The organism is Gordonia sp. NPDC003376, from assembly GCF_053589235.1.
Genome location: NZ_JBSFRM010000008.1, coordinates 1 through 57494, shown reverse-complemented (window position 1 = coordinate 57494; position 57494 = coordinate 1). Strand labels below are relative to the sequence as shown.

The 57494-nt window shown below is 68.4% G+C and carries 56 protein-coding genes (1 of these 56 running past the window's edge); 49 read left to right on the top strand and 7 right to left on the bottom strand.

The annotated features are described in order from the left end of the window. From ACWDUA_RS10600 to proB, 5 genes are all read left to right on the top strand, one after another. Positions 1-948, top strand: partial view of a translation initiation factor IF-2 N-terminal domain-containing protein gene (locus ACWDUA_RS10600; RefSeq protein ID WP_449750980.1) — the final stretch only. The gene continues 2628 nt to the left of window position 1, outside the view; 948 of the gene's 3576 nt are visible here — the last part of the coding sequence; the start codon falls outside the window, past its left edge; it ends in the stop codon at positions 946-948. 292 nt (positions 949-1240) lie between these two features. After that, positions 1241-1552, top strand: a complete 312-nt coding sequence (rplU, locus tag ACWDUA_RS10595; RefSeq protein ID WP_020791077.1) for a 50S ribosomal protein L21 — start codon at positions 1241-1243, stop codon at positions 1550-1552. A 33-nt stretch (positions 1553-1585) separates the two neighbouring features. Beyond that, positions 1586-1849 (top strand): 50S ribosomal protein L27, encoded by a 264-nt coding sequence (rpmA, locus tag ACWDUA_RS10590; protein WP_020791075.1) that lies wholly within the window; start codon positions 1586-1588, stop codon positions 1847-1849. 169 nt (positions 1850-2018) lie between these two features. After that, on the top strand, positions 2019-3476 hold the full coding sequence (obgE, locus tag ACWDUA_RS10585; protein WP_449750979.1) for a GTPase ObgE: 1458 nt from the start codon (positions 2019-2021) through the stop codon (positions 3474-3476). Further along, positions 3473-4588: a glutamate 5-kinase gene (gene proB / locus ACWDUA_RS10580; RefSeq protein WP_449750978.1), complete on the top strand. Its 1116-nt coding sequence runs from the start codon at positions 3473-3475 to the stop codon at positions 4586-4588. Before obgE ends, proB begins: the two co-directional genes overlap by 4 nt. Before the next feature lie 1175 nt (positions 4589-5763). Here the strand turns inward: proB and ACWDUA_RS10575 are convergent. The 4 genes from ACWDUA_RS10575 to ectA form a co-directional block, all read right to left on the bottom strand. Continuing rightward, positions 5764-6639, bottom strand: coding sequence for a Sir2 family NAD-dependent protein deacetylase (locus tag ACWDUA_RS10575; protein WP_449750977.1), 876 nt, complete (start codon positions 6637-6639; stop codon positions 5764-5766). 38 nt (positions 6640-6677) lie between these two features. Further along, positions 6678-7103 carry an ectoine synthase gene (locus ACWDUA_RS10570; RefSeq protein ID WP_449750976.1) on the bottom strand — a complete coding sequence of 142 codons (426 nt, stop codon included), beginning with the start codon at positions 7101-7103 and terminating at the stop codon, positions 6678-6680. Beyond that, positions 7100-8395, bottom strand: coding sequence for a diaminobutyrate--2-oxoglutarate transaminase (ectB, locus tag ACWDUA_RS10565; protein WP_449750975.1), 1296 nt, complete (start codon positions 8393-8395; stop codon positions 7100-7102). The genes ACWDUA_RS10570 and ectB overlap by 4 nt, the downstream gene beginning before the upstream one ends. 102 nt (positions 8396-8497) lie before the next feature. Then, entirely contained in the window at positions 8498-9052 is a 555-nt protein-coding gene (gene ectA, locus ACWDUA_RS10560; RefSeq protein ID WP_449750974.1) for a diaminobutyrate acetyltransferase, read from the bottom strand. 187 nt (positions 9053-9239) lie between these two features. Between ectA and rsmD the strand changes: the two genes are divergently transcribed. The 26 genes from rsmD to ACWDUA_RS10430 all read left to right on the top strand — a co-directional run bounded on the left by rsmD (position 9240) and on the right by ACWDUA_RS10430 (position 34428). Further along, entirely contained in the window at positions 9240-9791 is a 552-nt protein-coding gene (gene rsmD, locus ACWDUA_RS10555; protein ID WP_449750973.1) for a 16S rRNA (guanine(966)-N(2))-methyltransferase RsmD, read from the top strand. A gap of 114 nt (positions 9792-9905) precedes the next feature. Beyond that, positions 9906-10394, top strand: coding sequence for a pantetheine-phosphate adenylyltransferase (coaD, locus tag ACWDUA_RS10550; RefSeq protein WP_053778759.1), 489 nt, complete (start codon positions 9906-9908; stop codon positions 10392-10394). 162 nt (positions 10395-10556) lie between these two features. Next, on the top strand, positions 10557-11375 hold the full coding sequence (locus ACWDUA_RS10545) for a DivIVA domain-containing protein (RefSeq protein ID WP_449750972.1): 819 nt from the start codon (positions 10557-10559) through the stop codon (positions 11373-11375). 67 nt (positions 11376-11442) lie between these two features. Further along, entirely contained in the window at positions 11443-12081 is a 639-nt protein-coding gene (locus ACWDUA_RS10540; RefSeq protein WP_449750971.1) for a YceD family protein, read from the top strand. Beyond that, the gene (gene rnc, locus ACWDUA_RS10535) at positions 12078-12821 is read left to right on the top strand and encodes a ribonuclease III (RefSeq protein ID WP_449750970.1); all 744 of its coding nucleotides are present in this window, start codon (positions 12078-12080) and stop codon (positions 12819-12821) included. Before ACWDUA_RS10540 ends, rnc begins: the two co-directional genes overlap by 4 nt. A gap of 20 nt (positions 12822-12841) precedes the next feature. After that, positions 12842-13747 (top strand): bifunctional DNA-formamidopyrimidine glycosylase/DNA-(apurinic or apyrimidinic site) lyase, encoded by a 906-nt coding sequence (gene mutM / locus ACWDUA_RS10530; protein WP_449750969.1) that lies wholly within the window; start codon positions 12842-12844, stop codon positions 13745-13747. Positions 13748-13847: 100 nt separating this feature from the next. Next, the gene (locus ACWDUA_RS10525; protein WP_449750968.1) at positions 13848-14309 is read left to right on the top strand and encodes an OsmC family protein; all 462 of its coding nucleotides are present in this window, start codon (positions 13848-13850) and stop codon (positions 14307-14309) included. Positions 14310-14313: 4 nt separating this feature from the next. Next, positions 14314-14592, top strand: a complete 279-nt coding sequence (locus tag ACWDUA_RS10520; protein ID WP_449750967.1) for an acylphosphatase — start codon at positions 14314-14316, stop codon at positions 14590-14592. Positions 14593-14731: 139 nt separating this feature from the next. Then, positions 14732-18394, top strand: coding sequence for a chromosome segregation protein SMC (gene smc / locus ACWDUA_RS10515; RefSeq protein WP_449750966.1), 3663 nt, complete (start codon positions 14732-14734; stop codon positions 18392-18394). 173 nt (positions 18395-18567) lie between these two features. Then, entirely contained in the window at positions 18568-20163 is a 1596-nt protein-coding gene (ftsY, locus tag ACWDUA_RS10510; RefSeq protein WP_449750965.1) for a signal recognition particle-docking protein FtsY, read from the top strand. A gap of 172 nt (positions 20164-20335) precedes the next feature. Next, complete coding sequence (locus ACWDUA_RS10505) at positions 20336-21682, top strand: ammonium transporter (RefSeq protein ID WP_449750964.1); 1347 nt, start codon at positions 20336-20338, stop codon at positions 21680-21682. Between the two features lie 50 nt (positions 21683-21732). After that, positions 21733-22071, top strand: coding sequence for a P-II family nitrogen regulator (locus tag ACWDUA_RS10500; RefSeq protein ID WP_005176661.1), 339 nt, complete (start codon positions 21733-21735; stop codon positions 22069-22071). 9 nt (positions 22072-22080) lie between these two features. Further along, the gene (locus tag ACWDUA_RS10495; RefSeq protein WP_449750963.1) at positions 22081-24681 is read left to right on the top strand and encodes a [protein-PII] uridylyltransferase; all 2601 of its coding nucleotides are present in this window, start codon (positions 22081-22083) and stop codon (positions 24679-24681) included. 103 nt (positions 24682-24784) lie between these two features. Then, on the top strand, positions 24785-26368 hold the full coding sequence (gene ffh, locus ACWDUA_RS10490; RefSeq protein WP_449750962.1) for a signal recognition particle protein: 1584 nt from the start codon (positions 24785-24787) through the stop codon (positions 26366-26368). Positions 26369-26370: 2 nt separating this feature from the next. Continuing rightward, positions 26371-27462, top strand: a complete 1092-nt coding sequence (locus ACWDUA_RS10485; RefSeq protein WP_449750961.1) for an amidohydrolase family protein — start codon at positions 26371-26373, stop codon at positions 27460-27462. 604 nt (positions 27463-28066) lie between these two features. Continuing rightward, positions 28067-28522: a 30S ribosomal protein S16 gene (rpsP, locus tag ACWDUA_RS10480; RefSeq protein ID WP_449750960.1), complete on the top strand. Its 456-nt coding sequence runs from the start codon at positions 28067-28069 to the stop codon at positions 28520-28522. Then, entirely contained in the window at positions 28519-28761 is a 243-nt protein-coding gene (locus ACWDUA_RS10475) for an RNA-binding protein (protein WP_020793386.1), read from the top strand. Before rpsP ends, ACWDUA_RS10475 begins: the two co-directional genes overlap by 4 nt. Positions 28762-28770: 9 nt before the next feature. Next, positions 28771-29310, top strand: a complete 540-nt coding sequence (gene rimM, locus ACWDUA_RS10470; RefSeq protein WP_449750959.1) for a ribosome maturation factor RimM — start codon at positions 28771-28773, stop codon at positions 29308-29310. A gap of 3 nt (positions 29311-29313) precedes the next feature. Beyond that, positions 29314-30015, top strand: coding sequence for a tRNA (guanosine(37)-N1)-methyltransferase TrmD (gene trmD / locus ACWDUA_RS10465; protein ID WP_449750958.1), 702 nt, complete (start codon positions 29314-29316; stop codon positions 30013-30015). A gap of 83 nt (positions 30016-30098) precedes the next feature. After that, the gene (locus tag ACWDUA_RS10460; RefSeq protein WP_449750957.1) at positions 30099-30437 is read left to right on the top strand and encodes a YbaB/EbfC family nucleoid-associated protein; all 339 of its coding nucleotides are present in this window, start codon (positions 30099-30101) and stop codon (positions 30435-30437) included. Then, positions 30437-30784: a hypothetical protein gene (locus tag ACWDUA_RS10455; RefSeq protein ID WP_449750956.1), complete on the top strand. Its 348-nt coding sequence runs from the start codon at positions 30437-30439 to the stop codon at positions 30782-30784. Before ACWDUA_RS10460 ends, ACWDUA_RS10455 begins: the two co-directional genes overlap by 1 nt. Continuing rightward, a complete protein-coding gene (locus ACWDUA_RS10450; protein WP_449750955.1) occupies positions 30781-31902 on the top strand; it encodes a hypothetical protein in 1122 nt (373 codons plus the stop codon). The genes ACWDUA_RS10455 and ACWDUA_RS10450 overlap by 4 nt, the downstream gene beginning before the upstream one ends. Positions 31903-32073: 171 nt before the next feature. After that, positions 32074-32415 carry a 50S ribosomal protein L19 gene (gene rplS / locus ACWDUA_RS10445; RefSeq protein ID WP_449750954.1) on the top strand — a complete coding sequence of 114 codons (342 nt, stop codon included), beginning with the start codon at positions 32074-32076 and terminating at the stop codon, positions 32413-32415. Between the two features lie 18 nt (positions 32416-32433). Then, entirely contained in the window at positions 32434-33312 is an 879-nt protein-coding gene (lepB, locus tag ACWDUA_RS10440) for a signal peptidase I (protein ID WP_449750953.1), read from the top strand. Positions 33313-33400: 88 nt separating this feature from the next. Further along, a complete protein-coding gene (locus ACWDUA_RS10435; protein WP_449750952.1) occupies positions 33401-34120 on the top strand; it encodes a ribonuclease HII in 720 nt (239 codons plus the stop codon). Further along, positions 34117-34428, top strand: a complete 312-nt coding sequence (locus ACWDUA_RS10430; RefSeq protein ID WP_059035094.1) for a DUF2469 domain-containing protein — start codon at positions 34117-34119, stop codon at positions 34426-34428. The genes ACWDUA_RS10435 and ACWDUA_RS10430 overlap by 4 nt, the downstream gene beginning before the upstream one ends. Positions 34429-34814: 386 nt before the next feature. Here the strand turns inward: ACWDUA_RS10430 and ACWDUA_RS10425 are convergent, their stop codons facing one another. Further along, on the bottom strand, positions 34815-36053 hold the full coding sequence (locus tag ACWDUA_RS10425; protein ID WP_449750951.1) for an amidohydrolase family protein: 1239 nt from the start codon (positions 36051-36053) through the stop codon (positions 34815-34817). A 461-nt stretch (positions 36054-36514) separates the two neighbouring features. On the opposite strand from ACWDUA_RS10425, the gene ACWDUA_RS10420 reads away from it, so the two are divergent. The 6 genes from ACWDUA_RS10420 (at position 36515) to ACWDUA_RS10395 (ending at position 42158) form a co-directional block, all read left to right on the top strand. Further along, a complete protein-coding gene (locus ACWDUA_RS10420) occupies positions 36515-36916 on the top strand; it encodes a YraN family protein (RefSeq protein WP_449750950.1) in 402 nt (133 codons plus the stop codon). After that, complete coding sequence (locus ACWDUA_RS10415; RefSeq protein WP_449750949.1) at positions 36897-38453, top strand: YifB family Mg chelatase-like AAA ATPase; 1557 nt, start codon at positions 36897-36899, stop codon at positions 38451-38453. The genes ACWDUA_RS10420 and ACWDUA_RS10415 overlap by 20 nt, the downstream gene beginning before the upstream one ends. Next, positions 38450-39598 carry a DNA-processing protein DprA gene (gene dprA, locus ACWDUA_RS10410; protein ID WP_449750948.1) on the top strand — a complete coding sequence of 383 codons (1149 nt, stop codon included), beginning with the start codon at positions 38450-38452 and terminating at the stop codon, positions 39596-39598. Before ACWDUA_RS10415 ends, dprA begins: the two co-directional genes overlap by 4 nt. A 116-nt stretch (positions 39599-39714) precedes the next feature. After that, positions 39715-39939 (top strand): DUF2510 domain-containing protein, encoded by a 225-nt coding sequence (locus tag ACWDUA_RS10405; protein WP_449750947.1) that lies wholly within the window; start codon positions 39715-39717, stop codon positions 39937-39939. A gap of 150 nt (positions 39940-40089) precedes the next feature. Then, positions 40090-40953, top strand: a complete 864-nt coding sequence (locus ACWDUA_RS10400) for a siderophore-interacting protein (protein WP_449750946.1) — start codon at positions 40090-40092, stop codon at positions 40951-40953. 251 nt (positions 40954-41204) lie between these two features. Next, positions 41205-42158 (top strand): tyrosine recombinase XerC, encoded by a 954-nt coding sequence (locus ACWDUA_RS10395; RefSeq protein WP_449750945.1) that lies wholly within the window; start codon positions 41205-41207, stop codon positions 42156-42158. Positions 42159-42179: 21 nt separating this feature from the next. On the opposite strand, the gene ACWDUA_RS10390 is transcribed toward ACWDUA_RS10395, so the two are convergent. Further along, the gene (locus ACWDUA_RS10390; protein ID WP_449750944.1) at positions 42180-42779 is read right to left on the bottom strand and encodes a M23 family metallopeptidase; all 600 of its coding nucleotides are present in this window, start codon (positions 42777-42779) and stop codon (positions 42180-42182) included. A 425-nt stretch (positions 42780-43204) separates the two neighbouring features. Here ACWDUA_RS10390 and rpsB point away from each other — a divergent pair, with 425 nt between their 5' ends. The 6 genes from rpsB to rlmN all read left to right on the top strand — a co-directional run bounded on the left by rpsB (position 43205) and on the right by rlmN (position 48609). After that, positions 43205-44011, top strand: coding sequence for a 30S ribosomal protein S2 (rpsB, locus tag ACWDUA_RS10385; RefSeq protein WP_449750943.1), 807 nt, complete (start codon positions 43205-43207; stop codon positions 44009-44011). A gap of 90 nt (positions 44012-44101) precedes the next feature. Further along, positions 44102-44926 (top strand): translation elongation factor Ts, encoded by an 825-nt coding sequence (gene tsf / locus ACWDUA_RS10380; RefSeq protein ID WP_449750942.1) that lies wholly within the window; start codon positions 44102-44104, stop codon positions 44924-44926. 177 nt (positions 44927-45103) lie between these two features. Then, entirely contained in the window at positions 45104-45856 is a 753-nt protein-coding gene (pyrH, locus tag ACWDUA_RS10375; RefSeq protein ID WP_449750941.1) for a UMP kinase, read from the top strand. A gap of 103 nt (positions 45857-45959) precedes the next feature. Further along, positions 45960-46517 carry a ribosome recycling factor gene (gene frr, locus ACWDUA_RS10370; RefSeq protein WP_449750940.1) on the top strand — a complete coding sequence of 186 codons (558 nt, stop codon included), beginning with the start codon at positions 45960-45962 and terminating at the stop codon, positions 46515-46517. A gap of 47 nt (positions 46518-46564) precedes the next feature. Further along, a complete protein-coding gene (locus tag ACWDUA_RS10365) occupies positions 46565-47422 on the top strand; it encodes a phosphatidate cytidylyltransferase (protein ID WP_449750939.1) in 858 nt (285 codons plus the stop codon). A gap of 74 nt (positions 47423-47496) precedes the next feature. Continuing rightward, positions 47497-48609: a 23S rRNA (adenine(2503)-C(2))-methyltransferase RlmN gene (gene rlmN / locus ACWDUA_RS10360; RefSeq protein ID WP_449750938.1), complete on the top strand. Its 1113-nt coding sequence runs from the start codon at positions 47497-47499 to the stop codon at positions 48607-48609. A gap of 581 nt (positions 48610-49190) precedes the next feature. Here the strand turns inward: rlmN and ACWDUA_RS10355 are convergent. Beyond that, positions 49191-49457 (bottom strand): DUF2631 domain-containing protein, encoded by a 267-nt coding sequence (locus ACWDUA_RS10355; protein ID WP_449750937.1) that lies wholly within the window; start codon positions 49455-49457, stop codon positions 49191-49193. A gap of 186 nt (positions 49458-49643) precedes the next feature. Here ACWDUA_RS10355 and puuE point away from each other — a divergent pair, with 186 nt between their 5' ends. The 6 genes from puuE to ACWDUA_RS10325 all read left to right on the top strand — a co-directional run bounded on the left by puuE (position 49644) and on the right by ACWDUA_RS10325 (position 57283). Continuing rightward, positions 49644-50624 carry an allantoinase PuuE gene (puuE, locus tag ACWDUA_RS10350; RefSeq protein WP_449750936.1) on the top strand — a complete coding sequence of 327 codons (981 nt, stop codon included), beginning with the start codon at positions 49644-49646 and terminating at the stop codon, positions 50622-50624. A gap of 62 nt (positions 50625-50686) precedes the next feature. Further along, complete coding sequence (dxr, locus tag ACWDUA_RS10345; RefSeq protein WP_449750935.1) at positions 50687-51862, top strand: 1-deoxy-D-xylulose-5-phosphate reductoisomerase; 1176 nt, start codon at positions 50687-50689, stop codon at positions 51860-51862. Between the two features lie 85 nt (positions 51863-51947). Continuing rightward, on the top strand, positions 51948-53180 hold the full coding sequence (locus ACWDUA_RS10340) for a M50 family metallopeptidase (protein ID WP_449750934.1): 1233 nt from the start codon (positions 51948-51950) through the stop codon (positions 53178-53180). 80 nt (positions 53181-53260) lie between these two features. Further along, positions 53261-54448, top strand: a complete 1188-nt coding sequence (ispG, locus tag ACWDUA_RS10335) for a flavodoxin-dependent (E)-4-hydroxy-3-methylbut-2-enyl-diphosphate synthase (RefSeq protein WP_449750933.1) — start codon at positions 53261-53263, stop codon at positions 54446-54448. Between the two features lie 60 nt (positions 54449-54508). Then, on the top strand, positions 54509-55345 hold the full coding sequence (locus ACWDUA_RS10330; RefSeq protein WP_449750932.1) for a GNAT family N-acetyltransferase: 837 nt from the start codon (positions 54509-54511) through the stop codon (positions 55343-55345). A gap of 114 nt (positions 55346-55459) precedes the next feature. Continuing rightward, positions 55460-57283 (top strand): penicillin-binding transpeptidase domain-containing protein, encoded by a 1824-nt coding sequence (locus ACWDUA_RS10325; protein WP_449750931.1) that lies wholly within the window; start codon positions 55460-55462, stop codon positions 57281-57283. Positions 57284-57494 lie beyond the last annotated feature (211 nt).

The following is a 57494-nucleotide window of genomic DNA, read 5'->3' as shown; positions in this document are numbered from 1 at the left end:
AACCTGGAGGCGGCCGAGGAGATCGTGCGGCAGATGCGGCTGCGCGACCTGGGCGGGATGATCATCGTCGACTTCATCGATATGGTCCTCGAATCCAACCGTGACCTGGTGCTCCGTCGCCTCACCGAGGCGCTGGCCCGCGACCGGACCCGTCATCAGGTCTCCGAGGTGACCTCGCTGGGTCTGGTGCAGATGACCCGCAAGCGGCTCGGTACCGGGTTGCTCGAAGCGTTCTCGACCACCTGCACCGCGTGCGGTGGACGTGGCGTGATCGTGCACTCGAGCCCGGTCGAGGTCCGCGCGGACGACAACACCCGCGGCGAGGGCTCGGGGTCCAAGCGGTCCCGGCGCGGCAAGCGCAAGGGTGAACCGGCTGTGGTGGAGCAGACTCAGACCCCGCCGGCACCCAAGCCCGCGCAGCATCGCGGTGAGCACCCGATGTTCCGCGCGATGGCCGCCCACTCGCATCCCGACGGTGAAGACGGCGAGCACGACCATGCCGCACACGCGGAGCACGTCGATCACCCAGCACAGGGTGATCACGCGGCACACGGGCGCCACGAGACCGCGTCGGATCAGGCCCGGGCCGGACATGCTGACGACGAGCGTGTGTCGGCCGACCGCGACGAGGTCGTCGAAGCGCCGCTGACCGAGCCGGCCGCCACTCCGCCGACCGAGACCCCGGCACCCGAGCCCACCGCGGCTCCGGGCGAGCAGGTCGAGACCGCGACGCGACGCCCACGCCGGCGCCGTGCGGCGCGGCGGGCGGCGTCTCCGACGCACACCTCCGAGGTCTCGACGCTGACCCTGCCCGACGTCGCGGCCGAGCCGCGCACGACCTTCGGTCCGGCGGCATCGTCGTCGAACGGGGAGACCACGGTCGCGGTACACCGCCGACCGCGGCGACGGGCCGCCGGACGTCCGGCCGGTCCGCCGGTGGAGGAGTGACCACCGTCCACCGGCACGGTGACCGACACGCGACCCCGAGGTGAGTTTGACCTGAACCGACGGGCTCCCGTAATCTTGATTGGTCGCCTCTGGCGGAGGGTTCGAGCTGTGCCTGTCGCAGGACCATGCGCACAGTGGAGATCCCGTCGGCAGGCCCTCTGGAGTGACCGAGCGAATCCCGGCGTACCGCGCGGGGGCTCGCACGGCCCACGACAGATGCACACACCCACACAACCCGTGGTTCCCCCAGGGCGGACCACGGCCCGAGATGATGAGTAAGAGGACAGCTTCGATGGCAACGTACGCGATCGTCAAGACCGGCGGTAAGCAGTACAAGGTCGCTGAGGGCGACATTGTGAAGGTCGAGAAGATCGACGGCGAGCCCGGCACCACCGTGAGCCTTCCGGTGGCCCTGGTCGTCGACGGCTCCACTCTCACCACCGACGCGGACAAGCTCGCGGCGATCTCGGTCACCGGCGAGGTGGTCGAGCACGTGAAGGGCCCGAAGATCCGCATCCACAAGTTCAAGAACAAGACCGGCTACCACAAGCGCCAGGGTCATCGTCAGAAGCTGACGGTCCTCAAGGTCACCGGTATCAAGTAAATCGACTCACCTGTTCCCCAGGAGGACTGACAGATGGCACACAAGAAGGGCGCGTCCAGCTCGCGCAACGGTCGCGATTCCAATGCCCAGCGCCTCGGCGTGAAGCGCTTCGGCGGCCAGCAGGTCAGCGCCGGTGAGATCCTGGTCCGCCAGCGCGGCACCAAGTTCCACCCGGGCGTCAACGTCGGTCGCGGTGGCGACGACACCCTGTTCGCGCTCGCGGCGGGCGCGGTCGAGTTCGGCACCAAGCGTGGCCGCAAGACCGTGAACATCGTCCCGGAGACCGCTCAGGCCTGACCCGAGCGGTTCATCGGAACACCAGAGCTCTCACAACAGGGCGGGCAGGGGCATACGCACCCGGCCCGCCCTGTTGTTGTGGTTCGACACAGTTAATTGGTTCGACACACTCTCTACTCGTCTCAACTGCGATCGTCATCGGTGAGGATCGCGAACGGAAGGAATCGACATGTCGCGGTTCGTCGACCGGGTGACCATCCACGTCGCCGCAGGCAACGGGGGCCACGGCTGCAGCTCCGTCCACCGGGAGAAGTTCAAGCCACTCGGCGGTCCCGACGGCGGTAACGGCGGTAACGGCGGATCGGTGCGCCTCGTCGTCGATCCGCAGGTGCACACCCTGCTCGACTTCCACTTCCGTCCGCATGCCCGCGGCACCAACGGCAAGCCCGGCATGGGTGACAACCGGGACGGTGCCACCGGCGACGACCTGGTCCTGCCTGTGCCCGACGGCACCGTCATCCTCGGCACCGACGGCACCATCCTCGCCGACCTCGTCGGTGAGGGCACCACCTTCGAGGCCGCCCAGGGCGGTCGCGGGGGACTGGGCAACGCCTCGTTGGCGTCCAGGGCCCGCAAGGCGCCGGGTTTTGCGCTGCTCGGCGAGCAGGGCCAGGAACGCGACCTCATCCTCGAGCTGAAGTCGGTCGCCGACGTCGGCCTCGTCGGCTTTCCGTCCGCAGGTAAGTCGTCTCTGGTGTCGGTGCTGTCGGCGGCCAAGCCGAAGATCGCCGACTACCCGTTCACCACGCTGCAGCCGAATCTCGGTGTGGTGCAGTCGGCCGGTGACGTGTTCACCATCGCCGACGTCCCCGGCCTGATCCCCGGCGCATCCGCCGGGCGCGGCCTGGGCCTGGACTTCCTGCGCCACCTCGAACGCTGCGCGGTGCTCGCCCACGTCGTCGACTGCGCCACACTGGAACCCGGTCGCGACCCGGTGTCCGACATCGACGCGTTGGAGGCCGAGCTGGCCGCGTACCGGCCCGCACTGGACGCCGATCACGGGCTCGGCGATCTCGCCGAACGTCCACGCGTGGTGATCCTCAACAAGATCGACGTTCCCGACGCCGCCGATCTCGCCGACCTCGTGGAGAGCGACATCGCCGCGCGCGGCTGGCCGGTGTACCGGATCTCCGCGGTGGCGCACACCGGTCTGAAGGAACTCACCAACGGCCTGGCCTCGATGGTCGCCGATTACCGTGCGGCCCACCCGAAGCCGGCGGCGCGGCGGGCCGTGATCCGGCCCAAGGCGGTCGACGAGTCCGAGTTCAGCGTGATCCCGGATCCGGAGATCGAGGGTGGCTTCATCGTGCGTGGCGCGCGCCCCGAACGCTGGATCGCGCAGACGCAGTTCGGAAACGACGAGGCAGTCGGCTATCTCGCCGATCGCCTCAACCGTCTCGGCGTGGAGGACGAGCTCACCAAGCTGGGTGCGCAGCCGGGTGCCGCGGTGACCATCGGTGACATGACCTTCGACTGGGAGCCCACCACCCCGACCGGTGACGAGATCCCGATCACCGGACGTGGCACCGACATCCGGCTCGACCGGTCCGATCGTGTCGGTGCCGCCGAGCGTAAACAGGCACGGCGCCTGCGTCGCGGTCTGCCCGAGGAGGCCGACGACGAATGAGCGATGTCCGCGAACAGATCGCGCATGCCCGCAGCATCGTGGTCAAGATCGGGTCGTCGGCGCTCACCGACCTCGGCACCGGACTCGACATGGCCCGGCTCGACCGGCTCGCCGACGCCCTCGAGGCGCGGATGCGCGCCGGTTCCGATGTCGTCGTGGTCTCGTCCGGTGCGATCGGTGCGGGAATCGCGCCGCTCGGCCTGAAGAAGCGGCCCAAGGATCTCGCGACCAAGCAGGCCGCGGCGAGTGTCGGGCAGCTCGCCCTCGCGTATGCCTGGGGGACCAGCTTCGCGCGCTACGGGCGCACCGTCGGGCAGGTGTTGCTGACCGCCGACGACATCTCCAACCGCTCGCACCATGCCAATGCCCAACGCACCCTCGACCGGCTGCGTTCGCTCGGGGCGATCGCGGTGGTCAACGAGAACGACACGGTGGCCACCAACGAGATCCGGTTCGGTGACAATGACCGGCTCGCCGCCCTCGTCGCGCACCTGACCAGCGCCGATGCCCTGGTGCTGCTGTCGGATGTCGACGGTCTCTACGACGGTGACCCCCGCAAACCCGGCCCCGACGGACGACCCGCGCAATTCATCGCCGAGGTGAACGGCCCCGACGACCTCGACGGCGTGATCGCCGGTTCCGGCGGTGCTCTCGGCACCGGCGGCATGGCCTCCAAGCTGGCCGCCGCACGTCTCGCCGCAGACGGTGGGGTACCCGTCCTGCTGGCGTCGGCCGCCGACGCGGCGGCCGCTCTGAGTTCGGCCTCGGCAGGCACCGTCTTCGCCGCACGCCCGGAACGGTTGTCGGCCAGGCGTTTCTGGGTGCGGCACGCCGCCGACACCCACGGTCAGCTGGTCTTGGACGACGGCGCCGTGGCCGCGGTGTCCAAGCGTCGCCGATCGCTGCTTGCCGCCGGGATTCTCGCCGTGCGCGGCGGATTCTCCAACGGTGACGTGGTGGAACTGGTGGACGTCACCGGCGGGATCTTCGCCCGGGGCGTCGCATCGTATGATTCCGACGAGGTCGAGACCATGATCGGTCGGTCGACGAACGATCTGCCGCCGGACCTGCAACGGCCCGTCGTCCACGCCGACGATCTGGTGACGGTGTAGCCTCCGGGGTCTGCGGTGGTGGCGTCGTGTGGTCGGCCTGCGGGGGTTTCGACTCGACTTGTCGCTACGCTCCTCGTCGGCTCAACCATCGTGTGGCGGTTGCCGTTTGGTGGTTCTTACGATGGTGGTGGCGTTGTGTGCTCGGGCGTGGGAGGTTTCGACTCGACTTGTCGCTTCGCTCCTCGTCGGCTCAACCATCGTGTGGCTGTTGTCGGGTATCGGGTGCAAGTAGGCTCGAACATACACTGGTGCAACTAGTTTCGGTGGTTGAGCCGGGACCGAGCCCGAAGGGCGAGGACCCGTGTCGAAACCGGGTGGGACGACGATGTCGGTCGCTTCGCTCCTCGTCGGCTGAACCATCGTGTGGCTGTTGTCGGGTATCGGGTGCAAGTTGGCTCGAACATACACTGGTGCAACTATTTTCGGTGGTTGAGCCGGGACCGAGCCGGAAGGGCGAGGACCCGTGTCGAAACCGGGTGGGACGACGATGTCGGTCGCTTCGCTCCTCGTCGGCTGAACCATCGTGTGGCGGTTGTCGGGTATCGGGCGTAAGTTGGCTCGAACATACACTGGTGCAACTAGTTTCGGTGGTTGAGCCGGGACCGAGCCGGAAGGGCGAGGACCCGTGTCGAAACCGGGTGGGACGACGATGTCGGTCGCTTCGCTCCTCGTCGGCTGAACCATCGTGTGGCGGTTGTCGGGTATCGGGTGCAAGTTGGCTCGAACATACACTGGTGCAACTAGTTTCGGTGGTTGAGCCGGGACCGAGCCGGAAGGGCGAGGACCCGTGTCGAAACCGGGTGGGACGACGATGTCGGTCGCTTCGCTCCTCGTCGGCTGAACCATCGTGTGGCGGTTGTCGGGTATCGGGTGCAAGTTGGCTCGAACATACACTGGTGCAACTAGTTTCGGTGGTTGAGCCGGGACCGAGCCGGAAGGGCGAGGACCCGTGTCGAAACCGGGTGGGACGACGATGTCGGTCGCTTCGCTCCTCGTCGGCTGAACCATCGTGTGGCGGTTGTCGGGTATCGGGTGCAAGTAGGCTCGAACATACACTGGTGCAACTAGTTTCGGTGGTTGAGCCGGGACCGAGCCGGAAGGGCGAGGACCCGTGTCGAAACCCGGTGAGATGAGCGTGTCGGTAACCACGTCGACCCACGCCCGAGCAGATCGACTCAGTCGACCAACGCAGGCAACACCACGCCGCAGTAGTGATCGACCTTGAGATCGGCGATGTCGTCGGCGCGGGTACCGCCACGATTGACGACGACCAGGACCTTGCCGGTCCGATGGGCGTGACGTGCGAACCGGAGGCCGCTCATCACCGTCAACGACGACCCGGCCACCAACAGTGCATCGCTGGCGTCGACGAGGGAAAACGACTGCTCAACCAGATCTTTCGGGGCGTTCTCGCCGAAGTACACGATGTCGGGCTTGAGGGTTCCACCACACATCGGGCATTCGGCGACGATGAAGTCGGCGGTGTCATGGAGCACCATGTCCGCGTCCGGGGCCACCTCGATCGCACCCCGACCCGCCACGCGATCGGCGAATCCGGGATTGCGCTCCTCGAGCATGTCGGCGAGGCGGTGCCGGGACACGATCCATCCGCATCCCAGACACCGCACCCGGCCATACGAACCGTGCAACTCGATCACCCCGCGGGTGCCCGCCTTGGTGTGGAGCATGTCCACGTTCTGGGTGATCACCCCGCGTAACCGGGCCCGCCGCTGCAACGCCGTGAGCGCGTGATGGCCGGCATTCGGGCGCGCGGCGTCCATGTGCCGCCAGCCCAGATGATTGCGCGCCCAGTAGTGGCGCCGGAACTCCGGTGACGACAGGAACATCTGCGCCGTCATCGGGGTCCGGATGGGCGCACCGGGGCTTCGGTAGTCGGGAATACCGGAATCGGTGGAGATCCCTGCCCCGGTGAGTGCCGCGATCCGGGCCCCGTCGAGCAGTCCGCGCACGCGGGCGATCGAGCTGTCGACGTCGGCATCGGCCGGGGTCGGGTCGGCCGGAATCCAGGCGGCCTGCGGACGGGTACGCACCCTGTCCAGAATAGGCCGGTCCGGATCCGGCGGGTGGGTCAGGAACCGGACGAGTGACGCCCGGGCCCGGGCGCCGAGGTCACCAGCGGATACACGCCGTTCTCGTCGTGCACCTCGTCGCCCACGACCGGCGGATTGAACACGCACAGCATCCGCATGCGGGTGTCGGCGGTGACGGTGTGGCGTTCGTGCCCGTCGAGTAGATACATCGTCCCGGGGCCGAGCGGATACTTCTCACCGGACTCCCGGTCGTGCAGTGTGCCCTCGCCCTCGACCAGCCATACCGCCTCGATGTGGTGGGCGTAGTGGAACTCGTTGACCGTTCCGGCGTCGATGGTGGTCTCGTGGAAGGAGAATCCCACACCGTCGCCGGCCAGCACGATCCGTTTGGACACCCACTTGCCCGCGGGATCGGCGACGTCGCGGTCGGTGCCGGTGATCTCCTGGGTGGTGCGAACGATCATGCGAGGACCTCCTCGGTGGCGTCGACGAGAATCCCGAGTCCACGGTCGAGATCCTCCGTCGAGATGGTCAGTGGTGGAAGCAGTTTGACGACTTCGTCCGACGGCCCCGACGTCTCGGCGAGCAGTCCGGACTCGAAGGCCCGCGCGCACACCTCGCCGGCGTGCGCTGCGTCGTCGAAGACGAGTCCGCGGACCATGCCGCGACCGCGTGTCGACATTCCCTCGTGGCGACCGGCCAGCGCGGTGAGCACCTCCTCGATCTGGCGGCCCTTGATGTGGATGTCTCGGGAGAACGTGTCGTCGGCCCAGTAGTGCTCGAGCGCACGGGTGGCGGTGACGAAGGCCGGGTTGTTGCCGCGGAAGGTGCCGTTGTGTTCACCCGGTGTCCAGACATCGAGGTCCGGTCGGATCAGGGTGAGTGCCAGGGGAAGTCCGTATCCGCCGATGGACTTCGACAGGGTGATGATGTCGGGGACGATGCCGGCCTCCTCGAACGAGAAGAACTCACCGGTACGGCCGCAACCCATCTGCACGTCGTCGACGATCAGCAGCATGTCGTGTCGGCGACACAACTCGGCGAGGCCGCGCAGCCATTCGGGACGGGCGACGTTGACGCCACCCTCGCCCTGCACGGTCTCGACGATCACCGCGGCGGGCAGATTGAGTCCACTACCGGAGTCGTCGAGGACACGCTCGAACCAGGTGAAGTCCTCGACGACACCGCCGAGATACTTGTCGAACGGCATCGGGGTGGCGTGGACCAGCGGGATTCCGGCGCCGGCACGCTTCATCGAGTTGCCGGTGACCGACAGCGATCCCAGCGTCATGCCGTGGAAGGCGTTGGTGAATCCGATCACCGATTCGCGGCCGGTCACCTTGCGGGCCAGTTTGAGTGCCGATTCGACCGCGTTGGTGCCGGTCGGGCCGGGGAACTGGATCTTGTGGTCGAGTCCGCGCGGTTCCAGGATCTTGTCCCGGAAGGTCTCGATGAACCGGGCCTTGGCCACGGTCGCCATGTCGAGCCCGTGCACGATCCCGTCGTCCACCAGGTACTCCAGTAGGGCCTGTTTGAGCACCGGGTTGTTGTGGCCGTAGTTGAGGGCGCCGGCACCGGCGAAGAAGTCGAGGTAGCGGTCACCGTGGACGTCGGTGAGCCAGGAGCCACGTGCCTGCTCGAAGACCGTCGGCCAGTTCCGGCAGTAGCTGCGCACCTCCGATTCGTGCTGTTCGAACACGGACATGTCGGTGATGGTGGGGACCGCGTCGTCGACAGGGGAGTCGAGCAGGGTCATGGAAAGACACCTCCAGGGGTGGGATCGCGCCCGGATACGCTGACGTGCGTAGCCGGACAGACACGATCGGGTGATCGCGTTCAGCAGAAACCGTTGTGGCGCCTACGAAGTGGCGTCAGCGGTCGAATCGAACCCATCAGGTTCGAGGGTGTAGAGATCTTCGGGTTGATGGGAATCCGGGAACAGGTCCGCCGCGAACAGATCACGCCGTGAAAACCGAAGGCCGCGTTGGGCGGCCACCGCCGCGAACAGCCGCTGGGATGCGGGATTGTCCGGACTGATCGTGGTCTGCAGGCGCGAGACACCTTGTGCCGCAGTACGATCGAGAAGGTGATGCAGCATCGACGCGGCGATTCCGAGGCCGCGGTAGGACTCTCCGGTGGCCACCTGCCAGACCATCAGGGTGGCCGGGTCGTCGGGCCTGCGGTATCCGGTGACGAATCCGACTGCGGTGCCGTCGATCTCGGCGATGACCGAGGTGTCGGCGAAGTCGTGACACCAGAGGACGTAGGCGTATCCGGAATTGACGTCGAGAACCTGTGAACGCTCGGCGATCCGGTGGATGGCTGCGCCGTCGGTGACGGTCGGGACGCGCAGCGTGTGCGCCGTGGATGGCGCTCGGGGTGATGTGGCCGTTCTTGATGGGGACGGGCTCATAACGGTTTTCGACGCTAACAACCGTTGTCGTCGAATTCACCCAGCGACGAGAATCGGTCGTCGAAACACCGTCGTCGGCCCAGTTCAGCCAGCGGATGTGAGGTGGGACACATTCCTGTAACAAACGGGCGATGTCCGAATCGGGCATAGGTCCCGGGTCCGGAGGGGCACGCGCGACAATGTCGGGATGACACGCATCATCGCCGGCCGGTTTCGTGGCCATCGCATCGCGGTCCCCGACGAGGGCACCCGCCCGACGTCCGACCGGGTCCGTGAGGCGGTGTTCAACGTGCTCGGCACCCGTATCGACCTCGACGAGGCGCGCGTGCTCGATCTGTACGCCGGTTCCGGTGCCCTGGGGATCGAGGCGCTCTCCCGCGGTGCGACGTATGCGGAGTTCGTCGACAGCAGGCGGCGGGCCACCGCGGTGATCACCAAGAACCTGTCGTCGCTGAAGGTCTCGCGTGAGACCCGCGTCGTCACCGGCACCGCGGCGTCGTATCTGGCCGGCGGGACCGGCAGGCCGTTCGACGTCGTCTTCTCCGATCCGCCGTATGCGCTCGGTGACGAGGAGATGGCCGCCGACCTGACCGCGCTGGCCGGCGGGTGGCTGACCGAGGACGGACTGGTGGTACTCGAGCGGGATCGCCGCAGCGCAGTCGACTGGCCGGAATCGTTCGAGGTGATCGTGGACAAGACCTACGGCGACACGGTGGTCCAGGTCGCCCGCCTGGCCTGACCGACCCTGATCGATCCGTATGCCGGGCAGGAGTGTCGGATGGTCCGGCCGGAGGAGGCGGTCGGGGCCCGAGGGAGGGTCGGCGGAGGCGGGGTCGCAGGTAGGTTGACCGGCATGACAAGTGCGGTGCTCCCAGGCTCCTTCGATCCCTTCACCCGTGGCCACCGGTATGTCGTCGAGCGCGCGGCGCGCTGCTTCGACGAGCTCGTGGTGACCGTGGTGGTCAACCCCAACAAGCGGGGGATGTTCGACGTCGACGAACGTCTCGACCTGATCCGGCACGACTGTGCCGATCTGCCCAACGTGCGCGTCGACAAGTGGCGCGGACTGCTCGTCGACTATCTGACGCAGAACGGCATCCACGCGATCGTGAAGGGTCTGCGGTCGTCGGTGGACTTCGACTACGAACTGCCGATGGCGCAGATGAACCGTGAACTCGCCGACGTCGAGACCATGTTCCTGCTGACCGACCCGAGCTACGCCCACGTGTCGAGCTCGCTGGTCAAGGAGGTCGCCAAACTCGGCGGCGATGTGCGTCCGTTCCTCTCCGAACACATCCACGACCGGCTGCAGGCGGTCCTCGCGGGTGAACGACAGGTCTAGGGTTTTGCCGTTTCCCGGGCGTTGACCTCGAGTTTTCGACCTCCATAGCATCACACGACACGCCGACCACAGGGGCCTCCGCCGTCATAGTCGCAACATTCGGCACAATAGTCACAAGCGTTTCATCGACGGAACCAAGGCAGATGCCGGATTGGGGTGGCTGTGTACCGGGTATTCGAAGCACTCGACGAGCTCGTTGCGATCGTCGAGGAGGCACGGAGCGTCCCCATGACCGCGGGATGTGTGGTCCCGCGCGGGGATGTGCTCGAGCTCCTCGACGACATCAAGGACTCCATCCCCGGTGAGCTCGACGACGCGCAGGACGTCCTCGACCAGCGGGAGACGCTGCTGTCGGAGGCGCGCGATCACGCCGACACGGTGGTCACCGGTGCCGACTCCGAGTCCGAGGCGGTCCTCGCGCACGCCCGCGCCGAGGCCGACCGCATTCTCTCCGACGCCAAGGCCCAGGCCGACCGCATGGTCGAGGAGGCCGGGAACCACGGCTCGTCGCTGGTCGAGGACGCCACCGAGGAGGCCCGTCGCCTGTCGACCAGCGCGGCCCGCGAGTTCGAGGCGGTCACCGGCCGCGCCCGCGCCGAGGCGCAGCGCACCGTCGACGCCGCCAACAACACCTACGACAAGTCGGTGGCCGACGGCATCGCCGAGCAGCAGCGTCTGGTCAGCGAGGCCGAGGTGGTGGCCGCGGCCAAGTCCGAGGCCGAGCGCATCATCGATGCCGCCCACGCCGAGGCCGACCGGCTGCGCGGCGACTGCGACGTCTACGTCGACGAGAAGCTGGCCCAGTTCGAGGAGACCCTCACCAACACGCTGCGGTCGGTGAACCGCGGCCGGCACCAGCTGCGGACCGGTGCCGGCATGCACGATTACGTGGAGTACCCGCGCAGCGTCGACCACGAACCCGTTCGCGGTGGTCGGGGTCGGGGCCAGGAAGCCGAGCAGCCGTCGCCGATGGCGGTCTGAGCGTACCTGCCGACACGCGCCCGGGCGGGCATTCGATACTTGCCTGACCCGGGCGTATCGTGCACATGTGGCCGAAAATGCAGTGACCCCGGGAGTGCCCGCTTCGGGTACCGATGCCGTCGCCCGTGATCCGTTCGTCCTGGACATCCGGTCCTTCGGGCGCCGACCCGGCACCATGTCCGAGGTGCACCGGACCGTGACCGCCCCCGAACGCCTCGGCGTCGAGATGATCGCGATCCCCGCGGGGTCCGACGTCGATCTCGATCTGCGCCTGGAGGCGGTCAGCGAGGGCGTGCTCGTGACCGGAACGGTGTGCGGCGAGACCGCCGGGCAGTGTTCGCGCTGCCTGGAACCGCTCGACGGCACCGTCACGGTGTTCCTCACCGAGCTGTTCGCCTACCCCGACAGCCAGACCGAGCAGACCACCGACGCCGACGACATCCATCGGATCGTCGACGACCGGATCGACCTCGAGCAGTCGGTGATCGACGCGGTGGCCCTCGAGCTGCCGATGTCGCCGCTGTGCGAGGACGATTGCCAGGGGCTGTGCAGCGAGTGTGGTGTGCGGCTGGCCGTTGCCGAACCCGGACACGGACACGAGAAGATCGACCCGCGCTGGGCGGGTCTGGCCGGCAAGTTCGCCGATCTGAAGCCTGCCGATGGTCCCGCCCCCGGTGAGGACGCCGAACGGCAGGACAAGCAGTGACCGGCGGATCCCGCAAGGGCACCGAGGCCACCGAGTTCGCCTCCCTGCTGACCGCGGTCGGTACCGAGATCTCCGACGACCTGCTGACGCTGGCGCTGACGCACCGCTCCTTCGCCTACGAGCACGGCGGTCTGCCCACCAACGAGCGTCTGGAGTTCCTCGGCGACTCGGTGCTCGGCGTGGTGATCACCGAGCGGCTGTACGTGGGTTTCCCGGACCGCCCGGAGGGGGAGCTGGCCAAGATCCGGGCCAGCGTGGTCAACATGCACGCCCTGGCCGACGTCGCGCGCGATCTCGGTGAGCACGGGCTCGGCCACTACCTGTACCTCGGTCGCGGTGAGGAACTCACCGGTGGCCGGGACAAGGACTCGATCCTCGCCGATGGCATGGAGTCCCTGTTCGGGGCGATCTATCTCGAACACGGTCTCGAGACCTCGCGGCGTGTGATCCTCGGCCTGTTCGACGACGTGATCGATCGTTCCGGACATCTCGGCGCGGGCCTGGACTGGAAGACATCCCTGCAGGAACTCAGCGCCGAGCGCGGCTTCGGGCCCCCGCAGTATCAGATCTCCTCCACCGGCCCCGACCACAGCAAGGAGTTCACCGCCACCGCGGTGGTCGCCGGCGAGAAGATGGGCAGCGGTGTCGGACGGACCAAGAAGGAAGCCGAGCAGAAGGCCGCAGCCCTTGCGTGGCAGGCGATCTCGGATCGTTCGGATACTGCGTCGGCTGATGTCTAGCCGTCGCCGTGTGATCGCGGATGCCTGAACTCCCCGAGGTCGAGACCGTCCGCATCGGTCTCGCCGACCACGTCGTCGGCCGTCGGATCACCGACGTCGAGGTGGCCCATCCGCGTGCCGTCCGTCGCCATCCCGGTGGTGCGCCCGACCTGATCGGCAGACTGACCGGTAAGACGGTGACCGCGGCCCGACGCCGTGGCAAGTTTCTGTGGCTCGAGGTCTCCGACGCCACCGACGACGCCGCACTCGTCGTGCATCTCGGGATGAGCGGGCAGATGCTGATCTCGCAGCGCGATGTCCCCGATCACATCCACCTACGGATTCGGGCCGGACTCGACGGCGATCCCGGACACGACCCGCTCGGTGCCGAACTGCGCTTCGTCGACCAGCGGACCTTCGGTGGCTGGCATGTCGACGAACTGGTCGACGACCCGTTCCGGCCGGGCGAACAGGTACCGGCGTCGGTCGCCCACATCGCACCCGACCCGTTCGATCCGGGTTACGACCGCGAGGTCGTCGTCGCCCGGATGCGGGCCAAACACACCGAGATCAAACGGGCCCTGCTCGATCAGACGGTGATCTCCGGGGTCGGCAACATCTATGCCGACGAGGCATTGTGGCGCGCCAAGCTGCATGGCACACGGATGACGGACACGTTGGCGCCCAAGCGGATTCGTGAGTTGCTCGACGCCGCGACCGAGGTGATGGCGCAGGCGCTCGCAGTCGGCGGGACGTCATTCGACGCGTTGTATGTCAACGTCAACGGACAGTCCGGCTACTTCGAGCGGTCACTGAACGCCTATGGTCGAGCCGGACAACCGTGCCGCCGGTGCGGTCGACTGATGCGCCGCGAGCAGTTCATGAACCGCAGTTCGTTCTCCTGCCCGGGGTGTCAGCGTCGGCCATCGGTCCGCGCCGGCGACTGACCCGGGAAGCAAGCCGCCCGCTCCGACGTTGACCGGGCGTCGGATATCCCATCCCACCGATCCCTTTCCACCGATCGCCGAGCGAGGAGTTCCATCCGCGATGACCACCGAGCAGCAGACCGCAGGGCAGCAGACCGATGCGAACGCCGCGCCGCACACCGAGCTGTGGGTGCAGCGCACCGGTACCCGCCGCTACACCGGGCACAGTTCGCGTGGGGCGCAGGTGCTGGTGGGGTCCGAGGACGTCGAGGGCGTGTTCACCCCGGGTGAACTGCTGAAGATCGCGCTGGCCGCCTGCACCGGCATGTCATCGGATCGGCCGCTTTCGCGACGCCTCGGTGACGAGTACGACGCCACCATCCGCGTATCCGGGGCCGCCGACCGCGAGAACGAGCTCTACCCGCGACTCGAGGAGGTCCTCGAGGTGGACCTATCCGAACTCGATCCCGAGGCGGCCGAACGGTTGCTCGTCGTCGTACAGCGCGCGATCGACGCGGTCTGCACCGTGGGCCGCACCCTGAAGGCCGGCACCACCGTCGACCTGCGCATCGAGACGGAGTGATCCGATGAGTGGCGACACCCGCGTGACCGCCTATGTGCACGGACATGTGCAGGGCGTCGGCTTCCGCTGGTGGACCCGGGCGCGTGCCCTGGAACTCGGGCTCGTCGGCTACGCCGCCAACCAGGCCGACGGCCGGGTGCGCGTGGTCGCCGAAGGACCCGACGACAAGGTCATCGCACTGATCGACCTGCTGCGGTCGGGGCGAACGCCGGGGAGTGTGGACCTCGTCGTCGAGGCCTTCGACACCCCGCGCGGTGATCTCACCGGCTTCGTCGAGAAATGACCTCTCACACCCTCCACACTTGCGCAAATACCCCGGGAAAGTGGGGGTGTATCTGCGCAAGTGTGGAGGGTTTGCGGCGCACCACGCGGGCTACGGCCTACGGCCACCACAGCGGCCTGCTCAAGTAGGCTTGACTGCCGTGCACCTCAAGTCGCTCACCCTCAAAGGCTTCAAGTCCTTTGCGTCGGCGACGACCCTGCGCTTCGAGCCCGGCATCACCTGCGTGGTGGGTCCCAACGGGTCGGGCAAGTCGAACGTCGTGGACGCCCTGACCTGGGTGATGGGGGAGCAGGGGGCCAAGGCCCTGCGCGGCGGCAAGATGGAGGACGTCATCTTCGCCGGCACCTCCGGCCGCGCCCCGCTGGGCCGCGCCGAGGTGACCCTGACCATCGACAACGCCGACGGCGCGCTGCCGATCGAGTACTCCGAGGTGTCCATCACCCGGCGGATGTTCCGCGACGGCGCCGGTGAGTACGAGATCAACGGCAGCACATGCCGGCTCATGGACGTCCAGGAACTGCTCTCGGACTCCGGTATCGGCCGCGAGATGCACGTCATCGTCGGTCAGGGCCGCCTGGCCACCATCCTGGAATCGCGGCCCGAGGATCGTCGTGCCTTCATCGAGGAGGCCGCCGGTGTACTCAAGCATCGTCGGCGCAAAGAGAAGGCCGTCCGCAAACTGCAGTCGATGCAGGCCAACCTCGACCGGTTGACCGACCTCACCGCCGAACTGCGCCGGCAGCTCAAGCCGCTCGGCCGGCAGGCCGAGGTGGCCCGCCGCGCCCAGACCATCCAGGCCGACCTGCGCGATGCGCGGCTGCGGCTGGCCGCCGACGACCTGGTGACCCGACGTGGCGAGATGGCCGAACACACCGAGGTCGAAGACCAGATCCGCCGTGAACAGAACGACGTGGCCACCGAGCTCGACGCGGTGAACGCCGACCTCGCCGCACAGGAGGAACACCTCGCGCAGGTGATCCCGGCCGCCGAGGCCGCCGGCCGCGCCTGGTTCACCCTCTCGGCACTGGCCGAGCGTGTCGACGCCACCGGCCGGGTCGCCGCCGAACGCAGCCGCTACCTCGACGAACCGGTCGGCGAGTCGACCGGTCCCGACCCCGAGGAACTCGAGGAGCAGGCCCTCGAGGCCGCCGAGAACGAGGCCGAGATGACCTTCGCGGTGGAGACCGCCGCCGAAGGACTCGAGGCCGCCCAGGTCGAACTCGAAGAGCGTGAACGTGCCGCCGCGGCCGCCGAACAGGCACATATGGCCGCGGTGCGGGCCATCGCCGATCGCCGCGAGGGTCTCGCCCGTCTCGAGGGCCAGGTCGACAGTCTGCGTACCAAGGCCGATTCCGTCGACGCCGAGACCGCCCGCCTGACCGCGGCGATCGCGGCTGCCGCCGAACGTGTCCAGCACGCACAGGTCGAGCAGGACGGCGTCGCGGCGTCGCTCGGGGAGCTCGAGACCTCCGAGCGCGGACTCGACGAGCACCACGAACGTTGTGTCACCGCGCTGAACCGCTCCAACGAGCGGGTCGCCACCCTGCAGGCCGAGGAGCGGGAGGCCGCCCAGCGTATCGCCTCGCTGTCGGCGCGGATCGAGGCGCTGTCGGTGGGCCTCGAACGCAACGACGGTGGTGCGTGGCTGTTGGCCAACGCTCCCGACGGGCTGCTCGGCCCGGCATCGGAGCAGATCACCGTTCGGGCCGGTTTCGAGGCCGCGGTGGCTGCGGCCCTCGGCGGCGCGGTCGACGCCGTCGCCGCCGCCGACCCGGATGCGGCGCTGCGTGCACTCGATGCGCTCAAGGCCGGTGACGGTGGTCGGGGAGCGCTGATCATCGGCGGTCCAGACAGCATCCGCCCAGACAGCATCCACCCAGACAGCATCCGCCCAGACAGCATCCACCCCGACGGCATCCGCCCCGACCGCAGCAGGTCCCTGCCGGATGGCGCTCGGTGGGTGAGCGACGTCGTCGACTGCCGGGAACCGATCCGCGGTGCGATCGAGATGATCCTCGGCGACACCGTCGTCGTCGACTCGGCAGCGCTGGGACTCGACGTGGCCCGCAACCTCGGCGTACGCGCGGTGACCCGAGACGGCGACCGCATCTCGAGCGCCGCGGTGGAGGGCGGGTCCGCGCACCGGCCGTCGACGCTGGAGGTGCAGTCCGCGATCGACACCGCATCCGACGAACTGACCGCCACCCGCCGGCGCGCCGAGGAATTGACCGCGGCCCTCGACGGTGCCCTCACCGAACAGCAGGAACGTCGCGAGTCGGCCGAGGAGGCCCTGGCGGCACTGCACGAATCCGACAGTGCGGTGGGTGGCGCCTACGAGCAGCTCGCCCGCCTGGGCCAGGACATCCGTGCGGCGCAGGCCGAGAGCGACCGCCTCGCCCGCCAGCGCGACAAGGCCGAGGAGGGGCGGGCCGAGACCGTCGCCCGACTCGAGGAACTCGAACAGCGGCTGAGTATGGCCCAGGACGAGGGCGCGGAGGAACCGGCCGACGTCGACAGCGGCGAGCGGGGGATCGCGGCCGAGGCGGTGGCGATCGCGCGCAACACCCAGATGGAGGCGCGGCTGGCGTTGCGGACCGCCGAGGAGCGGCTCGCCTCGGTTCGTGGCAAGGCCGACTCGCTCCGCCGCGCCGCCGAACGTGAACGTGACGCCCGAGAACGCGCCCGCCTGCAGAACGAGGTCCGCCGACAGGCCGCCACCGTCGCCGCGGCGGTCGCGGCGTCGGCGGGGGAGTTGGCGCAGCGCCTGGTGTCGGCGGTGGCGACGGCACAGGCCGGCCGCGACGAACTCGAACAGGTACGCCGTGAGCGGACCGCGACCCTCGACGAACTCAAGACCCGATCGGCCACCCTGACCCAGCGACTCAACACGCTCAAGGACGCGGTGCACCGCGACGAGGTGGCGCGCGCACAGTCGGCCCTGCGGATCGAACAGCTCGAAGAGCAGATCATGGAGTCGTTCGCGATGTCGCCCGACGACATCGTCGCCGAGTACGGCCCGGACATCCCGATGCCGCCGTCGGCGCTGGAGATGAGCGAGTACGAGGCCGCCAAGGCCCGCGGCGAGCAGGTGGTGGCACCCGCTCCGATGGGCTACGACCGCAAAACCCAGGAGGCCCGTGCCAAGAAGGCGCAGAGGGACCTCACCACCCTCGGCAAGGTCAACCCCCTCGCCCTCGAGGAGTTCGCGGCACTCGAGGAACGCTACAACTTCCTGTCCGCGCAGCTCGAGGACGTCAAGGCGGCGCGCAAGGACCTGCTCGAGGTGGTCGAGGAGGTCGACGCACGGATCCTGCAGGTGTTCACCGAGGCCTACGCCGATGTCGAGCGCGAGTTCGCCCAGGTCTTCTCCACCCTGTTCCCGGGTGGCGAGGGACGGCTGGTGCTGACCGATCCGTCGGACATGCTGACCACCGGTGTCGAGGTGGAGGCCCGTCCGCCGGGCAAGAAGGTGAAGCGGTTGTCGTTGTTGTCCGGTGGCGAGAAGTCGCTGACCGCGGTGGCGATGCTGGTCGCGATCTTCCGGGCGCGCCCGTCTCCCTTCTATGTGATGGACGAGGTGGAGGCCGCCCTCGACGACACCAACCTGCGGCGCCTGATCAGTCTGTTCGAGCAGCTGCGGGAGCGGTCGCAGCTGATCGTGATCACGCACCAGAAGCCGACCATGCAGATCGCCGACGCCTTGTACGGCGTGAGCATGCGCGGTGACGGCATCACCACGGTGATCTCGCAGCGGCTGCGTGGGGTGGAGATCCCGGTGTCGACGCCGCCCGATCCCGTATGACCCGGCCTGCCCCACCGACCGGACCGCCGCGAGACACCGTCCGGCAGTCACAATCCTCTTCAGACCCCAGACAATCTCTGAGAACCCAGACCATCTCTGAGAACCCAGAACTCCTCTGAAAACGCTGCGGGCCCGCATCACGCGGACCGGCCGGCGAGAACAGGACAAGCAGAGTGAACACCGAAGTCATCATCGGCATCGTCGTGGCCGTCGTCGTGATCCTGGCGCTGCTCGCGCTGGGGGTCGTGCTGCGCCGCCGGCGGCAGATCTCGCTGAAGGACACCACCCCCGACGTCCAGGTGACCGACGGCAGCACTCCGCAGGTCGACAGATCCGGTGGCTACAAGGCGGGATCGGGGTTCACCTTCAGCCAGGGCGGTGGCACCACGGTGGCCCCGCCGCCGGAGCCCGTGCGGCCGCCCGTCGAGCGCACCGAGACCGACGGGCAGCCCGCGGTCGGTGACGACGCATCGGTGCCGCGCGATTCGGCGCAGCGCCCGGTGACCGAGGTCGGCCTGCCCGAGCTCGACGACCGACCCGACACCGCAGCACCCGAGTCCGCAGCACCCGAGTCCGCAGCACCCGAGGCCGCTGCAACCCCGTCCGCTGCACCCGAGGCGGCACCAGAGACCGAGGCGACGCCCGCCGAGGTCGAGGACACCGAGTCCCCGGTCGTCGAGCCCCCGACATCGCAGGCCGAGGCCGCCCGGCCCGCCCAGTCAGAAACGGCCGAGACCCAGGTCGCACACCCCGGCGCGCCCACCCCGACCGAGGCCCCGGCCCCGGAGCCGGAGATCACCGCCCCGGCCGATGCCGCGGAGGCCGCGGTCACCCCGCCGCGCGAGGAGATCGCACCGACCGCCGGCCGCCTGGGGCGCCTGCGCGGCCGGCTGTCGCGGTCGCAGGGTGCGATCGGCAAGTCGATGCTCGGCCTCCTCGGTGCCGGTGACCTCGACGAGGACAGCTGGGAGGAGATCGAGGACACCCTGGTGATGGCCGATCTCGGGTCCACCGCCACCACTGCTGTCGTCGAGCGTCTGCGCACCGAACTGGCGACGACCCCCGTCCGCAACGCCGACGAGGCCCGAGCCCTGCTCAAGCGTGTCCTGGTCGATCAGCTCCACCCGGAGATGGATCGCGCGGTGCGCGCGCTGCCACATGCGGGTGCCCCGGCGGTGGTGCTCGTGGTCGGCGTGAACGGCACCGGCAAGACCACCACCACCGGAAAGCTCGCCCGAGTCCTCGTGGCCGACGGCCGTCGGGTGCTGCTGGGCGCCGCCGACACCTTCCGTGCCGCCGCGGCCGATCAGCTGCAGACCTGGGGTGAGCGTGTGGGCGCCGGCATCGTGCGTGGCAAGGAACAGGCCGATCCGGCGTCGGTGGCCTTCGACGCGGTCGCCAAGGGCATCGAGGACGGCGTGGATGTGGTGATGATCGACACCGCCGGACGCCTGCACACCAAGACCGGCCTGATGGACGAGCTGGGCAAGGTCAAGCGCGTCGTGGAGAAGAAGGCACCGGTCGACGAGGTGCTGCTGGTACTGGACTCCACGGTGGGCCAGAACGGCCTCACCCAGGCCCGTGTGTTCGCCGAGGTGGTCGACATCACCGGCGTCGTGCTGACCAAGCTGGACGGTACCGCCAAGGGCGGCATCGTCTTCCACGTCCAGGAGGAACTGGGCGTTCCGGTGAAGCTGGTGGGCCTCGGCGAGGGTGCCGATGACCTCGCCCCATTCGAGCCCGAGGCCTTCGTCGACGCTCTCCTGTGACCTGTACTCCTGAGAGGACGCTGAAGTCCGACCTGGGAGGTTACGTGGCCGCAATACAAACCGGCCACCGGTTCACATGCACGAAACGTCAGGGCACCACTGCTGAAACCAGGTGGCGACAGTCTCTTTGAAGGCGCCGAGCCGTCGGCGCGGCTTAGGGAGGTTTCTTACAGTGGTTTCTGCACTGCCGGAAAGCGTATTCGGAGAGTTCGACACAGGCGACACGGCGTGGGTCATCACCGCGGCTGCACTGGTGTTGCTGATGACTCCCGGTCTGGCTTTCTTCTATGGCGGCCTGTCGCGGGGCAAGTCGGTCCTCAACATGATGATGATGTCGTTCGGGGCACTCGCCACCGTCAGCGTCATCTACGTCCTGTGGGGTTTCTCGATGTCGTTCAGCGACGGCATCACCGGTAACAGCGACATCGGCGGAATCTTCGCCAACCCGTTCGCGCTGTTCGGCTCGGATCAGCTGATGAACACCGCGACGATCGACGGCAAGGAAGCGGTCGTCACCGCGGGCCTGTCGATCCCGGCGGTCGTGTTCCTCGGCTTCCAGCTGACGTTCGCGGTGATCACCGTCGCCCTGATCTCGGGTGCGGTCGCCGAGCGTGTGAAGTTCTCCACCTGGCTGGTCTTCACCGTGCTGTGGGCCACCATCGTGTACTTCCCGCTCGCCCATATGGTGTGGGGCGGCCTCGTCGGTGGCGGCGGCATCATGGGCGGTGGCGAAGACGGCTTCGCCGCTTGGATGTTCGGCACCACCGACGGTGCGGCCAACGTCGCTCCGATCGACTTCGCCGGTGGCACCGTGGTCCACATCAACGCCGGTATGGCAGGCCTGGTCCTGGCCCTGGTCGTCGGCGCGCGCGTCGGCTTCGGCAAGACCGCCTACCGTCCGCACAACATCCCGTTCGTCATGCTCGGTGCCGCACTGCTGTGGTTCGGCTGGTTCGGCTTCAACGTCGGTTCGGAGCTCGCCGCCGACCTCACCGCGGGCAAGGTGTGGCTGAACACCACGGCCGCCACCGCCGCCGCGATCGTCGGCTGGCTCGCCGTCGAATGGATTCGCGACAAGCACGCCACCAGCGTGGGTGCCGCCTCGGGTATCGTCGCCGGCCTGGTCGCCATCACCCCTGCCTGTGGCGCCCTGACCCCGGTCGGATCGCTGATCCTCGGTGTGATCGCCGGTGTGCTGGCCGCACTCGCCATCGGTCTGAAGAACAAGTTCGGGTATGACGACTCCCTCGACGTCGTCGGTGTGCACCTCGTCGCGGGCCTCTGGGGCACCATCGGCGTCGGTCTGCTGGCGCAGGGCACCGGCCTGTTCTGGGGCGGTGACTACAAGCAGGTGGTCGTGCAGATCGTGATCGCCTTGTTCGCCCTCGCGTTCACCGGTGTCCTGACCGCGATCATCGCCCTCATCCTCAAGCCGCTGGGCTGGCGTGTCGACGCCGACGAGGAGAAGAGCGGCATCGACGAGGCAGAACACGCCGAGACCGCGTACGAGTTGGCCTGACTCGCGCATCGTTGACCACTACGCTTGATACCCGTGGAGAGGGATAACTCATGAAGCTGATCACCGCAATCGTGAAGCCGTTCACACTGGAGGACGTCAAGGCCGGGCTGGAACAGGCCGGAATCCTGGGCATGACCGTCAGTGAGGTGCAGGGTTACGGTCGCCAGAAGGGCCACACCGAGGTCTACCGTGGCGCGGAGTACTCGGTGGACTTCGTCCCCAAGGTCCGTGTCGAGGTCGTCGTGGACGACGCGGCGGTGGACAAGGTCGTCGACGTCATCGTCGAGGCCGCCCGCACCGGCAAGATCGGTGATGGCAAGGTCTGGGTCTCACCGGTCGAATCCGTGGTTCGCGTTCGCACTGGTGAGCGCGGCGCCGACGCACTCTGACGAGGGCCGATGCCCTTCGTGAGCACAGGACACGGCCCCGCCCCCGACGACGAGTCGGGCGCGGGGCCGCGTTCTTCCCAGCCCAACATCTCCGTTGCCGCAACCGATCTCGCCAAGACACGTCGACAACTGACCGATGCCGCCGGCCCCAACCGTCTGGACGCGGCCGGTCTGCGTCAGGTCCTGGTGGATCTGCACGAGTTCTGGTTGACCAGCAAGGGTGCCGAACTCGGGATCAAGCCCGGCAGCGGGATGGCCATCGTCGCGGTCGGGGGACTCGGCCGCGGAGAACTGCTCCCACACTCGGACCTGGATCTGATCCTCCTGCACGAGGACCTGCCCCCGGAACGGGTGTCGGAGGTGGCCGACGGACTCTGGTACCCGTTGTGGGACGCCAACATCCCGCTCGATCACAGTGTCCGTACGGTGCCGCAGGCGTTGCAGGTGGCCGGTGACGACGTCACCGCGGCACTCGGTCTGCTCGAGGCGCGGCACATCGCCGGTGACGAGGATCTCTCGTCCCTGTTGATCGGTGGTGTGCGTCAGCAGTGGCGCACCGACATCCGTAACCGGTTTCCTGCCGTGGTCGATCATGCGCGGGATCGGTGGCGCCGCAGCGGCGACATCGCCCACCGTGCCGAACCCGACCTGAAGAACGGGCGCGGCGGGTTGCGTGATGTGCAGTTGCTCGGTGCGCTGGCGATCGCCCAGCTGACCGACGGCATGGCCAATCTGCGTCCGGACAGCCCCAACGCCGGACCGCAGGTTGCCTACCAGCGATTGCTGGACATCCGTACCGAACTGCACCGGATCGCCGGTCGCGCACGCGAACAGGTCCGGGCCCAGGACGCCGACGAGATCGGTGCGGCTCTGGGTATCGGGGACCGGTTCGACCTCGCCCGCGTGATCAGTGACGCGGCACGCACGATCGGGTACTCCACCGACGTCGGGTTGCGCACGGCGGGCAACGCCCTACCGCGGCGCGGCCTGGCCAAGCTCCGGCGATCGCCCATCCGGCGTCCGCTCGACGAGGGCGTGGTGGAGCACAACGGTGAGATCGTGTTGGCGCGCAACGCCATCCCGAGCAAGGACCCGGGGCTGATCCTGCGTGTCGCGTCGTCGTCGGCGCGTACCGGACTCCCGATCAGTGCCTCCACGTTGTCCCGGCTGGCCGACTATGCGCCGGAACTGCGTGAGCCCTGGCCGTCGGAGGCCCTCAGCGACCTGCTGGTGCTGCTGGGTTCCGGGCAGCACATGGTGGCGCCGATCGAGGCACTCGACCGCACCGGACTGTGGGGCCGCCTGCTTCCGGAATGGGGTGCGGTCCGCGACCTTCCGCCGCGTGATGCCATCCACACCTGGACGGTCGACCGGCACCTGGTGGAGACCGCCGCCTACGCGGGGTCGATGACCACCCGGGTCTCGCGCCCGGATCTGCTGCTGCTCGGAGCCCTGATCCATGATCTGGGCAAGGGGCGGGGCGCCGACCACAGCATGGTCGGCGCCGAGTTGGCGGTCCAGGTGGGCAACCGGATCGGTCTGTGGCCGGAGGACGTGGCGATCCTGTCGGAGATGGTGCGCCATCACCTGTTGTTGCCGACCATCGCCACCCGGCGTGACCTCGACGACCCGGCCACGGCCGAGGAGGTGGTGGAGACCCTCCGGCACAAGCGGGTCCTGCTCGAACTGCTCGCGGCGCTGGCCGAGGCGGATTCGCGAGCCACCGGACCGGGCGTGTGGGGGGACTGGAAGGCCTCGCTGATCACCGATCTGGTGCGGCGGGCCACGCGTCTGCTCGACGGTGGTGAGCTCGTCGCACCCGAACCGCTGACCGACGAGATGATCCAGGTCGCCGAGTCCGGCGACTTCGCGGTGCGGCTCTCACCGGCCGACGGCATCCACACCTACTCGGTGATCATGGTGGCCCCGGATCGTCCGGGACTGCTGTCGAAGATGTCGGGTGTGCTGGCGCTCAACGGGTTGCGATCGCACTCGGCGAATGTGGCACACCATCGCGGCAGGGCGGTCAACCGCTTCGTCGTGGTCCCCGCATTCGGTGATCCGCCGGAGGCGGGGCTGCTGCGGCAGCAGTTGATCGCCGCGGTCGAGGGCAAGGTCAAGGTGCTCGAGCGACTCGACAAGCGGGAGAAGGACTCTCCGGTCCCGACCATCGGTACCGTCACGAGCTCGCCGGGCGCGTCCACCTCGGGCAAACAGCCCGACGACCCGGAGGCCGTGGCCGCCAACGCGGTTCCGGCCCTCTTCGCGGTGGCACCACCCAAGGTGCTGTGGACCGACGCGCCTGCGGCCGGCGAGGTGCTGATGGAGTTGCGCACCGACGACCGGCTGGGCCTGCTCAGCCGGGTCAGCGATGTGATGGAGAAGGCCGGTGCCCGGGTCCGTTGGGCCAGGGTCACCACGCTCGGCGGCACCGTCGTCGACACCTTCTGCCTGGTGCTGGCCGACGACACCCCGGTGGCCCGGGAGTCGTTGGCCGAGAAGATCGTCGCGGTGTGCCCGGTGCCGCGGCCACCCACCGACGACGAGGACGACGGCAACGGTCCGGCCAGCTTCGGCGGCACCGGCCGGTCCGGGGTGCCGATCAGCTGACCCGGACGCCGACGCCGCCGGTCGGCGATGTCGTCACCTCATCGAGGAGGACATCGTCCGGCCGGGCGGGCGTCGGGTCCGGCCGACATGCGAGGATGGGAGAATGTTCGATTCCCTCTCCGACCGGTTGACCGGTGCGCTCTCCGACCTGCGCGGCAAGGGCAGGCTCTCCGACGCCGACATCGACCGGACCTGTCGCGAGATCCGCCTGGCCCTGCTCGAGGCCGACGTCTCCCTGCCGGTGGTGCGGTCCTTCATCGCGCGGATCAAGGAACGTGCCAAGGGCGCCGAGGTCTCCGGTGCGCTGAACCCGGCGCAGCAGGTCGTCAAGATCGTCAACGACGAACTCATCGGCATCCTCGGTGGTGAGACCCGCCGGGTGACCTTCGCCAAGACCCCGCCGACGGTGATCATGCTCGCCGGCCTGCAGGGTGCGGGTAAGACGACTCTGGCCGGCAAGCTCGGCGCCTGGCTCAAGAAGCAGGGCCACACCCCGCTGCTGGTGGCCTGTGACCTCCAGCGCCCGGGTGCGGTCTCGCAGCTCCAGATCGTCGGCCAGCGCGCCGACGTCCCCGTCTACGCGCCGCATCCGGGTACCTCGGTCACCGGTGAAGGGGCGCCCACCGGAACCAACCCGCTCGGGGTGTCGGCAGCCGATCCGGTGGCCGTGGCCACCGCCGGTGTCGACGAAGCCCGCGCCAAGCACTACGACGTCGTCGTGATCGACACCGCGGGCCGCCTCGGCATCGACGCGGAACTGATGAAGCAGGCCGCCGACATCCGTGCGGCCACCACCCCGGACGAGGTCCTGTTCGTCGTCGACGCGATGATCGGTCAGGACGCGGTCACCACCGCCGAGGCCTTCGCCGAAGGCGTCGACTTCACCGGTGTGGTCCTCACCAAGCTCGACGGTGACGCCCGCGGTGGCGCGGCGCTGTCGGTCCGTGAGGTGACCGGCAGGCCCATCATGTTCGCCTCGTCGGGTGAGAAGCTCGAGGACTTCGACGTCTTCCACCCCGACCGCATGGCCAGCCGCATCCTCGGCATGGGCGACGTCCTCAGTCTGATCGAACAGGCCGAGCAGCACTGGGACGCGCAGCAGGCCGAAGAGGCCGCCGCCAAGATCAGCCAGGGCGAGCTGACCCTCGAGGACTTCCTCGAGCAGATGCTGATGATCCGGCGGATGGGGCCGATCGGCAACATCCTCGGCATGCTGCCCGGCGCAGGCCAGATGAAGGACGCGCTGTCGCAGGTCGACGACAAGCAACTCGATCGGGTGCAGGCGATCATCCGCGGCATGACCCCGGCCGAGCGCGAGAACCCGAAGATCATCAACGCCTCCCGCCGCCTGCGCATCGCCAACGGATCCGGTGTGACGGTCAGCGAGGTCAATCAGCTCGTCGACCGGTTCTTCGAGGCCCGCAAGATGATGGCGCAGATGTCCGGCCGGATGGGACTCGGCCCGGGCCGCAAGTCCAACCGCAAGAACAAGGGCAAGGGCCGCAAGGGCAAGGGAAAGGGACGTGGTCCGACACCGCCGAAGGTGCGGGGCGGATTCCCGGGCATGCCCGGTGGGATGCCCGCCGGATTCCCGGATCTGTCGGCGATGCCGCCGGGGCTCGACCAGTTGCCGCCCGGACTCGAGGGCATCGACGTCTCCCAGTTCCAGCAGCCCAAGAAGAAGTAGCCGTGGCAGACACGGGTGCGGACGCCACCGTGCGGCATTACCGTGGCCGGGACCCGCTGACCGACGAGGCCGTCGAGCTGTGGGTCACCGGCGAGGTGATCAGCCGTACCCCGGTCGCCGGGGCGGAGACCGTCGCCGACGGTGTCTGGATCCTGCCCGGGTTCGTCGACGCCCACAATCACGTCGGGATCGCCCCCGGCCTGGGGGTGACGATCGACCGGGCACGCGAGTTCGCCCGCGCCGACGTGCGTGCCGGCACCCTGCTGATCCGCGAGGTGGGGTCGCCCTTGGACACCCATCCGCTCGACGGCGACCCGACCTGTCCGCGGTTCATCCGCTCGGGCAAGCACATCGCGCGGCCGAAACGATATCTGCGTGACTACGGCGTGGACCTCGACGATCCCGACGAGCTGGGCGCCGAGGTGGCCCGCCAGGCCGCCGACGGCGACGGCTGGGTCAAGATCGTCGGCGACTGGATCGACCGCGAGGTGGGTGACCTCGCCCCGCTGTGGGATCGCGGACAGCTCGAGGCCGCGGTGGCCGCCGCCCATGCTGGGGGAGCGCGGATCACCGCCCACGTCTTCGGCACGGACGCCCTCGGCGACCTGATCGAGGCCGGAGTCGACTGCATCGAGCACGGCACCGGTCTCACCACCGACCACATCGATGCCCTTGTCGAGCGTTCGATCGCGTTGGTGCCCACCATGATCCAGGTGGAGAACTTTCCCGGGATCGCCGACGGCGCAGACCGGTTCCCGACCTACGCGGCCAACATGCGGTCACTGCATGCCCGTGCGGCGCAGACGTTCTCGGCGGCTCGCGAGGCCGGGGTGGCCATCTACGCGGGCACCGACGCGGGTGGCTTTGTCGAGCACGGACGCATCGTCGACGAGATCGACGCACTCACCGGCATCGGGATGTCCACCCGGGAGGCGATCGCCGCGGCGAGTACCGCGCCGCGGCAATGGCTCGACGCCGGCACCCTCGCCGACGGCGACCCCGCGGACTTCCTGGTGTTCGACACCGACCCGACCGTCGATCCCGGGGTGCTGCGGTACCCGTCGGAGATCGTCTGCTCCGGCCTGTCGATCTGAGAACCGGCGGTCCTGGACCTGTCGGTCGCGGACCTGTCGGTCCCGGACCCGGCGGCGCGCCTGCCGGTTTCGATCTCGCCGCCGCCTGGGGCGGGTGTGGCGCGTGAGCACAGTGCGCACACACGTCGATGTCCGCTCTGTCCGTTCCTGGCGAAATGCGAGCCGATCCCACGTGGTTTGTGAGCCACATCACCCAACGGGCGTTGGTCAGTTTTATTACTCTTCGGTAGGGTCTGACGTGCGTCGCATGATTCCCCGCCTGGAACGGGCGGGTGGGAGCGTGATCGCCGAGGCCGTGAGGGGGAGCGAACGGCCCGCATCCGCGACCAGATCATCGGGTCGAGCGCGCAGGCATGTGGTTACCTCTCGCGGGGTGGGTAACCACATGCCGCTCCCGCTTCGGGGCCTTCCCCGTCGCCCCTGCGGTCGCCGTGCGACGTCGCGATTTCGGTCTCCGGGGTCTCATCTGGCAGAATTGACTGCTGGTTCGTCGGAGCCGGTCACGTACCGACCGACGGTCACACCCGGATAGATCGCAAAACCGGGCCCGACACCTCCGTCGGGTCGTCCGAATTGCGCAGTGACCACTGAAAGTTGAGAAGACATGTCTGTCAAGATCAAGCTCACGCGGCTCGGCAAGATCCGCAACCCGCAGTACCGCATCGTCGTCGCCGACTCGCGCACCCGCCGCAACGGCCGGGTCATCGAGACCATCGGCAAGTACCACCCGAAGGAAGAGCCCTCGCTGATCGAGGTCGACTCCGAGCGTGCGCAGTACTGGCTGGGTGTCGGCGCGCAGCCGACCGAGCCGGTCGCCGCCATCCTGAAGATCACCGGTGACTGGCAGAAGTTCAAGGGCCTGCCGGGCGCCGAGGGCACCCTGAAGACCGCTGCCGAGAAGCCGTCCAAGCTGGACCTGTTCAACGCCGCGCTGGCCGCTGCCGACAGCGCGCCGGTCGCCGAGGCGATCACCCCGAAGAAGAAGGCCGCCAAGAAGGACGAGGCCGCCGAGGGTGACAAGGACGAGGCCGCCGCCGAGGGTGACAAGGCCCAGGCGTGAGTGCTGTCGTCGCCGACGCCGTCGAGCACCTGGTTCGCGGGATCGTCGCCAACCCCGACGACGTGCGTGTCGAGCTGATCACCGGTCGCCGTGGCCGCCTCGTCGAGGTCCACGTCAATCCGGAGGACCTCGGCAAGGTCATCGGCCGCAACGGCCGCACCGCCACCGCCCTGCGCACCCTCGTGGGTGGCATCGGTGGCCGCGGCATGCGCGTCGACATCGTCGACACCGACCGCTGACGACGCCACATGGAGCTCGTGGTGGGCCGTGTGGTGAAGTCCCACGGCATCCGCGGTGAGGTCGTCGTCGACGTCCGCACCGATGAACCGCAGCAGCGGTTCGCCACCGGAGCCACGCTGCGCGGCAGACTGCCGCGCGGCGGTGGCGAGCGAACCTTCACCGTGACAGCCGCCCGGGATCATGCCGGGCGGCTGTTGCTGTCGCTGAAGGAGATCGCCGACCGGTCGGCGGCCGACGCGCTGCGTGGCACTCTTTTCCTGGTGGATTCCACCGACGTCGACTCCGGTGACGACCCCGACGAGTTCTACGACCATGAACTCGAGGGCGTGCCGGTGACCCACGTCGACGGCACCCCGGTCGGCGTGCTGGAGTCGATCCTGCATCTGCCGGCCAACGATCTGCTGTCGGTGCGCACCCCCGACAACCGTGAGGTGCTCGTGCCGTTCGTGCGGGAGATCGTGCCGACCGTGACCCGCGACGGCATCGTCATCGATCCGCCCGTCGGACTGATCGACCCCGACGCCGCCGACGAGGCGGGGGAGCGCTGAGGCGTGCGCATCGACATCGTCTCCATCTTCCCCGAGTACCTCGAACCCATGCGGGTCGCGTTGCTGGGCAAGGCGATCGACCGCGGGATCCTCGAGTTCGGCGTCCACGACCTCCGCGACTGGACGCACGATGTGCATCGCAGCGTGGACGACTCGCCGTACGGCGGCGGACCCGGCATGGTGATGAAGCCCGAGGTGTGGGGCCCGTGCCTGGACGACGTGTGCCCCGACGAAGCCCTGCTGGTGGTGCCCACTCCGGCCGGTGTCCCGTTCCGGCAGGCCACCGCACACCGGTGGGCCGCCGAGAAACACCTCGTCTTCGCGTGTGGACGCTACGAGGGGATCGATCAGCGCGTGTTCGACGATGCCGCCCGGCGTGTGCGCGTCGAGGAGGTGTCGCTCGGTGATTTCGTCCTGATCGGTGGCGAGGTCGCGACCCTGGCCATGGTCGAGGCCGCCGTCCGACTGATTCCCGGTGTGCTCGGCAATCCCCGCTCGCACCAAGAGGATTCGTTCTCCGAGGGTCTGCTCGAGGGCCCCAGTTACACCCGCCCCGAGGTGTGGCGCGACCTCCCGGTCCCGCCGGTGCTGCTCAGCGGTGACCACGCCAGGGTCGCCGCGTGGCGACACGACCGGTCACTCGAGCGGACCCGGGCCCGTCGCCCCGACCTGCTGCCCGAACCGGAGTCCGACGCCCCCGCCTGACCTGTGGATCGTCTCCCGGTGGCGGTGCTGATCGCGGGCTACACTCGACCGACCTGCATTGCGGATCCGAGGGGGAGGCGCGCATGGTCACAGGCCGGGGGCCACACTGGGCGGCCGTCGTCGACGAGATCGCCCGACAACGAGCCGAACTGGACGACGCCCAACGCGTTCTCGCCGATCTCACCGCCCGCGCGGTCAGCGCCGACAAACTGATCTCGGTGACCGTCGACGCCCGCGGCAAGCTCACCGATCTCACCATCGAACCGGCGGCCCTGCGTCGTCATCGCGCGCCCGTCCTCGCCCAGCTCATCACCGACCTCGTCGACGACGCCGACGCCCGGCTGCGTGCGCGGCGTGCCCAGGTGCTCACCGCCCTGTCCGCGGTCGCGCCGGGCTACGACGTCCTCGTCGAGGAGCCCTGATGGGCTCGTCAGGGGGGATGGGTGCCGACCGGATGGGCATCGATCCCGATGCCGCGCTGCAGCTCGCCGAGGGCGTCGACGCCATCGCCGGCCGGCTGGCCGAAGTCGGTACCGCCCTCGAAGTTCTTCTCGCCGAGGTCGATTCGACCCTCGGCTCCGATCGCGGCGCCCAGGCGTTCCGGGCCGGCCTACGCCCGCTCGGCGACGCCGCGGCAGACGCGGTGCGGACTGCGGCCGAGTTGGCCACGCAACAGGCGAACCGCGTCGCGCAGGCGGTGATGGCGGTGGAGACCGCCGACACCGAGGCCGCGATCCGGATCGACACCGATGTCCAGGACGGCCGATGACGGCCCAGGGCGCCGCCGGCGACGCCGACCTCACCCGACACGTGGTAGGGGAGCACTGGCCGACCACCGACCCCGACGATCTGCGCCGCCTCGCCACGACCCTCGCCGGTCTGGCGGGGCGGGTCGACCGCCTCGCCGCCGACCTCGACCGGCTTCACCACCACCTGGCCGTCGGCGAGGGACGTCTGGTGCAGGAGATCGGGGCGTCGGCCCGGAGCCTGAACGCGGCCGGGCCCGGTGCGGCGAGTGCCGCGCTCACCGCGGCCGCGGGTGCGTTGTACCGCTACGCCGACGTCGTCACCACCGGCCGCGCCCGGATGGGCGTCGTCGCCGCGGTGTGGGCCAGGGATCAGGCCGTGGGTGAGGTGGCCGCCACGCTCGGCGACGACTCGCTGCGCGTGTTCGCGGCGAGCGCGGGCCGGTTCGCGATGACGGCTGCGGGAGACGACTACGCCGACGATGCGGCCACCGCTGCCGACCCCGACCACTCCGACCCTGACCCCGATCCCGGAGCGCAGACACCGTCGGGGCACACGTCACCGGCGCCCGCCGCGACCGCCGGGATGCTGCCGCTCGGTGGTCTGGGTGCGCTCGGTGGTCTGGGTGCGCTCGGGGCCGCTGGGGTGTTCGGTGCCCACACGGCCCAGGGGGCGGACCCGGTCGGTATGAGTGGTGGACCGTCGCGAACGGAGACCGCCGACGACCCCGACACCTCGCTCACCCGCGCCGAGGTGGAGTGGCTGGCCCGGCGGGCCCGACAGGTACACGCAGGCCTGTCCGGCCGGGTCGCGATGTGGATCGATGTCGCCGTCGGGTTGGGAACCGACACCGACGGACGCCGCACGGTCGTCGTCGGGACCAGCGATCCCACGCCCTATCTGCGGCCCGGACTGACGGTGATGGCCGGCGAGGACCTCGCCGCGGACGGTCGGGCACCGGAGGTCGCGATCGTCGATCATCTGCGGTCGGTGGGTGCCGTGCCGCTCGTCGTCGCCTCGCCGAATCCGCCTCGGGCATCGGCACGATCGGCGCTGGCCGCGGCCGAGGTGATGTCGGTGTGTCCGGTGGCCGGTGGCCGGTGGCGATTTCGTCGTGCAGGGGTCGGTCTGGCACAATAGTCGGGTTGCCTGGTGAGCCGGCGTGAACGCATGCCATCTCACCCAGGATGACGCCATGACTCGGAGCATGAACCGGTCGAACCCCAGATGTGGTGGTCAGGAGTTTCTGACCGGCATCGCCGGGCCGCCAGGTTCCTCTGTTCACGCCAAGCCAGAATAGGACCACGACATATGAACACCCTGGACTCTCTCGACAAGCAGTCGCTGCGCGACGACATCCCCGCCTTCGGCCCCGGCGACACCCTTGACGTCCACGTCAAGGTCATCGAGGGTTCCAAGGAGCGCGTTCAGGTCTTCAAGGGCGTCGTGATCCGTCGCCAGGGCGGTGGCGTCCGCGAGACCTTCACCGTCCGCAAGGTGTCCTTCGGCGTCGGCGTCGAGCGCACCTTCCCGGTGCACAGCCCCAACCTGGCCAAGGTCGACGTGCTGACCCGCGGCGACGTCCGTCGCGCCAAGCTGTACTACCTGCGCGACCTGCGCGGCAAGGCCGCCAAGATCAAGGAAAAGCGCTGACGCGTCTACTCTGACGACGTGGCTGACACCAACCGGTCAGGCGACGACCGCAGAGACGATCACCGTTCCGACGACGAGGTCGGCTCCGCCGAGGAGCCGACCTCGCGTCCGTGGCGGACCAAAGACGACAAGCCCAAGGGCGGCCGGGGTTCATTGCTGCGCGAGACGATCATCATCGTCGCGTGCGTGCTGTTGATCAGCTGGATCCTGCAGACCTTCATCGGGCGCCAATACGTCATCCCCTCCGAGTCGATGGAACCGACGCTGATCGGATGTGACGGCTGCACCAACGACCGCATCGTCGTGGACAAGCTGAGCTACCGCTTCGGCGATCCCACACCCGGTGATGTCGTGGTGTTCAAGGTGCCCGATTCGTGGGGCGGCCCATGGGTCTCGCCGCGATCGAGCAACACCGTCGTACACGGTCTGCAGGACGCCATGTCCTGGTTCGGGTTCGCGCCGCCGGACGAGAACGACTACGTCAAACGGATCGTGGCCGTCGGCGGTCAGACCATCGAGTGCGACAACAACGAGAACGTCGGCGTGACGGTCGATGGCAAGCCATTGCACGAGCCGTATGTCGACATGGCGTTGCAGCGGCAGAACCTGGCGGAGAACCTCATCGCCGACGCCGACGCGGTGAACGCCGAAGGTCAGCTGACGCCGTGCCTGGGCAAGAGCTTCGGGCCGATCAAGGTGCCCGAGGGACACGCCTTCATGATGGGTGACAACCGCACCCGCTCGTCGGACTCGCGGTACCACATCGTCACCGACAGCAACGGCGTGATCACCGACGACGGCACCGTGCCGATCGACAACATCCGTGGCAAGACCCGATTCGTCATCTACCCCTTCTCCCGGATGGGTGGTGTCGCCGCGATCAATCCCCAGCAATGACAGGGATGATCGTGACGCAGAACGGGATTCGGCGCAGAATCGAGGTCTGGCAGGGGATCGGGAACCGGCAGAGGATGGGAGGCCGACCATGAGTCGCTGGCCACCACGCCTGCCGGTACGCCGGGCCGCCGGCCTACGCACCTACGAGTTCACCTTGCACCGCAGCGGTCTGGGGCCGGTGGCCGGCGTCGACGAGGCCGGCCGTGGCGCCTGTGCCGGACCGCTCGTCGTGGCCGCGTGCGTCCTGAAGCCGACACAACCGGCCTCGCTCGCCGAGCTCGACGACTCCAAGAAGCTCACCGAGGCGGCCCGCGAGAAGCTGTACCGGTCGGTGACCAGGTACGCCGAATCGTGGTCGGCGGTGGTGATCGGTGCCGACGAGATCGACCGGATCGGCATCCACGTCGCCAACATCGAGGGCATGCGACGCGCCGTCGCCGGCCTCGTCGTCACCCCCGGGTACGTACTGTCCGACGGATTCGCCGTGCCCGGACTCACCGTGCCCTCACTGCCGGTGATCGGCGGGGACGGTGCGGCCGCCTGCATCGCCGCGGCGAGCATCATCGCCAAGGTGACGCGGGACCGGATCATGGTCGCGATGGACGACGAGTTGCCGGGCTACGAGTTCGCCGTCCACAAGGGCTACAGCACGGCCCTGCACATGTCCCGCCTCGACGAGCACGGCCCGTCGGTGCAGCACCGCATGTCATACCGAAACGTGGCTGCCCGGGTCCGCCCCGGGCAGACCTCCACCCAGGGTGGCACCGCCACCAGCAGCAACAACACCCGCGATAGGCTTACAGGATGAGCGCTGAGGATCTCGAGAAGTACGAAACCGAGATGGAGTTGTCCCTGTATCGGGAGTACAAGGACATCGTCGGCCAATTCACATACGTGGTCGAGACAGAGCGCCGCTTCTACCTTGCCAACGCCGTGGAGATGATCCCTCGGAACTCCGACGGCGAGGTGTACTTCGAGCTGCGGATGAGTGACGCCTGGGTGTGGGACATGTACCGTCCCGCGCGCTTCGTGAAGCAGGTCCGGGTGCTGACGTTCAAAGACGTCAACATCGAGGAACTCGAGAAGCCGGAACTGCGACTCCCCGACGAACCCTGAAGGGGTTGATCCCTCGGGAGTGACCACCGATCGGGCGTCCGGCATCGTGCCGGGCGCCCGAATTCGTTGGCGGGGTGCGGATTCGGTGGTTGAGCCGAGGGTGAGCTGTGGGCTGTCGGGCGGCTGTTCGGTGGTTGAGCCGAGGGTGAGCTGTGGGCTGTCGGGCGGCTGTTCGGTGGTTGAGCCGATGAGGAGCGGAGCGACGAGGCGTGTCGAAACCTCCGCCGCCCGAGGCCGGTACGCGACCACGTCGGACGCAGTTGTCTCCCGGACTCGCCGGTGATCCCGCGTCGCTCCCGAGCCACAGGCGCACAGAGAAGGAGCGAGGTCCCCTCCCATCCGGGAGAGGACCTCGATGTCGGTCCGGCTGCGCTACGTCAGCAGGTTCAGACTGCGTAGGCGCCGCGGTTGCTCGCGGTCTTGCCCTCCTTGAGGACGAGCAGGATGTTGTCGTGATCGGCGAGTGAATCGATGTCGGCCAGCGGATCACCCTTGACGACGACGACGTCGGCCAGTTTGCCGGCCTCCAGCGTGCCCAGCTTGTCGGCGACGTCGCACAGCTCGGCGGAGGTGCTGGTCCCGGCGACGATCGCCTGCATCGGCGTCATCCCGCCGAACTTCACCAAGCACCCGAGCTCGCCCAGGGTGGCACCGTGATCGGGCACCAGACCGGCGTCGGTGCCGACGGCGACCTTGATGCCGGCGGCGACCGAGGCGGCGATGGACTCGTGGGCCAGCGCGTGCCACTTGGTGCTCTTGGCGACGGCCTGCGGGGTCGCGGTGTCGGGCTTGAGGGTCTCGATGAGGGTCGGCACCAGGAACTGGCCGCGGTCGACCATCTCCGTGCGCAGCTCGTCGGTGAGCGCGTAGCCGTGCTCGACGCTGTGCACGCCGCCCTGGACGGCCGCCCGGATTCCGGCGAGGCCGATGGCGTGGGCGGCGACCTTGCGGCCACCGTAGTTGTCGGCCTCCTCGACCAGTGCGGCGACGATCTCGGTGCGGGCGCCCAGCCAGTCGGGGTCGTCGCTCGGCGAGGTGACGCCACCGCTGGAGGCGACCTTGATGACGTCGACGCCCTCGCGCAGGAGCTTGCGGACCTCGCGCCGGGCGTCGTCGACACTGTCGACGATCAGGCCGCCGACCAGGCCGGTGCCGTCGATACCGGAGGGGATGTGGAAGTCGGCGTGGCCGCCGGTCTGGCTGAACATCTTGTCGGCCACCAGAAGTCGGGGACCGGCAACCAAGCCGTGGGCCACCGCGTCGCGCACGCCGACGTCGATGCCCATGAGGTCACGAACGGTGGTGACACCGGCGCCGATGGTGGCTTTCAGCCGGTCGATGAGCTCGAAGTAGCGGTAGGACGGCGGCACCATCGCGGACATGATCGGGGAGCCCTTGGTGCCCGGCAGCGACAGGTGGACGTGGCAGTCGAAGAAGCCCGGGCAGATCGTGTTGCCACCGACGTCGACGGTCACCACCTTGGCAGGGTCCTCCGGTTGCGGTGCCCCCGCCGCAGATCCGGCGTAGGTGATCTTGCCGTCGTCGATCACCAGGACCGCGTCAGCTACCGGGTCGGCGCCGGTCCCATCTATCAGCCGTGCATTCTGCAGGATGGTTGTCGTCATGAGCTGGTTATACCGTGCGCGTGCGCTTTGGGCACCGACGCACACGCCGGGACCATCGGCCCTGTCGGTTCCCCGGAAACGCCGTTCCGCGACGGGGGAATCACCGGGGCGTTCGATGAAGCCCGACGTCGCTCGCATGTCCGATTGTTCGGTGGACTGCCTCGCACGGCCCGGTTCGGACCTCCGTCCCCATCCACACGCATGCACCTCGTCGCATAATTCGTGCTTTCACGTCACAGAATTGTCCATGACGCGTGGTTGCAGCAAGGAGTTCAGAGCGGTGCCGGGGGCTCGAGGTCGTCGTGCGGAACCCGAAGCGGAAGTAGCGGCCGGGCGGACATGCGATCACCGAAATGGTGTTGAGCTGTGCGGTTGTGCACAGTTCGGGATGGGTCCACAGATTTCGTGGGGACAGTCGACGAACGTCGTCGTGAGTCGTCGGTGTCAGTGATTCTTGCTGCATGACAGCGGAATCAGTGGGGGACCGGCCCAATCGCCGGGCGGAGGTGGGGCGGTTGGGTGAGGACCTGGCTGCCGAGTTCGTGACGGGGTTGGGGTGGACGGTCGTGGAACGGAACTGGCGCAACAAGTTCGGGGAGTTGGATCTGATCGCCACCGATGGGCGTCGGCTCGTGGTGGTGGAGGTCAAGACGCGGGCATCACGGGTGTTCGCCGATCCGGTGGCGGCGGTGACGCGGGAGAAGTTCCGGCGGATGCGGAGGTTGACCGGGATGTGGTTGGCGCAGCAGGGAATGCACTGGCCGCAGATCCGTTTCGACATCATCTCCATCCAACTCGATCCGGCGCATCCGTTTGATCGTGAGCGGGCGCAGGTGCGGCACCATGTCAACATCGTGGAGTGAGCTCGAGGAGCCGACGGCCCGCGCGCCGCTCGGCCGGACGTTCTCGGTGGGGCTCAACGCCTTCGAGGCGAAGGTGATCGAGGTGCAGGCGCATGTGGGGCAGGGGCTGCCGGCCGTGATCATCGGTGGCACGGTCGATTCGGCATTGCGGGAGGGTCGTGAGCGGGTGCGGGCGGCAATCGTCAACTCCGGCTACTCGTTTCCCGATGGGAAGGTGACCATCAACCTGGCGCCGGCGGAACTGCCGAAACGAGGTTCGGCACATGACCTGTCGTTGGCGGTGGCGATCCTGGTGGCCACCGAGCAGGTGACCTCGGTGAGGTTGTCGTCGACGGTGTTGCTGGGGGAGCTGGCGCTCGACGGGAGCCTACGCCCGGTCCGGGGCATCCTGCCTGCGGTGATCGCCGCGCGTGCAGCGGGTTTCCGCAGTGTGGTGGTGCCGATCTCGATGGTCGCCGAGGCGACCCTGATCGACGACATCGAGATCGGTGGCGCGCACACCCTCAAAGAAGTGGTGGCGTGGTTGGAGGGAAAGACCGTGCTGGACACCGTCGACGGTGAGTCGTCGGCGCCCGAACCGCGGCTGGTGCCGGACATGGCCGATGTCATCGGGCAGACCGAGGCGCGCCACGCCCTCGAGATCGCCGCCGCCGGAGCACATCACGTGCTGATGACCGGACCTCCCGGGATCGGCAAGACCATGCTCGCGCGGCGACTGCCGGGAATCCTGCCACCCCTCGACCGCGAGGAGTCCCTCGAGGTGACAGCGGTGCATTCGATCGCCGGAATCCTCTCTCCGGGTTCGCCGTTGGTGGCCGATCCGCCGTTCATCGACCCGCACCATTCGGCGTCGACGACGGCTCTGCTCGGCGGTGGTACCGGAATGGCACGCCCGGGAGCGGTGTCGTTGGCCCATCGCGGGGTGTTGTTCATCGACGAATGCGCGGAAATGGGTGCCAAGGTTCTCGATTCGCTAAGACAACCCCTCGAAGAGGGGGTGGTCAAGGTACCGCGACGTGACGGAGTGGCCGAATATCCCGCCCGTTTCCAGCTGATCCTGGCGGCCAACCCCTGTTCGTGTGCCCCTGCCCGGGACACCGCCTGTGTCTGTTCCTCGGTCGAACGGCGCCGCTACCTGGGGAAACTGTCGGGGCCGTTGATGGATCGGGTGGACATCCGGGTCCGGATGGATCCGCCCGGCAATGCGACACTGACGACGGCGAGCGGTGAGTCGAGTGCCGCGATCCGCGTGCGGGTCACCGGTGCTCGGGACGCGGCGGTGGAACGGTGGCGTGAGTTCGGCTGGCGCACCAACGCCGAGGCGCGCGGTGCAGACCTCAAACGACACTTCCCGCTGCCGCCCACGGTGACGCGACCGCTGGAGGTGAGCATGCGGGAAGGTCGCCTGACCGCCCGCGGTGCCGATCGTGCGGTGCGGGTGGCGTGGACGATCGCCGACCTCGAAGGTCGTGGCGCGCCCACCGAAACCGATGTGGCACAAGCTCTTCTGTACCGCGATCGGGGAGGGCTGCGATGACCGGGCCGGTGCCGTCGGCCGCCGACGAGCGCGAGGCGCGGGCCTGGGCCTACCTCGCCGCGGTCGCCGAGCCCCCCTGTGGGCCGGTCCGTGACCTGGTTGCCGAACTCGGTCCGGTGGAAGCCGCCCGCGCCATCCGTGCACGATCGGTGCCCGACGGGCACACCGGCGTGCTCGAGCCGACGGCAGCGCGTGCCGGCGCCGACGTGACGATGGTTCACCTCGAGCGTGCCCACGGCGTCGGCGCACGACTGATCACCCCGGACGACGACGAATGGCCGGCATGGCCGCTGCTCCCCCTGCGGCAGGCAACCAGGGCGGCCAAAGCAGGTGAACCCCTTGCACTGTGGGTCCGCGGCCCGGGGCAGCTCGACGCGGCGTCGGTGGCATCGGTCGCGATGGTGGGGGCCCGGGCATCGACGACATATGGCGATCACGTGGCCGCCGAGCTCACCGGCGACCTGGTCACCGACTCCTGGACGGTGATCTCCGGGGCGGCCTTCGGCATTGACGCCGCCGCACATCGTGCCGCACTGGCCGGGCGCGGGGAGACGGTGGCGGTACTGGCGTGCGGGATCGATCGCGACTATCCGGCAGCGCATTCGACGCTGCTCACCGACATCGCCCGCACCGGTCTGGTGGTCACCGAATACCCGCCCGGCACGACCGCGGCCAAACACCGGTTCCTCGCCCGCAACCGGCTGGTCGCCGCACTCGCGTCGGCGGTGGTCGTGGTGGAGGCGGGACGACGCTCCGGTGCGCTGAACACCGCCGCGTGGGCACGCCGACTGAACCGCCCCCTGGGTGCGGTGCCCGGGCCGATCAACTCCGCGACGTCGTTGGGGTGTCACGCGATGATCGCCGACGGCGATGCCGTTCTCATCCAGGATGCCGACGACATCGTCCGGTTGGTTCACCCCGACGGTGGTGGGGTGCCGACGCCGGGACGGCCACGCTCCACCGATGGGCTCACCGACGACCAGCTTCAAGTGGTCGAGGCGCTCCCGCCCCGTGGTGCACTCGGGATCGACGAGATCGTGTTCGTGTCGGGCCGGCCGGTGTCGGTGGTGCGCACGGCCTTGGCTGTGCTCGACCTCAAAGGTCTGGTCGAGCAGGACGATCAGGGATGGCGACTCGTGCGGTGAACCGGTGCGGGTCGCCGGACGCGTCGGGGTGTGGACCCGGCCACACCCCGACGCGAACCCTGATGACGACGTCGAACGACCGGCTTCTCGTGGCAGACGGTGGTAGGAAAGCCGCCATGGGAGCTGTGAGCTGGTGGCATTGGCTGATCGTGCTGGTCGTGATCGGCGTGTTCGCGGCCGCGGCCGCGGTCGGCGGCGTCGTCCTGGTGGTCAAGGCGTCGTCGGCGAAGCGGCCGCAGTCCGGTCCGGTGCCGGGCTGGTATCCGGACCCCCGTAATTGCGCGCGGTATCGGTATTGGGATGGTCTGCGTTGGACGGAGCATGAGTCCACCGGGACCTGAGAACCCGTGTCTGGAACACAGTCATCGTCGACCGGTTGCTCGCGTTCGTGCCGAGCGGTCGGCCGGTATGTGGTGGTGGCGACGTGACCGAAATCACTGCTTAGGTAGGCCTAAATCGGGGCGTAGCGTGGACACGAACAAGGAGGTCCTATGGCCAAACGTGTGAACACCATGACCGTATTGCGCCGCGAGCAACTCACCGCACACATGGTGCGGCTCGTCCTGGGTGGCGACGGCTTCGAGGGATTCGTCCCGGCCGTCGGCGGCGACGGACTCGGCGAGACGGACATGTACGTCAAGCTCGTCTTCATGCCCGACGGTGGTGACGTTCCCGCCGACTTCGACCCGCGCGCATCGCGGTCGCTGCCGGCCGAGCAGCAGCCGACCCTGCGGACTTACACCATCCGCAACGTCGACGCCGAGAACCGCGAGATCTGGATCGACTTCGTCGTCCACGGCGACGAGGGGGTCGCCGGACCGTGGGCGGCGTCGGTCGAACCCGGCACCAGTGTGTCGTTCCTCGGCCCGGGGAGCGGCTATCACCCCCGGCCCGACGCGCCGTGGCATCTGCTGGCCGGCGACGAGTCGGCACTGCCCGCCATCACCGCGGCCCTCGAGGCACTCCCGGCCGATGCGCGAGCACAGGTGTTCGTCGAGGTCGGCGGACCCGAGGACGAGATCACCCTGGCCGCCCCGGCCGGTGCCGAGATCACCTGGGTGCACCGCGGCGGCCCGGCCGGTGAGGTCGACGACGACCGCGCCGGCGACAACTCCCCGCTGATCGACGCCGTGCGCGGCGCGTACTGGTTCGACGGCGAACCGCAGGTGTTCATCCACGGCGAGGCGCAGGCGGTGATGCACAACCTGCGCGGCTACGTCCGCAAGGAACGTGGTGTGAGCGCCGCCAATGCCTCCATCTCCGGCTACTGGCGTCGTGGCCGCTCCGAAGAGGGCTTCCGCACCTGGAAGGCCGATCTGCGCGCATCGGAGGAGACCGCAGGGGCGAACGTGTGAGCCGACCGCGCGGGTACCGATCCGGCAACGAGTCCGCGTGGGCGTTTGCGATCACCCACCCGGACCGGTGAGGTCGGGGGATGACCGACGACGTCGAGGGCACAGACGGCCCGGACTCCGGAGATTCCCACTCCGGCATTTCAGAGCCGGGCATTTCAGAGCCGGGCATTTCAGAGCCCGGCATTTCAGAGCCCGGACGTTCACACCTCGGGAACACGGGCCCCGGCCACGCGGCCGCCGGAACGGGCTCGGTGATCACCGAGTTCGCCGAGCACCTGCGCTTCGAACGGGGACTCAGCGACCACACCATCCGCGCCTACACCGGTGACGTCCGGGGCCTGGTCTCGTTCGCCGGTGCCCGAGGCGTCGCCGTCGTCGCGATCGACCTGGATCTCCTGCGCGCCTGGCTCGCCGACCACACCCGTCGCGGCGCGGCACGGAGGACCGTCGCCCGTCAGGTCTCCTCGGCGAAGACCTTCTGCGCGTGGGCGACCCGGGAGGGCATCCTCGGTATCGATCCGTCGACCCGATTGCAGGCGCCCAAGGCTCATCGCACACTGCCCGCCGTCCTGACCGCCGAGCAGGCCGGGGCCGCCATCGCCGCGGCCGGCCGGAACCGGCACACCGGCGACACCGCAGCCGACGGGGACACGGATGCAGGCGCTGACGGGGTCCCGGACATCGGATACGACCCCGACGACCCAATCGCCCTGCGTGACCGCGCGATCGTCGAACTGCTCTACGGGACGGGCATCCGTGTGGGTGAACTGTGCGGACTCGACCTCGACGACGTCGACACCGACCGTCGGGTCCTCCGGGTGATCGGCAAGGGCAACAAGCAGCGCTCGGTGCCTTTCGGGGTCCCGGCCGCCGACGCTCTCGACCGATGGCTGGCGGCCGGGCGGCCCGAGGTGGCCGGACCGACATCCGGCGACGCCCTGCTCCTCGGTGCCAAGGGTGGACGACTCAACCAGCGCGTCGCCCGCACCGTGGTCACCACAGCGGTCGCCGCGGTCGGCGGCCCGGACATGGGCCCGCACGGACTACGCCACAGTGCTGCGACCCACCTCCTCGAGGGCGGCGCCGACCTGCGCGTCGTGCAGGAACTGCTCGGCCATTCGTCGCTGGCGACGACGCAGATCTACACCCACGTCAGCGTCGAACGGCTGCGTGCGGTGCACCGGCAGGCCCACCCGCGCGCATGATCGGCCGGGCCGCCCCCCGCGTCAGGGTGGCACCCCGCCGAACGCGGAGTCACCGAGCGGTTTGAGTCGCACCGGCACCGCACCCAACAGTCCGAGCGGATCGAGGTAGGTGGCGGTCCGGCCCGCTCCGCGGCGGGCACCCCAGTGCAGGCATGCGGACGCCGCGCACCCGTCATGCCCGCCGACAACCGCGCCGATCACCTCTCCTCGGCGCACCCGCATCCCCTGGCGCACCGAGGCGCGTACCGGCTCATAGGTCGTGATCACCCCGTCGGCGTGCTCGATCGACACCGTTGGCTTCCCGGCGACCGATCCGGCGAATCGCACCACACCGTCACCGGCGGCCAGCACCGACGCCCCGACGGGCGCGGCGAGGTCGATCCCGCGATGACCGGCCTGCCACCGTGGGGTCGGGGCGTCGAATCCCCGGACCACCGTCGGCCTCGGTGGCAGGGGGACGACGTAGGCGCCCGTCGGCGCCGACGACGATGCGGACAGGGGCCGGGCCCCGACCAGCGCCGGCACCGCCAACAACAACGACGCCACCAAGGCGATCTCGGTGAGCGCCGCGATGAGTCGTCCCCACTGCGACAACCGCGACAACCGCCTGCTCCCGGACATACCACCGCGAGAGACACGACTGGGCGACACACGACTGGGCGACACACGACTGGGCGACACACGACTGGGCGACACACGACTGGGCGACACACGACCCCGCGGCGAGGCACGGCGGGTCACGAGATTGCGGGACCGCCGGGACAAAACGCCGCGGGTCTGCGTCGGGTTCATGGTGGATTAGACGCAGCGCAGCCCTGGTCGGCTCCGGCGGATTTTGGATCCCGGTCACGCCCGGGCGTATGGTTGACGGGCACTTCGTCTGCGGGCGGAGTGACTTCGCGCGCCCACAACTCGGGTCGAGGCGGCTCATGCCCCCGACCTGCTCCGCGCGGGCGGTCCCGACCACGGTCGGGTTCCGTGCGAGCAGTGGGTGCCAGGATCGGTACCGCCGGTACCGATGTCAACTGCACACAAAGGATTGATTCATGGCTGTTGTGACCATGAAGCAGCTGCTCGACAGCGGCGCACACTTCGGGCATCAGACCCGCCGTTGGAACCCGAAGATGAAGCGATTCATCTTCACCGACCGCAACGGTATCTACATCATCGACCTGCAGCAGACGCTGACCTACATCGACAAGGCGTACGAGTTCGTCAAGGAGACCGTCGCCCACGGTGGCACCGTCCTCTTCGTCGGGACCAAGAAGCAGGCCCAGGAGTCCATCGCGGCCGAGGCCACCCGTGTCGGTATGCCGTACGTCAACCAGCGCTGGCTCGGTGGCATGCTCACCAACTTCCAGACCGTCCACAAGCGCCTTCAGCGGATGAAGGAACTCGAGACGATGGAGCAGACCGGTGGCTTCGAGGGTCGCACCAAGAAAGAGATCTTGATGCTGACCCGCGAGAAGAACAAGCTCGAGCGCACCCTTGGTGGTATCCGGGATATGGCCAAGGTGCCGTCTGCAATTTGGGTTGTGGACACCAACAAGGAGCACATTGCTGTCGGTGAGGCACGCAAGCTCAACATCCCGGTCATCGCCATCCTCGACACCAACTGCGATCCCGATCTCGTCGACTACCCGATCCCGGGCAACGACGACGCGATCCGCAGCGCTGCACTGCTGACCCGCGTGGTCGCGTCGGCCGTCGCCGAGGGTGTCCAGGCTCGCGCCGGCCAGTCCTCGGGCGACGCGAAGCCGGAGGCCGGCAGCGGTGAGCCGCTCGCCGAGTGGGAGCAGGAACTGCTGACCCAGGCCGCCGCACCCGCCGAGGGTGGCACCCCGGCATCCTGACCCGTACGGGTCCACGTCGCAGGCCTCCGGTCCGTCCGGGCCGGAGGCCGGCAGACATCCCAATACTCTCTCTAAGGAGGCTCGCCGACGATGGCGAACTACACCGCAGCCGATGTGAAGCGTCTCCGCGAACTCACCGGCTCTGGAATGCTGGACTGCAAGAAGGCCCTGGAGAACAACGACGGCGACTTCGACAAGGCTGTCGAGGAGCTGCGTATCAAGGGCGCCAAGGACGTGGGCAAGCGCGCCGAGCGCTCCACCGCCGAGGGCCTCGTCGCCGCCAAGGGCGGTGTGATGATCGAGCTCAACTCCGAGACCGACTTCGTCGCCAAGAACGCCGAGTTCCAGGAACTCGCCGACAAGGTGCTCGACGCCGCCCAGGTCGCCAAGACCAGTGACGTCGAGGTACTCAAGGCCGCTGCTCTCGGTGAGGGTACCGTCGCCGACGCCGTGCAGGCGCTCAGCGCCAAGATCGGTGAGAAGCTCGAGCTGCGTCGCGTCGTGTACTACGACGGCCCGGTCGCCGTGTACCTGCACAAGCGTGCCTCCGATCTGCCGCCGGCCGTCGGTGTGCTGGTGTCCTACACCGGTGAGGGTGACGCCGCCGCGGAGGCTGCGCGCAACGCCGCACAGCAGGTCGCCGCACTCAAGGCCCGCTACGCCAGCCGCGACGAGGTCCCCGCCGACGTCGTCGAGAACGAGCGTCGCATCGCCGAGGAGACCGCCAAGGCCGAGGGCAAGCCCGAGCAGGCCCTGCCGAAGATCGTCGAAGGCCGTCTGACCGGCTTCTACAAGGACGTCGTGCTGGTCGACCAGCCCTTCGTCAAGGAGTCCAAGAAGACCGTGAAGAACATCCTCGACGAGGCGGGCGCCACCGTGGTGGCCTTCAGCCGCTTCGAGGTCGGTCAGTCCTGACCGGTCGGGTGTGCCCCCGGCACACCACCTGACGAAACGATGACCCCGTGTCCCCGTATCCATGGGGGACACGGGGTCGTCGCGTCGGGGCCCTAAGATGATCTCTGCAAGACCGGCCCGGATCCGCCCAGCGCGGACGAGGGCCGACGTACACAGTCGGCGGCGGTGAGGAAGTTGATGAGCGAGTCCCCGGAATCCCAGCACTCGGAGAATGCGGCCCGGGCCGGCTACAAGCGGGTCCTGCTGAAGCTCGGCGGCGAGATGTTCGGCGGTGGTGAGGTCGGACTCGATCCCGATGTCGTGGCGACGGTCGCCGACCAGATCGCCGAGGTCGTCGCCTCCGGTGCCCAGGTGGCCGTGGTGATCGGCGGCGGCAACTTCTTCCGCGGCGCCGAACTGCAGCAGCGCGGCCTCGACCGGTCCCGCTCGGACTACATGGGCATGCTCGGCACCGTCATGAACTGCCTTGCGCTGCAGGACTTCCTGGAGAAGCGTGGCGTCACCACCCGCGTGCAGACCGCCATCACCATGGGTCAGGTCGCCGAGCCCTACCTCCCGCTGCGCGCCCAGCGTCACCTGGAGAAGGGCCGCGTGGTGATCTTCGGTGCCGGCATGGGAATGCCGTACTTCTCCACCGACACCACCGCCGCCCAGCGTGCCCTGGAGATCAAGGCCGAGGTGGTGCTCATGGCGAAGGCCGTCGACGGCGTCTACAGCGACGACCCGCGGACCAACCCCGACGCCGTCCTCTACCGCGAGATCACCCACCGCGAGGCGCTCGAGAAGCAGCTCAAGGTGGCCGACGCGACCGCGTTCAGCCTCTGCATGGACAACAAGATGCCGATGCTGGTGTTCAATCTCCTCGAGCAGGGGAACATCGCCCGCGCGGTGTCGGGCGAGCGGATCGGGACCCTGGTGTCGACCACCTAGACGCTCACCCCGAACCACCACCGCCCACCATCCACGACACCCGCAGGACCGGGCCGCCACCTTCGGGTGACGGCCCGGACCGAGATACCGAACAGGAATCACGATGATCGACGAAACGTTGCTCGACGCCGAGGAGAAGATGGAGAAGGCCGTCAGCGTCGCCAAAGACGACATGGGCTCCATCCGCACCGGTCGCGCCAATCCGGCGATGTTCAACAAGATCCAGATCGAGTACTACGGCTCCCTGACCCCGGTCACCCAGGTCGCCTCCATCACCACCCCGGAACCGCGCCTGGTGGTGATCAAGCCCTACGAGGCCTCCACCCTGCGAGACATCGAGACCGCGATCCGCAACTCCGATCTCGGCGTCAATCCGACCAACGACGGAACGCTCATCCGCGTGTCGATCCCGCAGCTCACCGAGGACCGCCGCAAAGAACTCGTCAAGCAGGCCAAGGGCAAGGGCGAGGACGCCAAGGTGTCCATCCGCAACGTCCGGCGCAAGGCGCTCGACGAGCTCAAGCGTATCCAGAAGGACGGCGAGGCCGGCGAGGACGAGGTGGTGCGCGCCGAGAAGGATCTCGACAAGACCACCGGCACCTATGTCAGCCAGATCGACGAGCTGGTCAAGCACAAGGAGTCCGAACTGCTCGAGGTGTGATCACACCCCTCGGCACCCTTCGGACTCAGACAGGCGGAAACCAGACGATGGACAAGGCGTCGGCAGCGGAGCCGGAGTCACCACGAAAGTCTCGTGCGGGACGTGATCTGCCCGCGGCGATCGGGGTGGGTGTGGCACTCGGTGTCACGATCATCCTGATCCTGCTGTTCGCACCCAAGCTCTGGTATGTCATCGTCGCCCTGGCGTTCGCCACCGCCACCTGGGAGGTGACCAAACGCCTCCGGGGCGGCGGATACGACGTCGCGTTCTGGCCGTTGATCGTCGGCGGCCAGGCGATGATCTGGTGCAGCTGGCCGTGGGGGACCACCGGCATCCTGGTGGCCTTCGTCGGCACCGTGCTGGTGGCCATGGTGTGGAAGCTGCTCGCCCAGGGCATCTCCCAGGCCCCGCAGAACTATCTCCGCAACCTCGCCGCATCGGTGTTCGTGGCGGCCTGGCTGCCGCTGCTGGCGTCGTTCGGTGTGCTGATGGTGAACCAGGATCACGGAGCCGCACGCGTGGCGACGCTGATGATCGTGGTGGTCTGCTCCGATGTCGGCGGCTATGCCGCCGGTGTGCTGTTCGGCAAGCATCCGATGGCGCCCGCGATCAGCCCCAAGAAGTCGTGGGAGGGCCTGGTCGGGTCGCTGCTGGTCGGCACCACCGGAGCGGTGTGTTCGGTGATCTTCCTCCTCGACAACCGCTGGTGGGTGGGACTGGTCCTCGGGCCGGTCCTGGTGATCTGCGCGACCCTTGGTGACCTGGTGGAATCCCAGGTCAAACGCGATCTGGGGATCAAGGACATGGGCACCCTGCTGCCCGGCCACGGTGGGATCATGGATCGTCTCGACTCGCTGCTGCCGTCGGCGTTCATCGTGTGGGCGGTGCTCACCGCGCTGCTCTGACACGGTGACCGGTGCGGGACCGAGGTCGTGGCGGTGACCACGACCACCCTTCGTGACGTGCGACAATGGAACCCATGACTTCATTGCCGCTCGTGTTCGACGCCCCTCGTCGGGGGCGTCCGCCGACGCATTTCGCCGATCTCGATCAGGCGGCACGGGTTGCGGCTCTCGGGGAACTCGGCCTGCCGAAGTTCCGTGCCGATCAGCTCGCCCGCCAGTACTACGGCCGACTCAACGGTGACGTCGAGGAGATGACCGACCTCCCGGCCGGTGCCCGGGCCAAGGTCGGCGACGCGCTGTTCCCCAAGTTGCTCGACCCCGTCCGGCACGTCTCCTGCGACGACGGCAGCACCCGCAAGACCCTGTGGCGGCTGCACGACGGGACGCTGCTCGAGAGTGTGCTGATGCGCTACACCGACCGCAACACCCTGTGTATCTCCAGCCAGGCCGGTTGCGGCATGGCCTGCCCGTTCTGTGCGACCGGCCAGGGCGGTCTCGACCGCAACCTGTCGACCGGCGAGATCGTCGACCAGGTGCGTGCCGCGGCCCGGGCACTGCGTGACGGCGAGTTCGGTCCCGAGGGACGACTGTCCAACGTCGTCTTCATGGGTATGGGCGAGCCGCTGGCCAACTACAAGCGCGTGGTGTCGGCGGTTCGGCAGATCACCTCACCCGCGCCGGAGGGCCTCGGTATCTCGGCGCGCTCGGTCACGGTCTCCACGGTCGGACTGGCGCCCTCGATCCGGCGGCTTGCCGACGAAGGGCTGTCGGTGACGCTGGCCGTCTCCTTGCACACCCCCGACGACGAACTACGCGACACCCTGGTCCCGGTGAACAACCGATGGTCGGTGTCGGAGGTCCTCGACGCCGCACGCTACTACGCCGACGCCACCGGACGACGCGTCTCCATCGAGTACGCGCTGATCCGCGACGTCAACGATCAGCCGTGGCGTGCCGACATGCTGGGGGAGAAGCTGCACAAGGCACTCGGCTCGCTCGTGCACGTCAACCTGATCCCGCTCAACCCGACGCCCGGATCAGAATGGGACGCCAGTCCCAAACCCGTCGAGCGCGAGTTCGTCCGCCGGGTGCAGGCGCAGGGCGTCTCGTGCACCGTCCGCGACACCCGCGGACAGGAGATCGCCGCGGCCTGCGGTCAGCTCGCCGCGGAGGAGACCGCGGGCTGAGGTCAGGTGGTGACGGCCTCTGAGGGTGGTCACCCCGTGACGTCGGCCGACGGGGGTTTCGACTCGTCTCGTCGCTACGCTCCTCGTCGGCTCAACCACCAAACGCACTCGTCTCGTCGCTGCGCTCCTCGTCGGCTCAACCACCGTTCTGTGGTGGTCGAGCCGGGACCGAGCCGCTAGGCGAGGACCCGTGTCGAGGCCCAGCGAGTCAAGAGTGTCGCCAACCACTTCGGGGGTGATCGCCGCCCGATGTCGGCCGGCGGGGGTTTCGACTCGACTCGTCGCTGCGCTCCTCGTCGGCTCAACCACCAAACGCACTCGTCTCGTCGCTGCGCTCCTCGTCGGCTCAACTCAACCGGCGATCTGTGGTGGTCGAGCCGGGACCGAGCCGCTAGGCGAGGACCCGTGTCGAGACCCAGCGAGCCAAGGGTGTTGCCAACCACCTGCGCTCCTCGGCGGCTCGCCCTGCGTGCGGCGGTGCTTCGCGACGACATCCTGCTCGATCGGCGAGAGCCGGCCGCAGACGCAACAGAGCCCGGCCGGAACGTGTCCGGCCGGGCTCTGTGGTCAAGATCCGGTGGCTATTTCCACTGCTTCTTGGCGAACATTCCGCGGAGGATGAACGCGGCCACGATGAGGGCCGAACCGATCAGCCAGATGTCCTCGACGTGCCCCTTGTGATTGCCGACCAGCATGCAGAGCAGGATCACGACGGAGATCCAGCCGGCGACGTAGAAGTTGCGGGTCGCCACGCCGTGCCATCCGAACCGCGCCGACGGTGCGTCGGCCGGCTCACGCCGCCAACCGGTGTCGATGTCGTCGCTGTGCTCGACGTCGGTGCTTGCCACGGTGACTCCTCACTGCGCTGACGTCAGAGTTCTCTGACGGTCGGTAGTAGTTCTGGGAGAAGCATAGCCGTACCCCGACGACGGTGGTGCACTCCCCACGCCGAAGGCCCTCCGCTCGTGTATCCGGCGCGGATCCGGCCCGGTGCCCACCGGGCCGAGTCGGCCGATCGGTGCAAGAATTCGCCCATGCATCCGCCCACGAGAACGCTCGCCGATTACCGCTCGGAGAACTACCCACGCGACATGATCGGATACGGTGCCCATCCGCCGGACCCGCAGTGGCCGGGCGGCGCGAAGATCGCCGTGCAGTTCGTCCTCAACTATGAGGAGGGCAGCGAGAACAACGTCCTCGAGAACGACCGGGGCAGTGAGACATTCCTCTCGGAGATGATCGGGGCACAGTCGTTCCCGAACCGCCACATGAGCATGGAGTCATTGTACGAGTACGGGTCCCGCGCCGGGGTGTGGCGGATCCTGCGCACCTTCGAACGGCGCGGACTGCCGCTGACGATCTTCGCCGTCGCCCAGGCGATGGCCCGTAATCCGGAGGCCGCCGCGGCATTCACCGAACGTGGCGACGAGATCGCGTGCCACGGGTACCGCTGGCTGAGCTACCAGATGGTCGATTCCCACGTCGAGCGCGAGCACATGCGTGCCGGCATGGAGATGCTCGCCGAGATCACCGGTGAGCGACCTCGCGGCTGGTACACCGGCCGCGATTCACCCAACACCCGTGAACTCGTCGTCGAGTACGGCGGTTTCGTCTACGACTCCGACAGCTACGCCGACGACCTGCCGTACTGGGTCAAGGTTCCGCGGACCGCCGACGGTGTGACCGGCGACGTCGATCACCTCGTGGTGCCGTACACCCTCGACACCAACGACATGCGGTTCTCCTCGCCGGGTGGATTCCCGTCGGGTGAGCAGTACTACGCGCACCTGCGGGATGCCTTCGACGTGCTCTATCGGGAGGGTGTGGAGGGGTCCCCCAAGATGTTGTCGGTGGGTCTGCACTGTCGACTCGTCGGGCGGCCCGCGCGGCTGGCCGCGCTGGAGCGGTTCCTCGACCACATCCAGTCGCACGACGACGTGTGGATCACCCGCCGCATCGACATCGCCGAGCACTGGCGCAGCGTGCACCCGGCACCCGGGGGTGTCACCGGCTAGACCCGGGTGCCCTGGGGCGTCGGGCACGCCGCGCCGTCGAGCCGGTCGGGCAGTGCGCGACAATGGTGTCTGTGACGACGCGCGTGCTGATTCTCGGTTCCACCGGCTCGATCGGAGTGCAGGCCCTCGAGGTGATCTCGGAACACCCGGAGTTGTTCTCGGTGGCCGGTCTCGGTGCCGGGGGCGGCAACACCGACCGCCTCGCCGCCCAGGCTGCCGCCTTCGGCGTCCCGGCCGAGCGGCTGGCCGTTGCCGATCCAGCGGCCGCCGAGACGGTGTCGGCACAACTCGGTGGCGTCGTCCTCAGCGGACCCGAGGCGATGGTCCGGCTGATCGAGACCGTCGACGCCGACGTCGTGCTCAACGCGGTCGTCGGGTCGATCGGTCTGGGACCGAGCCTGGCCACCCTCGCCTCCGGGGCCCGGCTGGCGCTGGCGAACAAGGAATCATTGGTGGCGGGCGGTGCCCTGGTACTGAAAGCCGCGGCGCCGGACCAGATCGTGCCAGTGGACTCCGAGCACTCCGCGATCGCCCAATGCCTGCGCGGCGGTACCGCCGACGAGGTCGACCGCCTGGTGCTGACCGCCTCCGGCGGGCCGTTCCGTGGGTGGAGTACCGACCAGCTCGTCGACGTCACCCCCGAACAGGCCGGAAAGCACCCGACCTGGTCGATGGGGCCGATGATCACCCTCAACTCGGCGACCCTGGTCAACAAGGCGCTCGAGGTGATCGAGGCGCACCTGCTGTTCGGCGTGCCCTACGACCGGATCGACGTCACCGTGCACCCGCAGTCGATCGTCCACTCGATGGTCACCTTCATCGACGGCGCGACCATCGCCAAGGCCTCACCGCCGTCGATGAAACTGCCGATCGCCCTCGCCCTGGGCTGGCCGCATCGCGTGCCCGGATCGTCGCAGGCCTGTGACTTCTCCACGGCGTCGGCGTGGACCTTCGAACCCGTCGATGACGAGGTGTTCCCGGCGATCGACCTCGCCCGGCGCGCCGGAACCACCGGGGGCAGTCTCACCGCGGTGTTCAACGCGGCCAACGAGGCCGCCGCCGAAGGATTCTTCGCCGGCGCCATCACGTTTCCGCGGATCGTGGAGATCATCGGCGAGGTGCTCGACGACGCAGATCAATGGCAGGCCACGCCCGGTACTGTGGAGGAGGTCCTCGCCGCCGATGCCTGGGCGCGCACACGCGCCGCGCAGCTCGTGGCGACGACGCGCCGGGCCTGACCGGGCGTCCGGGCCGCGCCCGGCTTTCCCGGAGGCAACCAGGCAACACGCCCGGACAGAACGAAGAGACGAGAGAGTACGAGTAGTGGTTTTCGCGATCGGCGTCGTGTTGTTCGCCCTGGGGCTGCTCGCCTCGATCGCCTGGCACGAGTGCGGGCACATGTGGGCGGCGCAGGCCACCGGGATGAAGGTGCGCCGATACTTCGTCGGATTCGGGCCCACCCTGTGGTCGACCCGTCGCGGTGAGACCGAGTACGGCGTCAAGGCCCTGCCGTTCGGCGGATTCTGCGATATCGCGGGGATGACCCCGCACGAACAGCTCGCCGCCGACGAACAGAGCCGCGCGATGTTCCGGCAGAAGCCGTGGAAGCGCCTCGTCGTCCTGTTCGCCGGTCCCGCACAGAACTTCATCCTCGGGTTCGTGCTGATCGTCGTCGCCGGGCTCGTATGGGGACTACCCGATCTGTCACCCGCGCCGGTCGGCACCACCCTGACCAAGATCTCGTGTGTGCCGTCGACCATCACCGTCGACGCCGACGGCACCCAGACCGAGGCCGGCTGTACCGGTACCGGACCGGCCGGGGCAGCCGGACTACAACCCGGGGATCGGATCGTCGCGATCGACGGTGCGGCCGTCGACCAGGCATCCCAACTGTCACCCAGGATCCGCGAATCGGCCGGGCCGATCACCCTGACCGTCGACCGGGCGGGTCGCCGGTTCACCACCACGATGACCCCGCAGCCGCTGACGGTGACCACCACCGACAAGAACGGCACCACCTCCACCCAGACCATCAACCGGGTCGGGATCGTCTTCGACGCCCCGCCGACCTGGAAGACCTACAACGCCCTGACCATCTGGCCGGGCGCGGCGGTGTTCACCGGCGAACTCGCCCACCAGACCTGGAATGCGTTGCTGTCGATGCCGACCAAGGTGCACAACCTCTGGATCGCGGTCACCGGCGGCGAACGCGACCCCGACACCCCGGTCAGCGTCTACGGCGCGACGGTGCTCGGCGGCCAGGCTGCCGAACGCGGTCTGTGGGAGACCTTCTTCCTGTTGCTGATCAGCATCAACTTCTTCCTCGGCCTGTTCAACCTGGTCCCGCTACTACCCTTGGATGGTGGCCACATGGCCATCGTCGGATACGAGAAGGGACGCGACACGGCGCGCCGCTGGTTCGGACGTGCACCCGGCGGTCCGGTCGACTACTACAAACTGCTGCCGCTGACCTATGCGGTGGTCGTGGTGATGGCCGGGTTCATGGTGCTCACCCTGACCGCCGACATCGTCAATCCGATCACCTTCCCGAATTGACGTCGCCCGACCGACCCGGCCCGACCCGTCGGGCCACACACCCAGCCCACACCCACAGATCCATCCGCAGGGAGATTGAGATGTCCGCCTCTGACCCGGCCACGGCGACCCCGATCGGCCTAGGCCTGCCGACGGCCCCGCCGCCGGTGCTCGCCCCGCGTCGCAAGACCCGCCAGATCCAGGTGGGATCGGTCGGAGTCGGCAGCGACCACCCGATCTCGGTGCAGTCGATGACCACCACCAAGACCCACGACATCAATGCGACCCTCCAGCAGATCGCGCAACTCACCGCGTCCGGCTGTGACATCGTCCGCGTCGCCTGTCCGCGACAGGAGGACGCCGACGCGCTGCCGGTGATCGCGAAGAAGTCGAAGATCCCGGTGATCGCCGACATCCACTTCCAGCCGAAGTACATCTTCGCCGCGATCGACGCCGGATGCGCGGCGGTGCGCGTGAACCCCGGCAACATCAAGGAGTTCGACGGCCGCGTCAAGGAGGTCGCCAAGGCCGCCGGGGATGCGGGCATCCCCATCCGGATCGGCGTCAACGCCGGCTCGCTGGACAAACGGATCATGCAGAAGTACGGCAAGGCCACCCCCGAGGCGCTCGTCGAGTCGGCACTGTGGGAGGCCGGGTTGTTCGAGGAGCATGGCTTCGGCGACATCAAGATCTCGGTCAAGCACAACGACCCGGTCGTGATGGTGGAGGCGTACCGGCAGCTCGCCGCGCAGTGTGACTATCCGCTGCACCTCGGTGTCACCGAGGCCGGACCCGCCTTCCAAGGCACCATCAAGTCGGCGGTCGCCTTCGGTGCGCTGCTCAGCCAGGGCATCGGCGACACGATCCGTGTGTCGCTGTCGGCGCCGCCCGCCGAGGAGGTCAAGGTGGGCGATCAGATCCTGCAGTCACTCAACCTGCGGCCCCGCAAGCTCGAGATCGTCTCCTGCCCGTCGTGTGGTCGTGCGCAGGTCGACGTCTACAAGCTCGCCGACGCGGTGTCGGCCGGCCTCGAGGGCATGGAGGTGCCGCTACGAGTCGCGGTGATGGGCTGCGTCGTCAACGGGCCGGGCGAGGCCCGTGAAGCCGACCTCGGTGTGGCGTCCGGTAACGGCAAAGGACAGATCTTCGTCAAGGGCGAGGTCATCAAGACCGTGCCGGAAGCGCAGATCGTGGAGACATTGATCGAGGAAGCGCTGCGGATCGCCGAGGAGTCGGGGGAGACTGGTGAAGGCGCGTCCGCAGGGCCGCCGGTGGTGACCGTTTCGTAGGGCATCGGAGTCCCCGGGATCGGGGGAGACACAGACTCCGGGTACGAGAGGAGTGACGCGGTGCTGAGGCTGCTGGGCGACAAGCCGCTCGGTGCGCGTGACGCGCCCGCGGTCAGTCGCGTCCTGAACTCCGACCCGGTGTCCATGTGTATGGTCGCCGCGCGCTTCGAATCCCACGGGATCGAGCCACGGCTGCTCGGTGGTGAGCTGTGGTCGGCATCCGACCCGGAGAGTTCGCTGTGCTTCTCCGGCGCCAACATGATCCCGCTGCGTGGCTCACCAGACGACCTCTCCCATTTCGCCGATCGTGCGGTTGCCGGCGCCCGCATCTGTTCGTCGATCGTCGGGGAGTCCGAGCTCGCGATGGCGCTGTGGGAGCGCGTCGACCCCGACTGGGGTCCGGCCCGCGAGATCCGGCCGGTGCAGCCGCTCATGGCGTTGTCGGGGGAGCCGCTCGTCGAGCCCGACCCGCAGGTCCGGCTGGTGACCCTCGACGACCTCGACACCTATCTGCCCGCCGCGGTGGACATGTTCATCGGAGAGGTCGGCGTGGACCCGTGCGCCGGTGACGGCGGCCGCTCCTACCGCCGCCGGCTCGCCTCCCTGATCGCTGCGCGCCGGGTGTTCGCCCGATTCGAGGACGGTCAGGTGGTGTTCAAGGCCGAGGTCGGATCGATGTCGCGGGCGGTCGGCCAGATCCAGGGCGTCTGGGTGGACCCCTGCATGCGGGGTCGGGGACTCGGGGCTGCCGGCACCGCTGCAGTGGCCTCGGTGATCGCCGCGCGGGGCCGCATACCGAGTCTGTACGTCAACAGCTTCAACCTGCCGGCCCGCGCCGCCTACGAGCGGATCGGGTTCACCCAGGTGGGGACCTTCGCCACCATCCTGATCGACTGAGTCCGGCCGGGTTCCGGCGGAACCGGTGATGGACTCGGGGTTGCCTGTGGGTTCGGTGTGGTCTCCGCGTGGCTCCCGCCGCCGAGGTCCTCGGGACCTTAGGATCGGCAAGCGATGGAGCATCGCAGACCCCGCCTGGCCGCCCTGGCCGCCGTCCTGATCAGTGCTGCGCTGACGTTGGGTCTGGTGACCGCGTGCTCGGAGACCGACAACGGTCCGCGCGAGGCCGTCGAAGCGTTCCTGACCGCCTTCGGCACAGGCGATTTCGATGCTGCCGCCGCAGACACCGACAACCCGTCGGCGGCAAGTGCAGGCTTGAGGTCCGCGTGGGACGGGCTCGCCGCCACCGGTGTGTCGGGCCGATCCAGCCGCGCCACGGTCGACCACGACACCGCGGAGGTCGCCGTCACCTACCGCTGGGATCTGCCGCGGTCCCGGAACTGGGAGTACGGGGCCACCGTCAAGGCGATCCGCTCCGACGCCGACGGTTGGCGGGTGCGCTGGACCTCCACCGATATTCATCCCAGACTCGGTGCCGATCAACGTCTTTCGTTGCGCATCACAGAACCGCCGCGGGCTCAGGTCAACGAGTCCGACGGGTCGGCGGTGATCGTCGACGGCACCGTCATCGGTATCGCCTTCGACGCCAAGGCCGCCGCGGCGGCCGGTTCGGTCATCGACTCGCTCAACCGGCTGGTCACAGTGCTGGCCCCGATCCAACCTGACCTCGACGTCCAGCGGATCGCCGAGGAATCCACCGCCTCGGACGGCAGCTATCCGATCACCCGGTTGTCGGAGGAGGAATTCGACCGGTTGCGCGATCAGCTCGCGATCCCTGGTGTGGTGCACAACGAGCAGGTCGAACTCGTGTCGAAGAACCCGAACTTCGCCCCCGCACTGCTGACCGGGGTCAAACAGGTCGTGGAGTCGGAGGTGGACGGACGGGTCGGCTGGAAGGTGGTCACCGTCAACCCCAACGGGCTCGACGCCGACGTCCTCGTCGACAACGCGGCCGAGCCGGCCCCGGCGGTCACCTTGAGCCTGTCCCGGTCGGTGCAAGATGCCGCACAGCGGGCGGTCAACGCCACCAACGCGTTCCAGATCGCGATGGTGGTGATCCAGCCGTCCACCGGAAAGATCCTCGCGGTTGCGCAGAATCCGGCGGCCGACCGGCAGGGACCGATCGCCACCACCGGTCTGTACCCGCCGGGATCGACCTTCAAGATGGTCACGTCCGCCGCGGTGTTCAACCGCGACATGGCCACCCCCGACACGATCGTGGGTTGCCCCGGCGAGGTGACCATCGGCCCGCGCACCATCCCGAACTACGACAACTTCTCCCTCGGTTCGGTGACGCTGCAGCGTGCCTTCGCACAGTCGTGCAACACCACATTCGCGAAACTCGCCAGCGAGATGGGGCCGTCCGATCTGGCGCACGCGGCCACGGCGATGGGACTCGGCCAGACCTACGACATCCCCGGACTCGCCACCGCGACCGGCTCGGTGCCGATCGAGAGCGATCTGGTGGCGCGCACCGAGGACGGCTTCGGGCAGGGCAAGGACCTGGCGAGCCCGTTCGGAATGGCACTGGTCGCGGCGACCGTCGCCAACAACGGGAAACTTCCTGTACCGCAACTGATCCTGGGTCGTGAGACAAAGATCGAGGGACCGACGACGACCTTGGAACCCAACGTGGTGGGGGAGCTGCGGCCGATGATGCGCGAAGTGGTCACCAGCGGTACCGCGACCAGGATCGCCGGGCAGGGCGAGGTGTACGGCAAGACCGGTGAAGCCGAGTTCGACGGCGGCTCGCACGCCTGGTTCGCGGGTTACCGCGGTGACCTCGCCTTCGCGACATTGGTCGTCCGCGGTGGGTCGTCGGACAACGCGGTCGGCGTCACCAACGACTTCCTGAACTTCTTGCCCGCGGGATTCTGACACGGTCCTGCTCGATCGTCATGGCCACTTCTGGGGTGTGTGCCGACATTGTCCGGTCGCCGGATTTCGACTCGGGTCCTCGCTTCGCTCGGTCCCGGCTCAATCAGCAAGAAACGGTTGGTGGTTTCAGTGTCACTCTTGTGGAGCCACCAAGTTGGTGGTTGTGTTCAGTCCACCGGGCATCTGGCTCTGTTGGTGGTTGACCGTTCCC

Bases quoted from the DNA above. Each gene is read 5' to 3' on its own strand.
- ffh (WP_449750962.1), top strand. From the start codon at position 24,785: ATGTTCGATTCCCTCTCCGACCGGTTGACCGGTGCGCTCTCCGACCTG.
- coaD (WP_053778759.1), top strand. From the start codon at position 9,906: ATGACAAGTGCGGTGCTCCCAGGCTCCTTCGATCCCTTCACCCGTGGC.
- tsf (WP_449750942.1), top strand. From the start codon at position 44,102: ATGGCGAACTACACCGCAGCCGATGTGAAGCGTCTCCGCGAACTCACC.
- rpmA (WP_020791075.1), top strand. From the start codon at position 1,586: ATGGCACACAAGAAGGGCGCGTCCAGCTCGCGCAACGGTCGCGATTCC.
- ACWDUA_RS10435 (WP_449750952.1), top strand. From the start codon at position 33,401: ATGAGTCGCTGGCCACCACGCCTGCCGGTACGCCGGGCCGCCGGCCTA.
- ACWDUA_RS10405 (WP_449750947.1), top strand. From the start codon at position 39,715: ATGGGAGCTGTGAGCTGGTGGCATTGGCTGATCGTGCTGGTCGTGATC.
- ACWDUA_RS10415 (WP_449750949.1), top strand. From the start codon at position 36,897: ATGTCAACATCGTGGAGTGAGCTCGAGGAGCCGACGGCCCGCGCGCCG.
- ACWDUA_RS10425 (WP_449750951.1), bottom strand. From the start codon at position 36,053: ATGACGACAACCATCCTGCAGAATGCACGGCTGATAGATGGGACCGGC.
- ACWDUA_RS10495 (WP_449750963.1), top strand. From the start codon at position 22,081: ATGCCCTTCGTGAGCACAGGACACGGCCCCGCCCCCGACGACGAGTCG.
- rlmN (WP_449750938.1), top strand. From the start codon at position 47,497: ATGACTTCATTGCCGCTCGTGTTCGACGCCCCTCGTCGGGGGCGTCCG.
- ACWDUA_RS10430 (WP_059035094.1), top strand. From the start codon at position 34,117: ATGAGCGCTGAGGATCTCGAGAAGTACGAAACCGAGATGGAGTTGTCC.
- rpsB (WP_449750943.1), top strand. From the start codon at position 43,205: ATGGCTGTTGTGACCATGAAGCAGCTGCTCGACAGCGGCGCACACTTC.
- rpsP (WP_449750960.1), top strand. From the start codon at position 28,067: ATGTCTGTCAAGATCAAGCTCACGCGGCTCGGCAAGATCCGCAACCCG.
- rplS (WP_449750954.1), top strand. From the start codon at position 32,074: ATGAACACCCTGGACTCTCTCGACAAGCAGTCGCTGCGCGACGACATC.
- ACWDUA_RS10455 (WP_449750956.1), top strand. From the start codon at position 30,437: ATGGGCTCGTCAGGGGGGATGGGTGCCGACCGGATGGGCATCGATCCC.
- ACWDUA_RS10570 (WP_449750976.1), bottom strand. From the start codon at position 7,103: ATGATCGTTCGCACCACCCAGGAGATCACCGGCACCGACCGCGACGTC.
- obgE (WP_449750979.1), top strand. From the start codon at position 2,019: ATGTCGCGGTTCGTCGACCGGGTGACCATCCACGTCGCCGCAGGCAAC.
- ACWDUA_RS10365 (WP_449750939.1), top strand. From the start codon at position 46,565: ATGGACAAGGCGTCGGCAGCGGAGCCGGAGTCACCACGAAAGTCTCGT.
- ispG (WP_449750933.1), top strand. From the start codon at position 53,261: ATGTCCGCCTCTGACCCGGCCACGGCGACCCCGATCGGCCTAGGCCTG.
- mutM (WP_449750969.1), top strand. From the start codon at position 12,842: ATGCCTGAACTCCCCGAGGTCGAGACCGTCCGCATCGGTCTCGCCGAC.
- ectA (WP_449750974.1), bottom strand. From the start codon at position 9,052: ATGAGCCCGTCCCCATCAAGAACGGCCACATCACCCCGAGCGCCATCC.
- ACWDUA_RS10420 (WP_449750950.1), top strand. From the start codon at position 36,515: ATGACAGCGGAATCAGTGGGGGACCGGCCCAATCGCCGGGCGGAGGTG.
- ACWDUA_RS10500 (WP_005176661.1), top strand. From the start codon at position 21,733: ATGAAGCTGATCACCGCAATCGTGAAGCCGTTCACACTGGAGGACGTC.
- rsmD (WP_449750973.1), top strand. From the start codon at position 9,240: ATGACACGCATCATCGCCGGCCGGTTTCGTGGCCATCGCATCGCGGTC.
- ACWDUA_RS10400 (WP_449750946.1), top strand. From the start codon at position 40,090: ATGGCCAAACGTGTGAACACCATGACCGTATTGCGCCGCGAGCAACTC.
- proB (WP_449750978.1), top strand. From the start codon at position 3,473: ATGAGCGATGTCCGCGAACAGATCGCGCATGCCCGCAGCATCGTGGTC.
- ACWDUA_RS10460 (WP_449750957.1), top strand. From the start codon at position 30,099: ATGGTCACAGGCCGGGGGCCACACTGGGCGGCCGTCGTCGACGAGATC.
- pyrH (WP_449750941.1), top strand. From the start codon at position 45,104: ATGAGCGAGTCCCCGGAATCCCAGCACTCGGAGAATGCGGCCCGGGCC.
- ectB (WP_449750975.1), bottom strand. From the start codon at position 8,395: ATGACCCTGCTCGACTCCCCTGTCGACGACGCGGTCCCCACCATCACC.
- dxr (WP_449750935.1), top strand. From the start codon at position 50,687: ATGGTGTCTGTGACGACGCGCGTGCTGATTCTCGGTTCCACCGGCTCG.
- ACWDUA_RS10520 (WP_449750967.1), top strand. From the start codon at position 14,314: ATGAGTGGCGACACCCGCGTGACCGCCTATGTGCACGGACATGTGCAG.
- ACWDUA_RS10390 (WP_449750944.1), bottom strand. From the start codon at position 42,779: ATGTCCGGGAGCAGGCGGTTGTCGCGGTTGTCGCAGTGGGGACGACTC.
- puuE (WP_449750936.1), top strand. From the start codon at position 49,644: ATGCATCCGCCCACGAGAACGCTCGCCGATTACCGCTCGGAGAACTAC.
- ACWDUA_RS10525 (WP_449750968.1), top strand. From the start codon at position 13,848: ATGACCACCGAGCAGCAGACCGCAGGGCAGCAGACCGATGCGAACGCC.
- rimM (WP_449750959.1), top strand. From the start codon at position 28,771: ATGGAGCTCGTGGTGGGCCGTGTGGTGAAGTCCCACGGCATCCGCGGT.
- ACWDUA_RS10450 (WP_449750955.1), top strand. From the start codon at position 30,781: ATGACGGCCCAGGGCGCCGCCGGCGACGCCGACCTCACCCGACACGTG.
- rplU (WP_020791077.1), top strand. From the start codon at position 1,241: ATGGCAACGTACGCGATCGTCAAGACCGGCGGTAAGCAGTACAAGGTC.
- dprA (WP_449750948.1), top strand. From the start codon at position 38,450: ATGACCGGGCCGGTGCCGTCGGCCGCCGACGAGCGCGAGGCGCGGGCC.
- frr (WP_449750940.1), top strand. From the start codon at position 45,960: ATGATCGACGAAACGTTGCTCGACGCCGAGGAGAAGATGGAGAAGGCC.
- ACWDUA_RS10325 (WP_449750931.1), top strand. From the start codon at position 55,460: ATGGAGCATCGCAGACCCCGCCTGGCCGCCCTGGCCGCCGTCCTGATC.